Source organism: Pantoea sp. MHSD4 (genome assembly GCF_021043305.1).
Lineage (GTDB): Bacteria > Pseudomonadota > Gammaproteobacteria > Enterobacterales > Enterobacteriaceae > Pantoea > Pantoea eucalypti.
Genome location: NZ_JAJNDH010000003.1, coordinates 344,637 through 402,307, shown reverse-complemented (window position 1 = coordinate 402,307; position 57,671 = coordinate 344,637). Strand labels below are relative to the sequence as shown.

Here is a 57,671-nt window from a genome sequence, read left to right as displayed (position 1 = left end):
GATCTGGAACGCCCGCTTTAAGCTGGGTCCGGTTCCGGTGTTCTACAGTCCCTATCTGCAGTTACCGATTGGCGATCGTCGTCGATCCGGTTTCCTGATCCCGAATGCAAAATTTGGCAGCAACAACGGCTTTGAGTTCGTGCTGCCTTATTACTGGAACATTGCGCCGCAGGCCGATGCGACCATCACGCCGCACTACATCAGTAAGCGCGGCATGAAATTTGAAAACGAATTCCGTTATCTGACGACGCTGGGTGCCGGCCTGGTCGAATTCGACTACCTTGGCTCCGATAAACAGTACGATAACGACAAAGCACTTCGTGGCATCGCCGAGGATTCCAGCTCCGACCGCTGGTTGTTCTACTGGCAGCATGCCGGTGTCTATGAACAGCACTGGCGTTTCAACGCCAACTACACCAAAGTCAGCGATCAGTATTACTTCAACGATCTCGACTCGAAGTACTACAGCTCCACCGACAACTACGCCACGCAGAAATTCAGCGTTGGTTATGCGGACACCAACTGGGACGCCACACTCTCAGCCAAAGATTTCCAGGTGTTTGGCAGTACTACCAGCAATAACGTCTACCGCGCGATGCCGCAGCTGGATGTTAACCTCTATCAGAATGATATCGGCCCGTTTGATGGCCGGGTTTATGCTCAGGCGGTGAAATTCACCAACGTCAACAGTCGTCTTCCTGAAGCGACCCGTTTACACGTTGAGCCAACCCTGAACCTGCCGCTCTCCAACGGCTGGGCCAGCCTGGATACCGAAGCGAAGTTCCTGGCGACCCACTATCAGCAGACTGACGTTGATTATTATAACAATACGGCCAATGGCTTCAGAGGAAGCAATAGCGGCGAACTGGATGAATCGGTAAACCGCACCCTGCCGCAGTTTAAAGTGGATGGCCGGCTGGTGTTTGACCGCGATATGGACTCCGCAGTGGGTTATACCCAGACGCTGGAACCACGCGTGCAGTATCTTTATATCCCGTACCGCGACCAAAGCAATATCTATCCGTACGACTCTACGCTGCTGCAAACCGACTACACCGGTCTGTTCCGCGATCGTACCTATAGCGGCCTGGATCGCATCGCTTCAGCCAATGAAGTGGCAACCGGTGTTACCTCGCGTATTTATGATAACGATCTGGTTGAACGTTTTAACGTTTCTGTGGGTCAAATCTACTCGTTTACCCCTTCTCGTACTGGTGTGAATCAAACCAATAAAGAAGATGATACCGGCAGTCTGATTTGGGCTGGCGATACATACTGGAAAATCAGCGATCGCTGGGGTGTTCGGGGCGGGCTGCAATATGACACCAAACTCGACAACGTCTCCCAGGGCAATACTGTTCTGGAGTACCGTCGTGATGCCGACCGTATGGTGCAGTTGAGCTACCGCTACAGCAGCCCGGAATATATCGCGGCAGCGTTAAATGACAGCAACCTGGTGACCAATCCTATCTACAAAAATGGGATTTCACAGGTGGGCACCACGGCCAGCTGGCCGATTGCCGATGCATGGTCTGTGGTAGGTGCTTACTACTACGATACCCGCAACAAGCGTCCGGCGTCGCAGCTGGTTGGCCTGCAATACAGCTCATGCTGTTACGCTCTCCGGGTCGGTTACGAGCGCAAAATTAACGGTTGGGAAAACGACGACAGTAAGTACGACAACCAAATCTCATTCAACATTGAGCTGCGTGGTCTGAGTCCTAACTATGGCTTAGGCACCAACGATATGCTGCGTCAGGGCATTATCCCTTACCAGCCTGCTTTCTGATGTTGTGATGTTTGACAGGCAATCCCGCAGTGCGGAACCAACAATGGATAAAGTATGAAGAACTGGAGAATGCTGATTCTTGGTGTGGCAATCAGTGCTAACACCGCGTTCGCAGCACCACAAGTCGTTGATAAAGTTGCAGCCGTGGTCAATAACGGCGTGGTTCTTGAGAGTGACGTGGATGGCATGATGAGCACCGTTAAATCTCAGGCCCAGCAGGCTGGTCAGCAGTTGCCGGATGATAAAACGTTGCGCCATCAGATTCTGGAACGTCAGATCATGGATAACATCATTCTGCAGATGGGTGATAAAGCCGGGGTTCAGATCAGCGATGAGCAGCTGGACCAGGCGATTCAGAACATCGCGGCGCAGAATAAGATGAGCCTTGATCAGCTGCGCAGCCGTCTGGCTTATGACGGCATGAACTACAGCGTTTATCGTTCTCAGATTCGTAAAGAGATGACCATTGCTGAAGTGCGCAACAACGAAGTGCGTCGTCGCATCACGATTCTGCCGCAGGAAGTCGATACGCTGGCGAAACAGATTGGCTCTCAGAACAGTCAGGGCACCGAACTGAACGTCAGCCATATTCTGCTGCCACTGCCGGAAAACCCGACACAACAGCAGGTTGATGAGCAGGAAACGCTGGCGAAACAGCTGGTTGGCGAACTGAAAAATGGCGCTGACTTCGGCAAAATGGCCGTGACCTACTCTGCCGATTCGCAGGCGCTGAAAGGCGGCAACATGGGCTGGGGTAAAATCGAAGAGTTACCGACCCTGTTTGCTCAGGCCCTGTCGAGCGCCAAAAAAGGCGATATCGTCGGTCCGATTCGCTCGGGTGTGGGCTTCCACATCCTGAAAGTGAACGATCTGCGTGGCGAGAACAAAAATGTCTCAGTCACTGAAGTTCATTCACGTCACATTCTGCTGAAGCCATCGCCAATCCTGACAGATGAGCAGGCACGCGCACAGCTGGAGCAGATTGCTAACGATATCCGCAGTGGTAAAACCACCTTTGCGGCGGCGGCTAAGCAGTACTCTGATGATCCGGGTTCAGCGAACCAGGGCGGCGATCTTGGCTGGACCTCTCCGGAAGTCTTTGATCCGGCCTTCCGTGACGCGCTGCTGCGCCTGAAAAAAGGCCAGACCAGCCAGCCGGTTCACTCCTCTTTCGGCTGGCATCTGATTCAGTTGCTGGATACCCGTCAGGTGGACAAAACCGATGCGGCCCAGAAAGAGCGTGCTTACCGTATGCTGTTTAACCGTAAGTTTGCGGAAGAAGCACAGACCTGGATGCAGGAACAACGTGCCAGCGCCTACGTGAAGATTCTGGATGGCAATGCGCAGTAATCACCGTGTGGTGATCACGCCCGGCGAACCTGCCGGGATTGGTCCCGATCTCACCGTTCAGCTGGCCCAGCACTCCTGGCCGGTTGAACTGGTCGTCTGCGCCTCGCCTGCCCTGTTGCAGCAGCGTGCGGCGCAACTCGGTCTGCCGCTGACCCTGCGTCCCTATCAGCCTGGCGTGGCCGCTGAGCCACAGCAGGCGGGAACACTGACTATCCTGCCAGTCGAAACGGCCGCGACGGTCACGCCCGGCGAGCTTTGCGTCGCCAACAGTGACTACGTGCTGGCCACGCTGGCGCGCGCCTGTGACGGTTGTCTCGACGGTGAATTTGCGGCCCTGATTACCGGCCCGGTGCACAAAGGCGTCATTAATGATGCCGGCATCGCCTTTACTGGCCATACCGAATTCTTCGCCGATCGCGCAGGCGGCCATCGGGTCGTCATGATGCTGGCGACAGAGCAGCTACGCGTCGCGCTGGCTACTACCCATCTGCCGCTGAAAGATGTCCCCGCTGCGGTGACCCGCGACTGTCTGCATGAAGTGATCACGATTCTTCATCGTGATCTGCAGCAGAAGTTTGCCATTGCCGAGCCGCATATCTACGTCTGTGGTCTTAACCCTCATGCGGGCGAAAGCGGCCACATGGGTCGGGAAGAGATTGAGACCATTACGCCAGCCCTTAATGAACTGCGTCAGCAGGGCATTAAACTGACCGGCCCGCTGCCTGCGGATACCCTTTTCCAGCCTAAATATCTGCAACATGCCGATGCAGTGCTGGCGATGTATCATGACCAGGGTCTGCCGGTACTCAAATTTCAGGGGTTTGGCCGGGCGGTAAATATCACCCTGGGCCTGCCCTTTATCCGGACTTCAGTTGACCACGGCACCGCGCTTGAACTCGCCGGTCTGGGTCAGGCTGAACCGGGCAGCTTCATCACGGCGCTTAACCTCGCCATCACTATGATCAAGAGCAGTAATGAATAATCGCGTCCATCAGGGGCACTACGCCCGTAAACGTTTCGGGCAGAACTTCCTGAACGATCAGTACATTATCGACAGCATTGTCTCCGCCATCCATCCACAGCGCGATGAAGCGCTGGTAGAGATCGGCCCAGGCCTGGGTGCCTTGACCGAGCCGGTAGGCGAACGCCTCGATAAATTAACGGTGATAGAACTGGACCGCGATCTCGCTGCGCGTCTGGAAACGCATCCGTTCCTTGGCCCGAAACTGACTATCTTCCAGCAGGATGCCATGACGTTCGACTTCGCCGCACTGGCGCAGGAGAGAGGCCAGCCGCTACGGGTATTTGGTAACCTGCCATACAATATTTCGACCCCGCTGATGTTCCACCTTTTCAGCTATACTGGTTCGATCAAAGATATGCACTTCATGCTGCAGAAAGAGGTGGTTAATCGTCTGGTCGCCGGTCCGGGTAATAAAACCTACGGTCGTCTGACGGTAATGGCGCAGTACTACTGCCAGATCATTCCGGTGCTGGAAGTGCCTCCGCACTCCTTTACGCCGCCACCGAAAGTGGACTCTGCCGTGGTGCGTCTGGTGCCGTATGCCGAGCCGCCGTATCCGGTCAGCGATGTGCGTATTTTGAGCCGTATTACCACTGAAGCGTTCGGCCAGCGTCGTAAAACGCTGCGCAACAGCCTGAGCCACATGGTGGCTGCCGGCGCGCTGGAGGAGTTATCCATAGATCCAACCCTGCGTGCCGAGAACGTCTCCGTCGCGCAATATTGTCAGCTGGCGAACTGGCTGGCGAATCATCAGGGAAAATCGCAGGAGTAAGTCATGAGTGAAACGGCCCGCGTCTCCGTCCATGTGCAAAGCCAGTACGTTGCCTCACAATCCTCACCGGATGATGATCGTTACGTCTTCGCCTATACCATTACGATTCGCAATCTGGGCCGTTCCTCAGTGCAACTGCTGGGACGTTACTGGCTGATTACCAACGGTAACGGCCGCGAAACGGAAGTTCAGGGCGAAGGCGTGGTGGGTGAACAACCGCTTATCGCGCCAGGCAATGAGTTTCAGTACACCAGCGGAGCCGTGATCGAAACACCGATGGGCACCATGCAGGGACACTATGTGATGGTCGACGAACAGGGTGACACCTTCCATGTCGAGATCCCGGTGTTCCGCCTCGCCATTCAGACCCACATTCATTAATTCATACGCTTTTTGCCCGTTTAGTCGGGCAGCTTCCTGATGGATAAAACCTTATGAGCACATACCTGATTGGCGACGTTCACGGTTGCTACGACGAATTACGTGCCTTGCTGCAACAGGTTGATTTCAATCCTGAGCAGGATACCCTGTGGCTGACCGGCGACTTAGTGGCGCGGGGTCCGGGCTCACTTGAGGTTCTGCGCTACGTAAAATCGCTGGGCGACGCAGTGCGTCTGGTGCTGGGCAATCACGATTTACATCTGCTGGCGGTCTACGCTGGAATCAGCCGTAATAAGCCCAAAGATCGCCTGACACCGTTGCTGGAAGCGGACGATGCGGATGAGCTGATCAACTGGCTGCGTCGTCAGCCGCTGTTACAGGTTGATGAAGAGAAAAAGCTGGTGATGGGACACGCCGGTATCACGCCGCAATGGGATATCGAGACCGCGAAAAAGTGTGCGCGTGAAGTTGAAGCGGTACTTGCCAGTGACAGTTATCCGCTGTTTCTGGATGCGATGTATGGCGACATGCCGAATAACTGGAGTGAAGATCTGACTGGTCTGGCACGTCTGCGCTTCAGCACTAACGCTTTGACCCGCATGCGTTACTGCTTTCCCAATGGTCAGCTGGATATGATCTGCAAAGATGCCCCTGAATCTGCCCTTCCCCCGCTAAAACCCTGGTTTAACATTGCGGGGCCGGTCGCACGTGACTACACCATTGTGTTCGGTCACTGGGCCTCGCTGGAAGGCAAAGGGACGCCTGAAGGAATCATCGGTCTGGATACCGGTTGCTGCTGGGGCGGAACGCTGACGCTGCTGCACTGGGAAACGCAACGCTATGTGGTACAGCCCTCCAATCGCGAAAAAGCGCTGGCCTCCAGCGAAAGTCTGGCACCGCCCGCGCTATAACGGCGATGCTGGCCGGCAAGGCCAGCATCCTCTCTTATGCGCCGATAATGCCGCCATCTTCGCGGGTGATCATGATCACTGACGACCGGGGACGCGGACTGTTATCGGGAAAGTGCGAGTCACCCTCTTCGCCGGGATGCTGCACATTGACGAACAGCGTTTTGTAATCTGGCGTGAAGGTGATGCCCGTCAGCTCGCATGATTTGGGGCCAACCATGAACCGGCGGATCTCCCCACTATCCGGATCCCCTACCAGCATCTGATTGTTCCCCTGCCCCTGATAATCCTCTTTATTACTGTACTTGCCATCGGTCAGGATCCATAACCGCCCGTGCGCATCAAACCCCAGACCATCGGGACTGTTAAAGGTGTTTTCAGCGGTGATGTTAGGTGTACCGCGATAGATCCCTTCAGGATGCGCGATCGGATTGCCGCACAACGCATAGATATCCCACTCAAACGCCTGCGCCGTGGCATCGCCCTTTTCATCCCAGCGGATAATCTGGCCGTAGATATTTTTAGGACGCGGATTCGCCGCATTAACCGGCATGCCTTCATTGCCGCGTTTGTTATTGTTAGTCAGCGTGCAGTAAGCACGACCATCATGCGGGTTAACAGCAATCCACTCTGGCCGGTCCATCCGCGTGGCGTTAACCACATCAGCCGCCGCACGCGCATTAATCAGAATATCGGCCTGACTGTTAAACCCCTTTTCAGCGGTGAGTCCATTTTCACCCCACTTCAGCGCCAGCCAGCGGCCGGTACCTTTCAGCGGCGTGCCCTGCGCATCGCCATTGAACTGCGCCACATAGAGCGTGCCTTTATCCAGCAATCCGTGATTGGCTTTGGCATCATCCGGGATGACTTTGTCGTCTGAGACATATTTATAGATATACTCGCCGCGCTCATCGTCGCCCATGTAAACCACCAGCTGACCGGTTTTAGCGACCGTAACGGCGGCATTTTCGTGCTTGAAGCGCCCCAGTGCAGTGCGTTTTACCGGCACGGAGTGAGGATCAAAGGGATCGATTTCGACAATCCAGCCGTGGCGGTTAAATTCATTGGGGTTTTTGGCGATGTCGAAACGGGGATCAAAGTCGGCCCAGTTACGCTCTGGCTCGGCGGCATTCAGGGTATAGCGCTTTTGCTGCGGCGTTGGCGTAAAGTCCGCCTGATGGGTACCAAAGTAGGTGTCGTAGTTCTCTTCACAGGTGAGATAAGTCCCCCACGGCGTTTTACCGTTGGCGCAGTTACCAAAGGTGCCAAGGACATGCATTCCCTGTGGATCGGCGGCGGTCTGCAGCGCTTTATCGCCCGCTGCCGGACCGGAAAAGCGCATCGGAGTATTGGCGGTAATACGGCGGTTGAACTCAGAAGGACGCACCACCTGCCAGCGATTGTCCTCACCCCGTTTGACTTCAACGATGGAGATGCCGTGCGCCGCCTGCGACTTTTTCACATCTTCCAGGCTGGTCGCTTTGCTGCCGCCGTGGGCGAACAGCGTCGGCTCATTCACATATTCATTGTTGATCGCCATGACGCCACGCTGGTCATTAATGGCGAAGAAGCTCATACCGTCGTTGTTGTCACCGAACTGCTTTTCCTGATCTTCCGCGCTGTTATTGCCGTGCGGATCAAATGCGACTGCGCCATTCACCAGCGGATCTCCCCAGGAGATCAGCACGTCTGCGCGATAGCCGGGGGCCACCACAATCTCATCGGCGGTGGATGCGGCAATCCCCTGAAAGCCCAGCAATGGGCTTCCCGCTAGCTTCTCCTGCGCCAGTGCGCTTCCTGAGATTGTGAGGCCGCCGCTGAGAAAGCCGGTCAGCCCGAGAGCGCCGGAACCGGCAATGAATTTACGACGCAGAGGATCACGCAGACGGTCAGTGCTTAATGCGGAGAGTTCGGTTTTCATTATTAATTGCTTCCTTCATGAAGATCCCAGAAAAGAAGCAATGCTAATGAACAGAGATGACAGCCAGGTTACAGTCTGGCAAAGGGAGGATCAGCGACGACGGTCGAGGATCTCAAAGCAGTAGCTGTGGGAGTTCTGCTCGTCAGCATCGTGAAACTCGCTGAACGTAGACTGCCACTCATCCGGCTCGTAATCCGGGAACTGTGTATCACCTTCAACTTCTGCATCAATGTGCGTCAGATAGAGACGATCGGCGCGCTTCAGCATCTGCTCATAGACGCGTCCACCGCCAATCACCATGATCTCTTCAGCATCACCGGCTGCCTGTATCGCCTCATCCAGTGAGGTGACCCAGGTGACGCCTTCCGTGGTGCCCGGCTGACTGCTGACCACGATGTTCAGCCGGCCAGGTAACGGACGACCAATAGATTCAAAGGTCAGTCGACCCATAATGACCGGTTTCTTCAGCGTATTGCGTTTGAACCACGCCAGATCTGCAGGCAGGTCCCACGGCATGGCGTTCTCCATTCCAATAATGCGATCTGCTGCTAATGCCGCGATAAGACTAATCATGTTAACCACTCACTGAAAAAATTGGCGCCATGATACGTAAAGGTGAAACTTTCGTCGATAGGGGAAAAGGTCTATTTGCGTAAAGCTTTTCATGATGCCGCTTTTCATGCCCTGTGCAGCGTTTTTCACCGCGTAATCGCGTCAGTTTGCCGCAGCTCGCCAGCGACAGGCCTCAGGCTGGCACAAAAAGCGTGCGCAAAAGGAAACGGCTCCCGGAGGAGCCGTAAAGCCTGGTCTGGCTAGCGGTAAGATCGGTGCAGCACAGGGAACGCAGTCAGATCGGAAAGACGCAAAAGCTGTTATCCATGACCGCTCGGCCCGCGCGATTACGCACCTCATCCCTGAGGTGCGCCCGTATACGGGCCAACGCTTTGCGTTGTTCAAAAACGCTCCCGGCGTTTTTTTCCATGGCGCGGGACGCTTTCCTCCTCTGCCTGTGCTCCCTGCCCGTTAAGATCGTTTATCGCTGCAAGCCTGATTAAGGCTCGTCAGGATGATCAGAAGTCGTAGCGCAGACGCACCAGATTCATATCACCCAGGTTATCGGTGCTGGAGGTGAAGACATGTTCGTAGTCAACACGGAAACCGTAGTCGAGGAACAGCACCACACCCAGACCGTTGTCGATGCGCTGGTAATCACGACCGGTCATGACCTCAATGCGATCACCCATAACATAAGGCTGAACCGCTTTCAGACCATACTGCCCCACCGGGATTTTGTAACCGGCGAAATATTCAACGCCCCACGCATCGCCAGCAAAGTAGTTACGCGCGTCTTTGCGTTTGGTCGTCATGAAGTTCTGATACCAGCCACCACCGGCTGACAGCGTCCAGTTGCCTGGTGTCCAGCTTAATGCAGAGCCGTAAATGTTCTGATCGTAATCGCGGCTGTCGCCATTGTTCGGGTTACGCATCGCCGCGCGCGTGTAGTTCCACGCCGTGCCCCAGCTCAGTTCATCAGAGATATGGTAATCCACGCCCAGCGAGCCGCCGCCTTTGCGCTTATAGCGCAGGCCATTGCCTGGCAGATATTCGTTATCGTCGAACAGATAAGAGGCGTAAATATCCGCATCGCCGAAGGTGTTTTTATATTTCAGCTGCTTGCGTGAACGGTAAGATCCGTCGTAGTCACCGTTGATTCCGTTGCCCGGTGCCTGGCCGATCATGTCGTAATCCCAGATATCGGTCTTGGCGCCCACAGTGTCATAATACACGCTGTTCTGCTGACCAAAGGTAAGCTGACCCCAGGTTTTGCTTTTCAGACCGGTGTAGAGCTGGCGACGCGTGGTGTTATTGGCACCGTCAGCATAGTGGCGATCCCAGCCGAAAACTGCCGGGACGTTAACGCCCAGCTCGTAATAGCTGATCCAGCTCACGTCATCAAACAGGTAATAGTCAGCACCGAAACGGAAACGGGTGCCGCCATCAAAACCGTCACGCTTGTAAGATTTGTCATCCACGCCGGTCTGATGATTGAACTGAGCACGAATGCTGCCGCCAACCTTAAAATTAAGACGGCTAAGCGGATCGCCCGCCTGCGGATCCTGCTTTAACAACGTCACTTCCGCCTGGCTGGCGAAAGGAAGAATAGCCATCAGTGCAGCCACTGCACTCAGAGAAAAAGTACGCATTTTCATTTTTTAATTATGTCCTGATACGCTCCAGTGATGAGCGGCAGGCATAGTACTGGCGAAAAATCCGTACAGGAAGTGTTTATATTATAAATTTGTGCGAACCAGCCCCATTCGCACCTAAAGCTAAAAAATTAAGCCAAATCAGTCACTTTAACACAAACTCCAACCCCTTTCCGGACCTGACTTTCAGATTATCGCCAGTAAGAGGGCCAAAAAAAACGGCTCCCGGAGGAGCCGTTTTTCACATTACATCGCCTTTATCTGGGCATGCATTTCCTGCACGGAGATAACCTGTTCCGTCGGATCTGCATTCAGCGCCATCGCAGTCGCGAAACCGCCGTTCAGCGTAGTGTCGTAGTGCACTTTATACTGCAGTGCGCTACGGCGAATCAGCTTCGAATCTTCAATCGCCTGACGACCCGCCGTGGTATTCACGATGTAGCTATACTCGCCATTCTTCAGACGGTCCTGAATATGCGGACGACCTTCATGCACCTTGTTAACCAGGCGCGGATTAATGCCCGCCTCGCCCAGTACCACCGCCGTGCCGTGAGTCGCATCCAGTTCAAAACCGAACTTCTGCAGCTTAGCCGCCAGGTCAACGATACGTTTCTTGTCGCCTTCACGCACCGACAACAGCGCACGGCCCGACTTCTTCATATTGCTCTGTGCGCCCAGCATCGCTTTCGAGAACGCCTCAGCGAACGTGCGGCCCACACCCATGACTTCACCGGTAGAGCGCATTTCTGGTCCCAGAATCGGGTCAACGCCCTGGAACTTGTTGAACGGCAGCACCACTTCTTTAACGGAGTAGTAAGGCGGAATCACCTCTTCAGTGACGCCCTGCTCTGCCAGCGTTTTACCTGCCATCACGCGCGCGGCCACTTTCGCCAGCGGTACACCCGTCGCTTTAGAGACGAACGGAACGGTACGCGCCGCACGTGGGTTGACTTCAATCAGGTAGACTTCGTTGTCTTTCACCGCGAACTGGACGTTCATCAGGCCGCGAACATTCAGCTCGAATGCCAGCTTCTCAACCTGCTGGCGCATCACATTCTGAATCTCCTGACTCAGCGTATAGGCCGGCAGTGAACAGGCGGAGTCACCGGAGTGAACACCAGCCTGCTCGATGTGTTCCATGATGCCACCAATCAGCACCCGCTCGCCGTCGCAGATCGCATCCACATCCACTTCGACCGCATCATCCAGGAAGCGATCCAGCAGCACCGGCGCATCGTTGGAAACCGAAACCGCCGTCTGGAAGTAGCGCTTCAGGTCGATTTCATCGTAGACGATCTCCATGGCACGGCCGCCCAGCACATAAGAAGGACGGACCACCAGCGGATAACCCAGGCCAGCAGCTTTCTCCACCGCCTGCTCCAGCGTCGCGACGGTGGCGTTAGCCGGTTGCTTCAGATTCAGGCGATCAACCGCCTGCTGGAAACGTTCACGGTCTTCAGCACGGTCAATGGAATCCGGGCTGGTGCCGATAACCGGTACGCCTGCGGCTTCCAGCGCACGCGCCAGTTTCAGCGGAGTCTGACCGCCATACTGCACGATCACGCCTTTTGGCTGCTCAATGCGCACAATCTCCAGCACATCTTCCAGCGTAACCGGCTCGAAGTAGAGGCGATCGGAGGTGTCGTAGTCGGTCGAAACGGTTTCCGGGTTACAGTTAACCATAATGGTCTGGTAGCCATCTTCACGCAGCGCCAGTGCGGCGTGAACGCAGCAGTAGTCGAATTCAATACCCTGGCCGATACGGTTGGGTCCACCACCCAGAATCATGATTTTTTCACGATCCGGACTCGGATTGGCTTCGCACTCTTCTTCATAGGTGGAGTACATGTAGGCCGTGTCCGTCGCGAACTCTGCGGCACAGGTATCTACGCGCTTGTAAACCGGGTGCAGATTAAACTGCTGACGCAGCTTGCGGATTTCGCTCTCCGCCACACCCGCCAGCGTCGCCAGCCGTGCATCGGCAAAGCCTTTACGCTTCAGCGTGCGCAGGAAATTCGCATCCAGGCTATTAACGCCTTCGCGGGCGACCTGATCTTCCAGTTTAACCAGCTCTTCAATCTGCACCAGGAACCAGCGGTCAATGTTGGTCAGATTGAACACGCCATCGACGGACATGCCTGCACGGAAAGCATCTGCGATATACCAGATACGGTCTGAACCGGCATCTTTCAGCTCACGACGGATGCGGGTTAACGCTTCCGGGTCATCGAGGTGCACTTTCGGGTCGAAGCCGTTAGCGCCTACTTCCAGGCCGCGCAGCGCTTTCTGCATGGACTCCTGGAAGGTACGGCCAATCGCCATCACTTCGCCGACCGACTTCATCTGCGTGGTCAGGCGATCGTTGGCACCGGCAAATTTTTCGAAGTTGAAACGTGGGATCTTGGTAACAACGTAGTCGATTGAAGGCTCGAACGAGGCAGGCGTTAAACCGCCAGTGATATCGTTCATCAGCTCGTCGAGGGTATAGCCAACCGCCAGTTTGGCCGCCACTTTAGCAATCGGGAAGCCGGTCGCTTTTGACGCCAGCGCTGAGGAGCGTGACACGCGCGGGTTCATCTCGATGACAATCAGTCGGCCATCTTTCGGGTTAACGGAGAACTGCACGTTGGAGCCGCCAGTTTCAACACCGATCTCACGCAGTACCGCCAGCGAGGCGTTACGCATGATTTGATACTCTTTGTCAGTCAGCGTCTGGGCAGGCGCTACCGTGATGGAGTCACCGGTGTGAATCCCCATTGCGTCGAAGTTTTCGATTGAGCAGACGATGATGCAGTTATCGTTTTTATCGCGCACCACTTCCATCTCATACTCTTTCCAGCCAATCAGCGACTCATCAATCAGCAACTCATTGGTGGGAGAGAGGTCGAGACCGCGTTCACAAATCTCTTCAAACTCTTCGCGGTTGTAAGCGATGCCGCCACCGGTGCCGCCCATGGTAAAGGAAGGACGGATAATGCACGGGAAGCCAACATCTTCTGCCACGGCCAGCGCTTCTTCCATAGTGTGTGCGATGCCGGAGCGCGCCGTATCCAGACCAATGCTTTTCATCGCCACGTCGAAACGACGACGATCTTCTGCTTTGTCGATCGCATCAGCAGTCGCACCAATCATGGTGACGCCAAACTCTTCCAGCACGCCATGACGTTCCAGCTCCAGCGCACAGTTCAGCGCCGTCTGTCCGCCCATGGTGGGCAGTACTGCATCCGGGCGCTCTTTTTCGATGATTTTGCGCACCACTTCCCAGTGAATCGGCTCAATGTAGGTCGCATCAGCCATTTCCGGGTCAGTCATGATCGTCGCCGGGTTGGAGTTCACCAGAATGACGCGGTAACCCTCTTCACGCAGCGCTTTACACGCCTGCGCACCGGAATAGTCAAATTCGCAGGCCTGGCCGATCACAATCGGACCGGCACCAAGAATCAGGATGGATTTTAGGTCTGTACGTTTTGGCATGAATTAGCTCCTGATTACTTCGCTTTCAGACGGAATGCGTCAATCAATTCAATAAAGTGGTCAAACAGCGGCGCAGCATCACCCGGACCCGGGCTGGCTTCCGGGTGACCCTGGAAGCTGAATGCTGGCTTGTCAGTGCGATGGATGCCCTGCACGGTTTTATCGAACAACGAAATGTGGGTCACACGCAGGTTTGCTGGCAGATTGTTCTCGTCGACCGCAAAACCGTGGTTCTGCGCGGTGATCATCACGCGGTTATTTTCGAGATCTTTCACCGGATGGTTACCACCATGGTGGCCGAGTTTCATCTTCACGGTTTTAGCACCGCTGGCCAGCGCCAGCAGCTGATGACCCAGGCAGATACCGAACACCGGAATCTCTGTCTTCAGGAAGTCCTGAATCGCGCTGATCGCGTAGTCGCACGGCTCCGGGTCACCAGGACCGTTGGAGAGGAAAATGCCATCCGGATTCAGCTTCAGAACCTCTTCAGCTGGCGTCTGTGCCGGAACCACAGTCAGACGGCAGCCGCGATCGACCAGCATACGCAGAATGTTGCGCTTGGCGCCGTAGTCATAAGCCACCACGTGATATGGCAGCGACTCCGCAGCAGCCTGCTCTGGCAGACCTGCGTCCAGTGTCCAGCTGCCCTGCTGCCAGCTGTAAGTCTCAGTGGTGCAGACCTCTTTCGCCAGATCCATTCCTTTCAGTCCCGGGAATGCCTGGGCCTTTTGCAGCGCCAGTGCGGCATCCGGATTGTCGCCGGCAATAATGCAGCCGTTCTGCGCCCCTTTCTCACGCAGCAAGCGCGTCAGCTTGCGGGTATCGATATCGGCAATCGCCACAATGTTGTTGCGCTGCAGGTAGGCCGACAGGCCTTCTTCGCTACGGAAGTTGCTGGCAATCAGCGGCAGGTCACGAATAACCAGGCCCTGCGCATGAATCTGGCTGGATTCTTCGTCGGCGGCATTGGCACCGACATTACCGATATGGGGATAAGTGAGAGTAACGATTTGGCGGGAATAGGAAGGATCAGTGAGGATTTCTTGATAGCCGGTCATTGAAGTGTTGAAAACGACTTCTCCCACTGCCGATCCTGTTGCCCCGATGGCCCGACCGTGGAATTGGGTTCCGTCTTCCAGAACCAGGATTGCTGACTTTATCAAAACATCCTCCAGGGAATAAACAGTCAATATATCTGCATATTAATTCAAAATAGCCGCCTGAATCAATGCAAAAACCGCCTGAATTGTCGATTTTTGGCAAATTGCGCGCATTCTAATGACAGCCCTGGTCATTGTCTACCCTGCAGCGGGATTTTTTCACACTTATCTGCCTTATGAGGTAAAAAACAGGCATGAGCGGCAAAAAGAGAGGAAAACCCGGCAGAATAATCGTTTGCCAGGCGACATAAAAACGAAACCGGCTTAAGCGGTCCCTTATTTTTGACCAAATGGTCAAAAATGGCGTCCATCAGGGAAAATAAATGAAGAAAAGGTGGGAAAACAACAACCAGAAAGTAATTTTTAATCAGAATGGCTATTTTAAGATAAAATTAAGGGCAATGAAAACATTGCCCCTTTTCAATCAAGGTATTAACGATTGAAATAACCACATCACGATGGTTCACAACACTCACAACATCGACAAATCCAGCACGTCACGCATATCAAACAAACCAGATTTCTTATCTTTTAGCCATAAAGCTGACTTAACGGCGCCATTTGCAAAGGTCATGCGACTTGAGGCCTTGTGGGTAATCTCTACACGCTCACCGATATCTGCAAACATCGCCGTATGCTCACCCACGATGTCACCCGCGCGAACCGTAGCAAAACCAATGGTCTGTGGCTGGCGTTCACCGGTGTAGCCTTCACGCGTATAAACCGCATGCTCGTCCAGTTTCCACTGCATGGCATCGGCTATCGCCTCACCCATCGCCAGTGCGGTGCCAGACGGCGCATCCACTTTATGACGATGATGTGCTTCGACAATCTCAATATCCGCATATTCACCCATGACTTTGGCAGCCTTCTCCAGCAGCTTCAGCACCAGGTTAACTCCCACGCTGAAGTTAGCGGCAAAGACAATGGCGATATCTTCCGCCGCCGCGCGAATGGCTGCTTTGCCTGCCTCATCAAAACCGGTGGTGCCAATCACCATCGCTTTTCCGTGCTCACGGCAGATCGCCATATACTCCAGCGTGCCTTCCGGACGGGTGAAGTCGATCAGCACATCAAAGTCGTTAGTCACCGCGCGTAAATCGTCAGCGATGAGGATGCCATTCTTTCCGATGCCCGCTAACTCACCAGCGTCGCTGCCGATCAGCGATGAGCCTGGACGTGCCAGTGCCACACCCAGCTCAACGCCTTCTGCCTGCTGCGTCGCCAGAATCAGATTACGGCCCATACGGCCCGGCGCGCCCACAATAGCAATGCGGATAGTGTTCATATTTATTCATTCCTAAAACAAAACTATGCATCCAAAGCGTCATCAGGTTAACGGTGAGTTAACAGTCACGCCACTAATAATCCGTGATAATAAGAATTTTATGCCAGCCGCCTGTGATTATCAGTAAAAGCAATCATCGCAGTGAACAACGGCATTTCAGCCGGGCTATAAAAACAAAAAAGACCGAACAGAGTCGGCCTTTTTATCAGTCATATCGAAGCATTACTGCACGTTACGTACGTCGACGCGCAGCTCTTTAGGCACTTCAAAAACAATATTCTCTTCACGGCCAATCAGCTCAATCGCCGCTTCGCCACCCAGCTCACGTAACCGCTGGATCACCTGCTGCACCAGAATATCGGGGGCTGAAGCACCTGCGGTAACGCCGATGCAGGCCACGCCTTTTACCCACTCTTCCTGTATATCATCGGCAGAGTCGATCAGCTTTGCCAGTTTACCGGCACGCTGTGCCAGCTCGGCCAGACGGTTAGAGTTCGAAGAGTTTTTCGAACCGACCACCAGCACCACTTCCGCATCTTTCGCCAGCGTACGAACGGCTTCCTGACGGTTGGTGGTGGCGTAGCAGATATCATCTTTACGCGGCCCGATGATCGCCGGGAAACGCTGACGCAGGGCATCAATGATGTCTGAAGTGTCATCCACAGAAAGCGTGGTCTGCGTCATGAAGCTCAGATTGTTTTCGTCTTTGACGGTCAGTCTGAAGACATCTTCCGGCGACTCCACCAGATACATGCCACCATTGGGGTTGTTGTATTGCCCCATGGTGCCTTCAACTTCCGGATGACCCGCGTGACCAATCAGAATCGCTTCCACGCCTTTACGGCTGGCGCGTGCGACTTCCATATGAACTTTGGTGACCAGCGGACAGGTAGCATCGAACAGCATGGTCAGATTGCGCGCTTTAGCTTCGGCACGCACCGCCTGTGAAACCCCGTGCGCGGAGAAGATCAGAATGGCGTTATCCGGCACTTCGCTGATCTCTTCAATAAAGATGGCACCGCGCTCACGCAGGCTGTTCACCACGTAACGGTTATGCACCACTTCGTGACGGACATAGATGGGCGCGCCATACATCTCCAGCGCGCGCTCAACAATACTGATGGCGCGATCAACGCCAGCGCAGAAGCCGCGCGGATTAGCTAACAGGATTTGCATCGTTCGTCTCCAGTGCCGGATCGATTTCCAGCACTTCTACATCAAACTGAATACGGCGACCCGCCAGCGGATGGTTGAAATCGACGGTGATAGAATCACCGGAGACTTCGCGGATCACGCCTGGCATTTCACTGCCGCCCATGCCGCTGAACAGCATGATGGCACCCACTTCCGGTTCGCCTGCATCAATAAAGTCCCGACGCGAGAAATACTGGATCAGGTCAGGGCTGACGCCACCAAAGGCATCTTCCGGTTCCAGAGTAAACTGTTTAGTCTGACCCGCTTTCAGCCCCAGCAATGCCTGCTCAAGCGCTGCAGAGAGGCTGCCATCACCGAGACGGAACAGCGCGGGCTTGCCGTTTGCACGGGTCGATTCCGCCGTCGAGCCATCTTCCAGCTTCAGCGTAAAATGCACCAACACCGCGCTTTCGCGCTGCACGAACTCAGTCATCACTTACCCTTTCTGTTTAGCCTGTTTGCCGTTCGGGCTGAAAAAGCCCTCCAGCACCACCAGTGCAGCCCCAATACAGATGCCGCAGTCAGCGATATTAAATGTAGCGAAGTGCCAGTTACCGACATAAAAATCGATAAAATCGACCACAAAGCCATGGTATGAGCGATCAAACAAATTGCCGATCGCGCCGCCAATGATCAGAGCATAGGCGATATTGGCCATCTTCTGACTGGCATGATTGCGATACATCATCACCACCAGTGAGATCACGATAGCCAGCGCGATTCCCGCAAAGAACCAGCGCTGCCAGCCCCCTTTGTCCGCCAGGAAACTGAACGCCGCGCCATAGTTGTGCGCATAGAACAGGTTCAGGTAGGGCATCAGCGGCTGGGTTTCATGCAGCATCATGTTGTTCATCACCCACTGCTTACTGGCGAAATCGACAACAATCACCACCAGCACCAGCCACAGCCAGCGCAATCCGGTTGATAAAATAGGTTTACGCATCAGGCAAATTCACGCTGTTCGCCGTCACCGGCTACGTTAGTGTAACAACGACCACAGACCTCAGCATGCTCAGGATTCTGTCCGACGTCGGTAGTGTAATGCCAGCAGCGCTGACATTTCTCGCCTTCCGCCTTGTGCAGCGCGATTTTCAGACCTTTCAGCAGTTCACTCTGCTGCGCTTCATCGTTCGCCAGCGCGTAATCCGCCACCTGTGCGCCAGAAGTCAGCAGCACAAAACGCAGCTCATTACCCAGCGCATGCAGTTTAGCGGCCAGCTCCGGATCGGCATACAGCGTGACCGTTGCTTCCAGTGCACCACCGATACGTTTATCCGCACGTGCCTGCTCGATCACCTTGTTCACTTCGCCACGCACTTTCAGCAGCTCGGCCCAGTAGGCATCATTCAGCGCTTCATCTTCCGCCAGGCCAAACAGACCCTGATACCACTCTTCGGTGAAGACATACTGCGCACGTTCGCCTGGCAGGTAGCCCCAGATCTCATCCGCTGTAAAGGACATGATCGGTGCCATCCAGCGCACCAGCGCTTCGACGATGTGCCACAGCGCGGTCTGGCAGCTGCGACGCGCCAGGCCATCACCTTTCGCGGTGTACTGACGATCCTTGATAATATCGAGATAGAAGCTGCCCATCTCAATCGAACAGAACTGCATCAGACGCTGGATCACTTCATGGAAATCGTAGTTCTCGTATGAGGCAACGATATCAGCCTGTGCCGCCTGTGCGCGACCCACTGCCCAGCGATCGACCACGACCATCTCTTCCGGTTTCACCAGATCGGTGACCGGGTTGAAGCCGCTAAGGTTAGCCAGCAAGAAACGCGCGGTGTTACGGATACGACGATAGGCATCGGCAGAGCGCTTGAGGATCTCATCGGAGACCGCCATTTCACCCGAGTAGTCGGTTGAGGCCACCCACAGACGCAGAATATCGGCGCCCAGTTTGTTCATCACATCCTGCGGCGCGACCGTGTTGCCGATTGATTTCGACATTTTACGGCCCTGACCATCCACGGTGAAACCGTGCGTCAGTACCTGACGATAAGGCGCTTGGCCCTTCATTGCCGTGGAGATCATCAGCGAGGACATAAACCAGCCGCGATGCTGATCGGATCCTTCCAGATAGAGGTCTGGCGCATGTCCGCCAAATTCCGGACGCGCATCCACTACAGAATAGCTGGTTGAGCCGGAGTCAAACCAGACATCCAGCGTATCCGGCACTTTAACGTAGTGATCGGCGTCGTCGCCCATCAGTTCACGCGGGTCAAGATCCCACCAGGCCTGAATACCCTCCTGCTCAACACGCTGCGCCACTTTCTCCATCAGCGCCAGCGTGTCAGGGTGCAGCTCTTCGCTCTCTTTGTGAACGAACAGCGCCATCGGTACGCCCCAGGTACGCTGACGAGAGATACACCAGTCAGGACGGTTCGCCACCATCGATTCGATACGCGCCTGGCCCCAGTCCGGGATCCACTGCACGCCTTTGATCTCTTTCAGCGACTGCGCACGCAATCCTTTCTGATCCATGCTGATGAACCACTGCGGCGTGGCGCGGAAGATGATCGGCGTTTTATGGCGCCAGCAGTGCGGGTAGCTGTGCAGCAGTTTCTCAACGTGCAGCAGCGCGCCTTTCTCTTTCAGCAGTTCAACGATCATGTCGTTGGCTTTAAAGACATTGACCCCATCCAGCGTCGGATACGTGCCTGGCAGATAGGCGCCATCCGGTCCTACCGGATTCGCGGTTTCGATGCCATATTTCTGGCCAATAACATAGTCATCCGGGCCGTGGCCTGGCGCGGTGTGAACGGCACCGGTACCCGCGTCCAGGGTCACGTGCTCGCCCAGTACGACCAGCGACTCAAGCGCCAGGAACGGATGCTGGAACTTCTGCAGCTCCAGCGCAGCGCCCTGACATTCGCCCAGCACCTGCCATTCGCTGACACCGGCGCGCTTCATGACGCTTTCCACCAGCTCTTTCGCCAGGATCAGGGCGCGGCCGTCGATCTGGATCAGCTGGTATTCAAATTCAGGATGCAGGGAGATCGCGCGGTTAGCCGGTAATGTCCACGGCGTCGTGGTCCAGATAACCAGTGAGATCGGGCCATTAACCTGGGATACGCCAAACGCCCCACGCACTGCGTCGGTATCGACGGCATTAAACATCACATCAATCGACGGAGAGGTTTTGTCGTAATATTCCACTTCCGCTTCTGCCAGGGCAGAACGGCAATCCAGGCACCAGTGCACCGGCTTCGCGCCTTTGTGCAGATGGCCATTACCGATGATTTTACCCAGCGCACGAATGATGTTGGCTTCGGTACCGAAATCCATGGTCAGGTAAGGACGATCCCAGTCGCCCAGCACGCCCAGACGGATAAAGTCCGCTTTCTGGCCTTCAACCTGTTCGGCAGCATATTTGCGGCATGCGGCACGAAATTCCGCGGCGGTGACTTTCTCGCCTGGCTTGCCGATCATCTGCTCAACTTTGTGTTCGATTGGCAGACCGTGGCAGTCCCAGCCGGGCACATAAGGCGAGTCATAACCCGCCATGCCTTTCGACTTAACGATAATGTCTTTCAGAATCTTGTTAACGGAGTGACCAATATGAATGCTGCCGTTCGCATAAGGAGGGCCATCATGCAGGATAAAGGTTTTTTTCCCTTTTTTGGCTTCGCGGATGATGCCGTACAGGTTGTCAGCATACCAGCGTTGCAACATTCCCGGTTCGCGTTTGGCCAGATCGCCACGCATCGGGAATCCCGTTTCCGGCAAATTCAGGGTAGATTTATAGTCACTCATCAGATTCTCGATTCCGTTTTTCGCTCAGGTTAAAGCAGCCCAAAGAACTGCCGGGCCGTTACCACATCGTTCGCAATTTGTTCTTTCAACGCCTCCAGTGAGGCAAAGCGCTGCTCGTTTCGTATTTTCTGTTTCAGCACCACATCAATGTGACGACCATAGAGATCGATATTGATGTCGAGCAGGTGAACTTCAAGCTGCTGGCGTAAACCTTTTACGGTCGGACGGGTGCCGATATTAGCAACACCCGGCAGTGGCTCGGGCGTCAGACCCTGTACCTCCACGGCATACACTCCTTTCACCGGCGTGACGCTGCGGCGTAAAGGGAGGTTCGCAGTCGGGAAACCCAGCGTGCGTCCCAGTGCATCACCGTGCACGACGCGGCCGGAAATAGTGAAGGGATGACCTAACAGCGACTGCGCCAGCGCTAAATCATCCGCAGCCAGCGCCTGACGCACGGCAGTGCTGCTGATTCGCTTACCACCGTCACAGAAGGTTTCGGTGCTGACGACCTCAAAGCCATACTCCACACCGGCTTTCTGTAATAACAGGAAATCCCCCTGGCGACCAGCGCCGAAGCGGAAATCATCACCTACCGCAAGGTACTTTACATCCAGCTTGTCGACTAACAGGTCACTGATAAAGCGCTGTGCAGACAAGGCCGCAAAGCGACGATCAAACCGCACGCACAACACTTTATCCACACCCGCTTCCGCCATATAGCGCAGTTTTTCACGCAGGCGTGTCAGGCGCGCCGGGGCTTTATCACCGGCAAACAGCTCCAGCGGCTGTGGCTCAAATACCATCACCACGACGGGCAAGTTACGCTTACGTCCCTCTTCACACAGTCGCGACAGCAGCGCCTGATGCCCGCGATGTACACCATCGAAATTACCAATGGTCAGAACGCAGCCGCGATGCTGCTCGTTAAGATTATGAATACCGCGGATAAACTTCATGGCTGGCCCAAACCGGTGGAAATCGGCGGATTATACCCTTGAAAGCGGCTCAGGTTAACCCGTCTGCACGCCTTTCATGCTTTAGCGGCTGCATTTCCTGTTGCAGATGTGCATGTTAAGAATTTTGTCGCTAAATACTGTATTCAGTGAGGGGAAGCTGGTAGAATCTTGCGCCATCAAATACGTAATCGAGTGCCGTTCTTAGAGCGACGCTTATTTGCACAAATCCATTGACAAAATCAGGTTAGAAGGGCATAGTCCTCGGCCTTTGATTTGTCTCTATAGAACACATTTGGGAGTTGGACCTTGGCTAATATCAAATCAGCTAAGAAACGCGCCGTAACATCTGAGAAACGCCGTAAGCATAACGCTAGCCGCCGCTCAATGATGCGTACCTTCGTTAAGAAAGTATACGCGGCGATCGCTTCAGGCGACAAAGCTGCTGCGCAGAACGCATTCAATGAAATGCAACCACTTGTGGATCGTCAGGCCGCTAAAGGTCTGATCCACAAAAACAAAGCTGCACGTTATAAATCTAACCTGACTGCACAGATCAACAAACTGGCTTAATCGCCTCTTGTTAATCGCTTTGTTGAAAAAGCCGGCTTACGCCGGTTTTTTTTCGTCTGTACTCTGGCGGGGAAAGAGTCCGCTGAAGTCTGCGTGACAGAGACGCTGCACCGCCGGATGCTGAATCATCCGTTCGGCAAAGATGATATGGTACTCCTCTGACACGGTATCTAGCCGACCAACCTCTGTAACCGCATCACGCTGCCCGCTATCCTGCTCATCCAGCACTGGCGCGACAAATATGGCATTCTTACGCGCACCAAACGCCTTCATCAGTGCCGCATCATCAAACTCCCCCAGAATCTCCACCTGCAGCCCCTGAGTCGTAATCCAGTTGAGGATTTTCCGGCCGAGCATTGAGCGGCGTCCTGGAATCAGCAGCGGACGCGCTTCCAGACAGGCAGGAAAAGTGAGACCGGTGAGCGGCTGAGCAGACCAGAAACTGACCGGGCACTCCCCCAGCTTCACCGAAAACAGCCCTTCCTGTTGAGTGGGGTCGATGGAGCAGTCAGAGATAATCATATCCAGCTTATGCTGACTGAGCTGCTCCAGCAGCATTTCGTGGGTCGACTCAAAACAGCGCAGATGCGTCTTCTCCTCTGCAACCACCGCCGTTTCCAGCACCTTACTGACCAGCTGCTTAGAGAGCGCATCGGCGACTCCGACATCCAGCAACAGGTGGGACTCCTTGCGGTAGTTCACGATATCCAGCATCTCCTGACCCAGCATAAACATGCGGTCAGCATAGCGGAACACGAGTTGCCCCAGTTCAGTCGGCACCAGTCCCCGGCCCTGACGACGGAACAGCTTGCCCTGCAGGCGCTCCTCAAGCGTCTTAATCTGCCCGGTAATGGTCTGGGGAGTCAGAGAGAGTACCTCTGCTGCCGCTGTCACAGAGCCGCTTTTGCAGATCTGCCAGAAGTAATAGAGATGGTTAAAATTGAGCTGATTCATCGAAAAAAAGGAGGCTTTCGCCTCCTCTCCATTAACGCAGTTTAATCCGCAGCAGGGTATAACCAATAACCGCTGACAGCACAGAACCCGTCAGGATCCCCAGTTTAGAGAAGGTCACAAGCTGCTCATGTGCCGAATCGAAGGCGAGCGAACTGATGAAAATAGACATCGTAAAACCGATGCCGCACAGCACGCCAATCGCCATGATATCGCGGATGGTGGTGCCGTGAGGTAATACCGCCAGCCGCAGTTTGACAGCCAGCCAGCAGAACAGGGTAATGCCCAAAGGTTTACCGATTAACAGGCCGAGGATGATGCCAGACGGCTCCGGTGAAAAGACATCACTCAGCGTAATACCGGTCAGTGAAATACCGGCGTTCGCGAAGGCAAACAGCGGCAGAATAAGCCAGTTCACCCACGGCATCAGACCGTGCGCCAGATGTTCTGCGGGTGAATGCCCTTCTCTCTTTTCCAGCGGTATGAAGAAGCCCACAATGACGCCCGCCAGCGTGGCATGGACGCCGGACTTCAGCACGGCGGTCCAGAGCACGATCCCAACCAGCATATAGACCGAGATTTTACGGACATTAAAGTAATTGAGCAGTGCCAGCACAACAATCGCCCCTGCCGCAACGCCCAGGGAGAGCATTGAGAGGCCACTGGTGTAGAACAGGGCGATAATAACGATAGCCCCAAGATCATCGATAATCGCCAGCGCCATCAGGAAAACTTTCAGTGCTGCAGGAACACGGCTGCCAAGCAGGGCGAGGACACCCAGAGCAAACGCGATATCGGTCGCCGTAGGGATAGCCCAGCCGTTGCGTGCTATCTCATCACCATGGTTGAAGCCGAGGAAAACAAGCGCGGGCAGTGCCATACCGCCTAATGCCGCAATGACGGGAAAGATCGCCTTGTCACGGCTTGCGAGTTCGCCGACTATCAGCTCACGCTTCACTTCCAGACCAATCAGCAGGAAAAACAGCGCCATCAGCGCATCATTGATCCATAACAGCAGATTTTTACTGATATCCAGTGCACCGAAGCGGATTTGAACGGGTTCATTGAGAAACGCCTGATAGCCGTGAGCGGTTTCGGCAGAGTTGGCGAGAATCATGGCCGCCACAGCTGCCATGATTAACACCATGCCATTACTGGCGTCACTTTCAATGAAGCTTTTAAGCAGGTTTTTGAGACTACGAGGCTTATTCAACGTTTATCTTCCTGATCAGCGATAGAAAGATAAAGAGTGTAGCGGCTCATATAGTTCGTTAAAAGCAGCTTATGCCTCGCCTTTCCTTCGGTTTAACCGAATTAAGGGCGAAAAGCCGGTTGATGCTAATAACAGATGGCGTATAGCATCCAGCAAAAAAAACGGAGCCCGCGGCTCCGTTTTTTAGTCTGATACGGTTTAGCGTGTCAGATCGTCAAAGAATTTCTTCACACCGTCGAAGAAGCTCTTTGAGCGTGGGCTGTTATGCTCGCCGCTTGGGCCGCCAAAACTCTCTTCCAGTTCACGCAACAGCGTTTTCTGTTTTTCGTTCAGGCTGACCGGTGTCTCCACCACAACACGGCACAGCAGATCGCCGACCGCGCCGCCACGGACAGATTTGACGCCACGTCCGCGCATGCGGAACAGCTTGCCGGTCTGGGTTTCTGACGGCACTTTCAGCTTCACGCGACCATCCAGTGTCGGTACTTCAATCTCACCGCCCAGCGCCGCCATTGCAAAGTTGATCGGCACTTCACAGTAAAGGTTGTTCTCTTCACGTTCGAAGATCGGGTGCTTCTTCACCGAGACCTGAACGTAGAGATCGCCCGCTGGTGCGCCCTGCTCGCCCGCTTCACCTTCGCCACTCAGACGGATGCGATCGCCGGTGTCGACCCCTGCCGGGATTTTCACTGACAGCGTTTTCGACTTCTCAACGCGGCCATGGCCATGACAGGCGTTGCACGGATCTTTAATCACCGAGCCACGACCATGACAGGTCGGACAGGCCTGCTGAACAGTGAAGAAGCCCTGGCGCATCTGCACCTGGCCTGCACCGTGACAGGTTGAACAGGTTTGTGGCTGGGTGCCCGCTTTCGCGCCGCTGCCGTGGCAGACATCACACTCTTCCAGCGTTGGAATGCGGATCTCTTTGGTCACGCCGCGTACCGCTTCTTCCAGCGACAGCTCCATGTTGTAGCGTAAATCGGCGCCACGGGATGCGCGCTGACGGCGTCCACCACCAAAGATGTCACCGAACACGTCGCCAAAGATATCGCTGAAGTCTGCACCGCCGCCACCAAAGCCGCCGCCGCCGAATCCACCGCCACCCATGCCGCCCTGTTCAAAGGCTGCATGACCATACTGATCGTAAGCCGCACGCTTCTGCGCATCGGTCAGGATTTCGTACGCTTCCTTGACCTCTTTGAATTTAGCTTCGGCTTCTTTATCACCTGGATTGCGGTCCGGGTGAAATTTCATTGCCAGGCGTTTGTAAGCCTTTTTGATTTCACGCTCGTCCGCGGATTTGGCGACGCCTAAAATCTCGTAGTAATCACTCTTCGCCATGTTTATTTAGCCCTTAACATGATCGCACGGGCGTGGAGAGATCTCCTACGCCCGTGCTGGTTTCAACGGCTGTCAGGCCAACCGTCGCGCCCGGTCAGGGGCAATTATTTCTTGTTGTCTTTCACTTCTTCGAATTCAGCATCGACAACGTCGTCATCTTTCTTCGCTGACGCGTCACCGGCATCTGCTGCACCCGCCTGAGACTGCTGTGCTGCTTCCATCAGTTTGCCAGACACTTCCATCAGCGCCTGCATTTTGGCGTCGATTTCCGCTTTGTCTTCGCCTTTCAGCGCAGTTTCCAGCGCGGCCAGTGCGGCTTCGATTGGCGCTTTGTCATCAGCTGACAGTTTGTCGCCTGCTTCTTCCAGCTGCTTACGCGTGCTGTGGGCAATCTGGTCACCCTGGTTACGCGTCTGAACCAGCTCTTCAAACTTACGGTCAGATTCAGCATTCGCTTCCGCATCACGCACCATTTTCTGGATCTCATCATCGCTCAGACCTGAAGAGGCTTTGATGGTGATTTTCTGCTCTTTACCGCTGTTCTTGTCTTTCGCTGATACGTGCAGGATACCGTCGGCATCGATGTCGAAGGTCACTTCGATCTGCGGCATACCGCGTGGCGCATTCTGGATACCGTCGAGGTTGAACTGGCCCAGTGACTTGTTGTCATTGGCACGCTTACGCTCACCCTGCAGCACGTGAATGGTCACGGCTGACTGGTTATCTTCAGCCGTCGAGAAGACCTGGCTGTGCTTGGTTGGGATGGTGGTGTTCTTGCTGATCAGCGAGGTCATCACGCCACCCATCGTTTCGATACCCAGTGACAGCGGGGTAACGTCCAGCAGCAGCACGTCTTTCACGTCGCCACCCAGTACACCACCCTGAACCGCAGCACCCACAGCAACCGCTTCGTCCGGGTTCACGTCTTTACGTGGCTCTTTACCGAAGAACTCAGTCACTTTGGCCTGAACCAGTGGCATACGTGTCTGACCACCGACCAGGATAACGTCGTTGATGTCTGAAACAGACAGGCCGGCATCCTGCAGCGCAACTTTCAGAGGCGCGATTGAGCGTGCAACCAGATCTTCAACCAGTGATTCCAGTTTAGAACGGGTCACTTTGATGTTCAGGTGCTTAGGACCGGTCGCATCTGCCGTGATGTATGGCAGGTTAACGTCGGTCTGCTGTGCAGAAGAAAGCTCGATTTTTGCTTTCTCTGCGGCTTCTTTCAGACGCTGCATCGCCAGTGGATCGTTGTGCAGATCAATACCCTGGTCTTTTTTGAATTCAGCAACCAGATAGTTAATCAGGCGGCTATCGAAGTCTTCACCACCCAGGTGGGTATCACCGTTGGTCGCCAGAACTTCAAAGGTTTTTTCGCCGTCAACTTCGTCGATCTCGATGATTGAGATATCGAAGGTACCGCCACCCAGGTCATAAACCGCGATGGTGCGGTTGCCCTGGCCTTTATCCAGACCGTATGCCAGTGCTGCTGCAGTCGGTTCGTTAATGATACGTTTGACTTCCAGACCTGCGATACGGCCGGCATCTTTGGTCGCCTGGCGCTGCGCATCGTTGAAGTAGGCCGGTACGGTAATAACCGCTTCAGTCACTGGCTCACCGAGGTAATCTTCGGCGGTCTTCTTCATTTTCTTCAGCACTTCAGCAGAGATCTGCGGAGGTGCCATTCTCTGACCTTTTACTTCCAGCCATGCGTCGCCGTTGTCAGCGCCGGTGATTTTGTACGGCATGATTTTAATGTCACGCTGTACTTCTTCGTCCTGGAAGCGACGACCGATCAGACGCTTAATTGCGAACAGGGTATTCTGCGGGTTGGTCACTGCCTGACGTTTAGCCGGTTGACCGACCAGAATTTCGCCATCCTGTGTATACGCAATAATTGAAGGCGTGGTGCGATCGCCCTCGGCATTTTCCAGCACGCGTGCTTTGGTGCCATCCATGATCGCAACACAAGAGTTGGTTGTACCCAGGTCAATACCAATAATCTTACCCATCTAAACATCTCCCACTTAAATTCGTTGCCAATTTGGGTTGTGAACCTTTTATGTGGGCGAGTTGTTTGCATTCAACCTGCCAGCACATGCTTTTTTTCCAACGTTCACAACGCTCGATGACAAGTAAATGGGGCCGCTTCGATGCGCATCAAGGGTTAAACCAAAAAAAATTTTTTATCGCTGGCCCTGCCGGGATCAAAGAACGCTGACACAACGCTGAATATGATGCGTCCCCTTGCTCCTCCCGGGGAGCAGGATGGAATCCGTTTATGTAATCAACACTCTTTCACTGCCGAGGAATTATGGCGAATTCAACGCTGGCTAACCCTGCCCCGCTGGGATTGATGGGTTTTGGCATGACAACCATTTTGCTGAACCTGCACAACACGGGCCTGTTTGCCCTGGATGTCGCAATTTTAGCGATGGGGATTTTTTATGGCGGGATCGCGCAGGTGCTGGCCGGTCTGCTGGAGTTTAAGAAGAACAATACCTTTGGGCTGACGGCTTTTACCTCATACGGCATGTTCTGGTTAAGCTTCGTGGCGATCCTGCTGTTACCGCAAATGGGTCTGGCAAACGCGCCTGATGAACGCTTCCTGGGTGTCTGGCTGGCACTGTGGGGCATCTTCACGCTGTTCATGTTTATCGGCACACTAAAAGGTACGCGGATGCTGCAGTTTGTTTTCGGCTCGCTTACGCTGCTGTTTCTGCTGCTGGCCGTGGCTCATCTCATGCACCTGCCTGCGCTGGTGGTCTCTGCGGGCTGGATGGGGATCATCTGTGGTGCCAGCGCCTGCTATCTGGCGATGGGCGAGGTGCTGAATGAAACCTTTGGCCGCACCCTTTTGCCGATTGGCGCAAAAATACGTTAAGCATATTTTCAGCCATAAAAAAACGCGGAGCCTGGCTCCGCGTTCTTACTTTACAACGAATTAATCCCCTGATTTAGTCCCGGCTCGTGGCTGACATCACGCCGCAGCCAGATCCCTGTCAGCAATCCCACCAGCGCCAGCGCCATCACATACCAGCACGGTGCCATCACGGAGACATTCATCAGCAGCGACACCAGGATCGGTGTCAGGCCGCCAAAGATCGCGTAGGAAAGATTGTAGGAGAATGAGAGTCCGGTAAAACGCACCTCTGCCGGAAAGGCGCGCACCATCACAAACGGCACCACGCCGACGATACCGACGCTGAGCCCCGCCACGCCATAGAGCAGGAAGAGCTGCTGCGGATAGAGGGCGCTCAGGTGATAAAACTGCCAGCTACAGATCGCCAGCAGCAGGCTGCCGACACACAGGGTACGACTGGCACCAAAACGATCCGCAGCGAGTCCGGCAATAATGCAGCCAATGCAGAGCATTATGGTGGCAATGCTGTTGGCCTGCAGAGTCAGTGCGGGCGCGATGCCCTGCTGCTTCTGCAGCCAGACCGGCGACATCAGGATCACCACGACGATGCAGGCGGAGAGCAGCCAGGTCAGCAGCATGGAGATCACAATCGACTTTTTATGCTCCGCCAGCACGGTTTTCAGCGGCAGGGTTTCAGCCAGCGCTTTACGCTGCTGCATCTCAATGAAGACCGGTGTTTCATGCAGCCAGCGGCGCAGGAACATCGCGAGCAACCCAAATACGCCGCCCAGGAAGAATGGAATGCGCCAGCCGCCGTCATGAATGGCCTGCTGCGACATCGAGGTATTGATCAGTGTCGCCACCAGCGACCCCAGTAAAATGCCGATGGTCAGCCCGGCCGTCAGCGTGCCACAGGCGATGCCGATACGTTTATAAGGCACGTGTTCAGCGACAAACACCCACGCGCCGGGCACCTCTCCGCCAATCGCCGCGCCCTGCAACATCCGCATCAGCAACATCAGCAGTGGCGCTGCAATCCCAATCGTCTGCCAGGTGGGCAGAGCGCCCATCATCAGGGTCGGCAGCGCCATCAGCAGAATGCTCAGGCTGAACATCTTCTTGCGCCCGAGCTTGTCGCCAAAATGCGCCATCACAATGCCGCCCAGCGGACGTGCCAGATAGCCTGCGGCAAAAATGGCAAACGTCTGCAGCTGTCGCAGCCACTCCGGAATATCTGCGGGGAAGAAGAGCTCGCCAATCACCGTGGCGAAGAAGACAAAAATGATGAAGTCGTAGAATTCCAGCGCGCCGCCCAGCGCGGCCAGCGCCAGGGTTTTATAATCCTTACCGGTCAGACGCTGTGTGTGAGTCGGATTCATAATATTCCAGAGGCAAAGAGAGAACGTTGTAAAGATAGCCTTACTATACCGTCAATCTTTTGCCACACCAGCCAGGCTATAGCTTATGCCTGAAATGGGGAATATTTAGTTATTTATCTCACGTATCGCGCTTTTAGGCCGAAAAGCTGCTACGACCTCGCGATGTGTTTCGACATAAGGCCCTTCCAGCAGCTGTAAACAATAGGGTACGGAAGCAAAAATGCCGTGCACTTTTACGTTGCCCTGCTCATCCTTCAGCCCTTCCAGCGTCTCTTTGATCGACTTCGGCTGACCCGGAAGGTTGAGTATCAGCGACTGTTTGCGGATTACCCCAACCTGACGCGACAGAATCGCGGTCGGCACAAACTGCAGGCTGATCTGGCGCATCTGCTCACCAAAACCCGGCATTTCCCGATCGGCAACGGCTAAGGTGGCATCCGGCGTCACATCGCGCCGGGCCGGACCGGTGCCGCCAGTGGTTAACACCAGGTGGCAAAAGCGCTCATCGACCAGCTCGCAGATCGCGTGCTCAATCATCGGCTGCTCGTCAGGCACCAGACGGGACTCAATCTCAAACGGGCTGCTGAGTGCGCGACTCAGCCAGCTCTCCAGCGCGGGGATCCCCTCATCCTGATAGATGCCGTTCGCGGCGCGATCGGAGACCGAGATCAGGCCAATGCGTAATGTATTCATGATTAGCTTCGCTGTGATTTACCGCGGTGCGGTGGAGTAAAAGGGGAATAGCAGAGAGGATAATATAAAGTGAAAGGGTCGGAAAAGGGAAAACCGTGGCAGCCTGCGCCGCCACGGTCAGCCGGTTACAGCAGTTCTGCCAGCATCTTCTCAAGTTTGCCCTGATCAACGGCAAAGTTGCGGATACCTTCTGCCAGCTTCGCAACGGCCATAGGATCCTGGTTGTGCTGCCACAGGAACTCAGACTCGGTCATGCGGGCCGGACGCGCTTTCACTTCGCCGCTGTAGCTCAGTTTACGCTCCAGGGTGCCTTCGCTCTCTGCCAGCTCTTTCAGCAGCGCAGGAGAAATGGTCAGACGGTCACAGCCAGCCAGCTCGATGATTTCGCCGACGTTACGGAAGCTCGCGCCCATCACGACGGTTTCATAGCCGTGCTGCTTGTAGTAGTTGTAGATTTCAGAAACTGAAACCACGCCTGGATCTTCGTGCGCGGCATACTCTTTCTTATCGGTGTTCGCTTTATACCAGTCGAGGATACGGCCAACAAACGGAGAGATCAGGAACACGCCCGCTTCGGCACAGGCACGCGCCTGAGCAAAGGAGAACAGCAGAGTCAGGTTACAGTTGATACCTTCTTTTTCCAGCTGCTCTGCAGCACGGATGCCCTGCCAGGTAGACGCCAGTTTGATCAGGATGCGGTCATTGCTGATACCGGCATCATTGTAGAGTTTGATCAGGCTGCGGGCTTTCGCGATGCTGCCTTCTGTGTCGTAAGAGAGACGCGCATCGACTTCAGTCGAGATGCGGCCTGGGATCAGTTTCAGAATTTCCAGACCAATGTTAACGGCCAGCTTGTCAGAAACCAGCTGCAGCTGCTCTTCTTTGTTGCTGCTCTGCTCACGCGCCCAGCTAATCGCTTCATCGATCAGTTTACGGTATTCAGGGATTTGTGCGGCGTTGAGAATCAGAGAAGGGTTGGTGGTGGCGTCTTGTGGCTGATACAGCTTCATGGCTGCAATGTCACCGGTGTCGGCGACTACGGTAGTAAGCTGACGCAGGGAGGTAAGTTTGTCCGTCATGTTCTTTTCTCTTAGTTAACTGTCAGTGTGAAAAAAGCTGTTGCGATAATATCACGCGTCAACGGTGGCGCAAGGTCAGGGAATGCCGTTTACGATAGCGCGAACAAATAGGAGTGATTCGTCATTCTTTGCGGCTTTTTTGGTACACTGCGAAGCCTGATAAGCCGCCAATGCCCTGTTAAACCAGGCATTAACCGAGGAAGCAACTATGTTGATGGTGATCTCTCCTGCCAAGACGCTGGATTATGAAAGCCCGCTGGCGACAACGCGTTTCACCCAGCCTGCGCTGTTAGAAAAGTCACAACAGCTGATTGAGATTGCGCGCGATCTGTCACCCGCCAGCATCGCCTCGTTAATGGGCATCAGTGACAAACTGGCGCACCTCAATGCCGATCGCTTTAACAGCTGGCACCCCGACTTCTCACCTCAGAATGCCCGTCAGGCTATCCTGGCGTTTAAAGGTGATGTCTATACCGGTTTGCAGGCCGACACCTTCAGCGAACAGGATTTCGATTTTGCTCAGCAGCATCTGCGCATGTTGTCGGGCCTGTATGGCGTGCTGCGTCCGCTCGATCTCATGCAGCCTTACCGGCTGGAGATGGGCATTCGTCTGGCGAATCCGGCGGGTAAAGATCTCTACACCTTCTGGGGCGATCTCATCACTGAAACATTGAATGCCGCACTGGCAGAACAGGGTGATGAGGTGCTGATCAACCTCGCGTCAGACGAATATTTCAGGGCGGTTAAGCCGAAGAAACTGCAGGCACAGCTGATTAAGCCGGTGTTCCTTGATGAGAAGAATGGCAGCTATAAAGTCATTAGCTTCTATGCCAAAAAGGCGCGTGGATTGATGAGTCGCTATGTGATTCAGCAGCGTCTGACAACGCCGGAACAGCTTAAGGCGTTTGATGTGGATGGCTATCGTTTTGATGCGATCAGCAGCAGCGAGAGCGAGCTGGTCTTTAAGCGCGCGGAGCAGTAACAAGCGCGCGGAGCAGTAACGCCCACGCACTCTACCTGCCATAAACAGGCTTCCCGCAACCGGGAAGCCTTTCACCGCATTACTTCAGCAGGAACGCCCGCAGCGAGGCGAAGTCACCTTTCATCTGATGCGACAGCAGTGGCAGATCGGCGCGCTCCGCTAACTCCGGCGGCAGCGTCAGGGTCTGCTCAAGAATCGCTTCCACGCTTTCGCGGAATTTCGCCGGATGCGCAGTGCCGAGGAACAGACCGTATTCGCCTTCCTGCAGCTGATCGCGCAGCAGACGCCAGGCGATGGCAGCATGTGGCTCGGAAACGTAGCCAATCTCCGCCAGTTCACGCATGGCAGCACGCGTGGTCTCATCAGAAACCGCACCACAGGCGAGATCGGTTAAGCGCCAGGTTTTACGGCGGAACAGCTCTTCCACTCGCGGCCAGTTGTTAGGCTGGCTGACATCCATGGCGTTCGACAGCGTAGAGACCGTCTGGTTAGGCTGCCACTCGCCGTTGCCGAGGAAGCGCGGCACCGTATCGTTAGCATTCGTGGCAGCGATAAAGCGTTTGATAGGCAGGCCCAGTGATTTCGCCAGCAGACCGGCCGTCAAATCACCAAAGTTGCCGCTCGGCACAGAGACCACCAGCTGATTGCGTTTTTCCTGTGGCAGCTGTGCGACCGCCTCAAAGTAGTAGCAAATCTGCGCCAGCAGGCGGCTGATGTTGATGGAGTTAGCCGAGTTCAGGCCAATCGTCCGCTTCAGCGCTTCATCATCGAACGCCTGTTTGACCAGCGACTGGCAGGCATCAAAGTCGCCGTCGATAGCGATGGTTTCAATGTTGCCGCCCAGCGTACAGAAGAGTTTCTCCTGCAGCGGACTGATTTTGCCCTGCGGATAGAGGATCACCACACGCACGTTCTTCATGCCGTAGAACGCGTGCGCCACAGCCGCACCGGTATCACCAGAGGTGGCGGTCAGAATCGTGATCTGCTCATCAGAGCCTGAAACATACGACAGCATCTGCGCCATAAAACGGCCGCCGAAATCTTTAAATGCCAGCGTCGGGCCGTGAAACAGCTCCAGACAGGCGATATCTTCGCTAACGGCTTTCACCGGGGCCGGGAAGGCAAAAGCGGCTTTAACACGCTCCTGCAGCTGCTGGGCCGGAATCTCGTCACTAATGAAAGCCGAGAGAATTTTGCTGCTGCGGCTGACAAAATCCATCTCCAGCATCGCGTCGATGTCGGTCAGTTCAAACTCTGGCAGTTCCAGCGGAAAGAACAGACCCTGCTGCGACCCCAGACCCTGTTTCACCGCCTGGGCGAAGCTGACCTGCTCGTTGTGATCCTTAAGATTGTAGAGTTTCATGCGTTATCCCAATTGTCGTGCGCCAGCCGTGTCGAGACGGCAGATATGGACGAAGCCTTCATCATTCTGCAGATAGTGCTGGCTCAGCCAGTCAGCCATCCGCTGTGCCGTTTCCATCTGATTGCAAACGGCGAAAAGTGTCGGACCAGAGCCTGAGATACCGCACGCCAGTGCGCCAATATCTTTCGCGGCCTGTCGCGCCTCGGCGAAGCCAGGCAGCAGTCGGGTCCGGTAAGGTTCTGCAATCACATCCTGCATCAGTTTAGCTGCCAGCTGCGGCTGACGCGTATGACAGGCGTGAATGAAGCCGGCCAGCAAACGGCCATGTTTGATACAGTCCTCTTTGCGGTATTGTGCCGGTAAAATAGCGCGCGCTTCTGCGGTTGAAACTTTGATGCCCGGATAGGCCATCACCCACAGCCAGTCGTCAAAGCCCGGCACCGCCTGGCTGATGATCTCATTTTCCTGCAGCATCAGCTGAATGCCACCGAGGAAGCAGGGAGCGACATTATCATAATGCACGCTGCCGGAGATCCGCCCTTCCAGCTCGCCCATCAGCGTCAGCAATGTGCTGTCGCTGAGTGGCTTGCCGCAGAATTCGTTCATCGCCATTAAACCGGCCACTACCGAGCAGGCGCTGGAACCCAGACCGGAGCCGATGGGCATATTCTTCTCCAGAGTCATCGCCACCGGGATCGCTTTGCCCACCGTCTCGCAGAAAAGCTGCCAGCACTGATAGACAATATTCTCTTTCGGATCGGCGGGCAGCTTGCTGACAAAACGTCCGGCGTTGGTCAGAGAAAACTGCTCAGCTGCTTCCACAGAGACACAGTCACCCAGCAGGGAGCCATCGACCGGCGACACCGCCGCGCCCAGCACATCGAAGCCGACGCTGACGTTGCCAATCGAGGCCGGTGCGTAAATTTTTACCATGATTAAACTCCCAACTTCCATGACAGCGTACGCAGCAGATCGGCAAAAACACCGGCCGCTGTGACATCATTTCCTGCACCGTATCCACGCAGCACCAGCGGAATCGGTTGATAGTAACGGCTGTAAAACGCCAGGGCATTCTCGCCGTTTTTCACTTTATAGAGCGGATCGTTGCCGTCAACGGCGTCGACCTTCACTTTACAGACGCCACCCTCTTCGATCACGCCCACGTAGCGCAGGACTTTGCCCTCATTCTGCGCTTGTGCAACGCGATCGGCAAAGGCGTTATCCAGCTCGGGCAGACGCTGCATAAACTGCTCAACATCCTGAATTTCGGTCAGACTGGCGGGCAGCAGCGGCTCGATCTCAATATCACTCATCTCAAGCTGATGACCCGCTTCACGCGCCAGGATCAGCAGCTTACGCGCCACATCAGTGCCAGCCAGATCGTCACGCGGATCGGGCTCGGTGAAGCCCATCTCACGCGCCATGTTTGTCGCCTGCGACAGCGAAACGCCTTCATCCAGCTTGCCGAAGATAAACGACAGTGAGCCAGACAGGATGCCGGAGAAACGCAGCAGTTCATCACCCGCGTTCATCAGGTTCTGCAGGTTTTCGATCACCGGCAGTCCGGCACCGACGTTGGTATCGTAAAGGAATTTTCGACGCGATTTGGCGGCGGCGGCACGCATCTGCTGATAGTAATTCCAGGATGACGTGTTGGCCTTTTTGTTCGGCGTCACCACATGGAAGCCTTCGCTGAGGAAGTCAGCATACTGATCGGCAACGGCCTGGCTGGAGGTGCAATCCACAATCACCGGATTGAGCAGATGATACTCTTTTACCAGACGGGTCAGACGGCCCAGGTTAAAGGGCTCTTTGGCTTCGGCTAATGCCGACTGCCAGTTGCTTAAATCAATACCGTGAACGTGGGTTAACAACGCCTGCGAGTTAGCGATACCGCACACACGCAGGTCGATATGCTTTTTCTTCAGCCACGCCTGCTGGCGATGCAACTGATCCAGCAGCGCACCACCGACTCCGCCGACACCCACCACGAACACTTCGATCACCTGATCGGTGGCGAACAGCATCTGATGCACCACGCGCACGCCGGTGATCACTTCGTCATTATTCACCACGACCGAGATAGAACGCTCAGAGGAGCCCTGCGCTATCGCCACGATATTGATATTGGCGCGTGCCAGTGCCGAGAAGAATTTTGCTGAGATGCCGCGCAGGGTGCGCATGCCATCACCCACTACCGAGATCACCGCCAGGTTTTCAATGATATCCAGCGGATCGAGCAGCCCATCTTTCAGCTCCAGATAGAACTCCTCTTCCAGCACATGACGCGCCCGCGCCAGCTCGCTCTGCGGCACGCAGAAACTGATGCTGTATTCGGAAGAGGATTGGGTGATCAGCACGACAGAGATGCCGGTACGCGACATGGCCGCAAAGACTCTGGCCGCCATTCCGACCATCCCTTTCATGCCGGGACCGGAGACGTTCACCATCGCCATATTATTCAGGTTAGTGATGCCTTTTACCGGGCTTTCATCCGGCTCGCCTTCGGCACCAATCAGGGTGCCGGGTGCCTGTGGATTGGCGGTATTTTTGATCAGGCAAGGGATCTGGAACTGGGCAATCGGCGCGATGGTGCGGGGATGCAGCACTTTGGCACCGAAGTAGGAGAGCTCCATCGCCTCCTGATAGGACATCGACTTCAGCAGACGCGCATCCGGCACCTGACGCGGATCGCAGGTATAGACGCCATCTACATCGGTCCAGATTTCACAGCAGTCGGCGCGCAGACAGGCGGCCAGCACAGCGGCTGAATAGTCTGAACCGTTGCGGCCCAGCACTACCAGCTCGCCACGCTCATTACCGGCCGTAAAACCCGCCATCAGGATCATGTTTTGTGGTGGAATTTGACTGGCTTCGATGCGGCGGGTCGATTCGGCAATATCAACTGTGGATTCCAGGTAGTGGCCTATTGCCAGCAATTTCTCCACCGGGTCGATCACGCTGACCTCATGACCGCGTGCCTGCAGCAGCGCTTCCATGATCGCAATCGAGAGTTTTTCTCCGCGACAGATAATCGCCGCGTTCACGCTGTCCGGGCACTGTCCCAGCAGGCTGATACCGTGCAGAACCTGTTTTAACTGCGCAAACTCAAGGTCAACGCGGGTTTTGAGTCGATCAAACTCAAAGCCCGGCTGTGCATCAGCCAGTCCCTGCAGCAGCTCGCTGAAAATGCGTTCGGCGTCGCTGATATTCGGCAGAGCGTCCTGACCACTGATGGTTTTTTCAATCATCGCCACCAGATGGTTAGTGATCTTTGCTGGCGCAGAGAGCACGGTTGCAACCTGTCCTTGTTGCGCATTACTTTCCAGAATGTCAGCGACGCGAAGAAAACGTTCCGCATTCGCTACCGAGGTCCCGCCGAATTTCAGCACTCGCATGATATAAACTCTCCTGAATTTAAGCCGAAAAAAAAGCCCGCACTGGTTAGGTGCGGGCTTTTTTTCTGTTTTTCCTGTATGCGTCAGCCCGCACCGTTACCTGTGGTAATGGTGGTGGTAATAATTGTGGTGTTCAGGCTGATTTTACGCATTTAGATTTATTGTCTGTCTGTTTTTGTCTGTCCGTCTTGCGTCCAGAAGTAAAGCAAAGCGCACGTTAAGTCAACCCGATTTGTCCGGTGGACAGATTTCAACCACTGCGCACAGCCACCGCTGAAACCGTGAAACGCTATGCGATCGTTTGCCATGCTGAAATCCTCTGCGATCTGTTGCTATAAAATCAGCTTTTTGCCGAGGATTTATCTGTGAGTTTTTTTTCAATATCGTGCAGCAGACGGTGCAGCATCGCACTGTCGCGCTGTTCCAGCAGACCTACCCGCTGATCGATCCAGTCTGACAGCTTCTCATCATCACTGACCTCCAGTTGCGCCAGCAGCTGATGGAATCGCTGGCGCAGCGCCTGTAACTGCTGACCATCGGCGGCAGACGCAACAGGCGCCTCAACCTGATTCAGCGTCGAGAGTTGATAGCAATAGACCATCACCGCCTGACCGAGATTCAGTGAAGGATAGTCATTCGCCATCGGGATGCCCGTCAGCAGGTCGACCTGTTCCAGCTCTTCGTTAGTCAGCCCGCTGTCTTCGCGGCCAAATACCAGCGCCATACTGTTGACCCACTGACGCTTCTCCAGCAGTTGCGTTTCAACCTGTTCAGGTGTGGCGTAGTAACGAAACTTTGCCCGGCTGCGCGCAGTGGTTGCGACAGAAAAATCGATATCCGCTAACGCGTCAGCCAGGGTAGCAAAGGTCTGAATGTTATCAAGAATGTCACCAGCACCATGTGCCACACGCCGCGCAGCAGGATCCTGCCAGTCGTCGCTGGCCACGATGCGCAGCTGGCTGAACCCCATGGTTTTCATGGCACGCGCCGCAGCGCCGATGTTTTCTGGCCGCGCAGGCGAGACGAGAATCAGTGGGAAAAGCATATTTAATCCATTGGTCAATTTATATAACGTCATATTAACATGGCTCTTAAAGATTCAGGTGCCAGAAGGTAATAAGAAAATTGTGGATTAATGATGTTAAAACTGGTTAAAACTGATGGCCTGAACCTTTTTATGGACAGAAGGCGCTTTATTAAAAAAAACGTTATTTATCCATTTAAATTCAATAAGATAAAATGTGATTTCCGGCCGGTTCAATTCTGGCCTGTATAAGTTAAAAATGTAACGAAAATGATGCTTTTTGTGAGCTAAACAGGCATTCTGCGAGAAGTTTTTCACAAAAGTGTTAACGTGCTACAATTGCATTTGATATAAGTCAACGAAGCGTTGTTTTTATGCTTATCGGTTGTAGTTGGTGCTGTTAGGTTGCTGTTAATACAGTTAGGATATGCGCCATTATCATTAACGCCCGGGGCATGCAATTTTCATCCTGACTGGCTGAGCTAATACTGTTGTTGACGTTGATAGATGGCTTATCAAAATATGATTTCGTACAACGGTTCTGCGCGGCCCGCCGCTCTCGATGATGGAGAACGCCATACCGCTGTACGCCCTGTTTTCAATTTGTTGGCAAATTTTAGGTAGCTAAACATGCAGACCCCGCACATTCTTATCGTTGAAGACGAACTGGTCACGCGTAATACCCTCAAGAGTATTTTTGAGGCGGAAGGTTATGTGGTGTATGAGGCGACTGATGGTGCTGAAATGCATCAGGTGCTGACCGACAATGACGTTAACCTGGTCATCATGGACATCAACCTGCCTGGCAAAAACGGTCTGTTGCTAGCCCGTGAACTGCGTGAGCAGGCCAATGTCGCCCTGATGTTTCTGACCGGCCGTGACAACGAAGTCGATAAAATCCTCGGTCTGGAAATTGGCGCTGATGATTACATCACCAAACCGTTTAACCCGCGTGAGCTGACTATTCGTGCCCGTAACCTGCTGTCGCGCACCATGAATCTGGCTATGCCAGGGGAAGAGCGCCGTCAGGTAGAAAGCTATAAATTCAATGGCTGGGAGCTGGATATTAACAGCCGCTCTCTGATCAATCCAAACGGCGAGCAGTATAAACTGCCACGTAGTGAGTTTCGCGCCATGCTACACTTCTGCGAAAATCCGGGCAAAATTCAGACCCGTGCCGACCTGCTGAAGAAAATGACCGGCCGCGACCTCAAGCCGCACGATCGCACCGTCGATGTCACCATTCGTCGCATCCGCAAGCATTTCGAATCCACGCCGGATACGCCAGAGATCATCGCCACCATTCATGGTGAAGGTTATCGCTTCTGCGGCGACCTGCACGAGTAAGTGGTTGTCAGATGCAGCAAATAAAAAAACGCCTCCTGGGGCGTTTTTTTATGTTCAGTGCCACGGCATTATAAGTGCCACAACATTATCAGTGCCACGGCATAATCGGCACGGCGCTGAGCGCATTTTTCGGTGAGCCATCAACCACTTTATCGGAATAGGTCAGATAGACCAGCGCATTGCGCTTTTTGTCGTAGAAGCGGACAACCTGCAGCTTTTTGAAGATTAAAGAGGTGCGCTGGCGAAATACCACTTCCCCCTCCGCTTTGCCCTGTGCAATTTTATCACTCACTTCAACCGGACCGACCTGCTGACAGGAAATGGCGGCATCAGAGGTATCCTCTGCCAGCCCCAATCCGCCTTTGATTCCCCCGGTTTTTGCCCGGCTGATATAGCAGGTTACATTTTTAACGTCCGGGTCATCGAAAGCTTCAACAATAATCTTGTGGTCAGGCCCGAATATCTTGAAGACCGTATCAACAGAGCCAATCTGTTCGGCAAAAAGCGGGCTGGAAAAGGTCAGCGTAGTCAGCGCAGCGATCATAAGTCGGGATATTGTCATGGAGTTACCATTGCAAATGGAATAGATGAGAATGTAATGTACTGTTAATCGATACAATGACCAAACCAAAACGGGTTTTAGCCCGTACTGATTTAGCACAACCTTCCCCGAGAAACGTCCCACGTCTTTTGAGCAATGAGTGCTAATATTCTTCGAATGCGTTTAGCTGCACCACCAGAGTAGAGGATGTTTTATGGACCAAGCCGGTATCATTCGCGATTTGCTTGTCTGGCTGGAGAGCCATCTGGATCAACCCCTTTCACTGGACAATGTTGCCCAGAAAGCGGGTTACTCTAAGTGGCATCTGCAAAGGATGTTCAAAGACGTGACCGGGCACGCAATCGGCGCCTATATCCGTGCCCGTCGTTTGTCTAAAGCCGCCGTGGCGCTGCGCCTGACCAGTCGCCCGATCCTGGACATCGCACTGCAGTATCGTTTTGATTCACAACAGACTTTTACGCGTGCATTCAAAAAACAGTTTGCACAGACACCGGCCTGGTATCGTCGCTCTTCCGAATGGAATTCATTCGGTATCCGTCCCCCGATTCGCCTGGATGATGAGACGCAGCCGGAACCGGCTTTCGTCAGCCTGCCGGAAACGGTGCTGGTGGGACAAACCCAGAACTACACCTGTATTCTGGAGCAGATTTCCAGCTACCGCGATGAAATGCGAATGCACTTCTGGAAGCAGTTCCTGCTGGAAACGGACACGATTCCGCCGGTGCTGTATGGCCTGCATCAGGTGCGTGCCAGCCAGGACAAAGATGACGAGCAGGAGATTCTTTATACCACTGCGGTGCCTGCTGACAGCGCGGTGAACCTGCATTCTGGCCAGAAGGTTATTCTGGAAGGTGGCGACTATGTGCAGTTCACCTTTAACGGTCCGCGTGTCAATTTGCAGGAATTTATCCTGCTGCTTTACGGTACCTGCATGCCAACGCTGGGGCTGACCCGCCGTGAAGGGCAGGATATCGAACGCTTTTATACCCATGGCGGTAAAAAGCGCTCGGAGCCACCGACTGAGATCCGTTGCGAATATCTGATTCCGATTCGCCGCCAGCAGGCTGAAGCCAGCTAAGTTTAAGGCTGTCGTCATCGTGACGGCAGCCTTAAGCAATCAGCGTTGCAGCTCGTCGAGCGCAGGCGCATCCAGATGGGAAATATCCCCCGCCGTCTCTACAATCCAGCCTTCTGCCAGCCAGGCGCTCTGCTGATAATCCACACGTGAAATAGAGCAGTTACGCAGGCGCAGGCGACGTTCCGCATAGGCGGGCAAACCCAGAATTGTACTGACCAGCGACCCGAGCGCCATACCGTGGCTGACCAGCAGCGGACGGCTTCCGGCAGGCAGATCGAGACAGGCATTCAGCGCGGCGTGCATGCGCGTCGCCATCTCCGTCATCGACTCCCCTTCAGGGATACGGCCACCTTCGGTCCCGTTGACCAGTGCAGCGCGCCACTGCTCCTCTTCCGCCGTTAAGCCATCCAGCGGACGCTTCTCCAGCACACCCATATTCAGTTCACGCAAGCGCGCATCAAGCGTCACTGAGCAACCGCAGGCATCTGCGATAATCTCGGCGGTGCGACGCGTGCGCCCCAGATCGCTGGCAATAATGTGCGTGATGCCCAAATGCTTCACGCGCTCACCCACCTGCCAGGCTTGTTGCTCACCTTTTTCCGTCAGCGGACTGTCGGACTGACCCTGAATACGGCGTTCCGCATTCCATACCGTTTCACCGTGACGAACAAGATAGACCTGTAGCATGTTAGTTTCCGTTATACTGCGACAAAAATCGCTTTAGACCCTGTTCCATCAGACATCATTGTTGCAGACATTCCAGACACAGACAGCGCGGAACAATCCGGCGTACACGCAGTACGTGAGGGTTGTCAGCACAGCCCGGGTTCAGAATGACAACGAAAACAGCCGGATGGGTCAGGCGCTTAATCATCTGAGGGTTTAATCAATTATGTACCATGTTGTCGCAGCCACAACCAACCCAGCGAAGATTCACGCGATTGCTCAGGCTTTCAGCGACGTTTTCGGCGAGGGATCCTGCCATATTGAAGGGGTCGAGGTCGATAGCGGCGTTGCTGCACAACCGTTAACCCATCTCGAAACGCGAACTGGCGCACGTCAGCGCGTGATGAATGCCCGGCAGGTCCGACCAGAAGCGGCGTTCTGGGTCGCCATTGAGGCGGGCATCGAAGATGACAGCGCATTTGCCTGGATGGTGGTGGAAAATCAGAAACAGCGTGGCGAGTCGCGCTCGGCCAGTTTCACCCTGCCTCCGGTGGTGCTGGCGGGTCTGCGTGAAGGCCGTGAACTCGGCGAAGAGATGGCGCGATTAACCGGCATCGACAATATCAAACACAAGGGTGGCGCAATCGGGGCGTTTACGAACGGCCTGCTCAGCCGATCAAGTGTCTATCATCAGGCACTGATTCTGGCGCTCTGCCCGTTCGTTCATCCGCTCTATCAACAGTAATCAGGCGCGTCCCAGACGCGCTTCCAGCCAGCGTTTCAGCTCCGGCGGCGCCTCTTTCAGGCTATTAGACCCACGGGTAATCGTCGCGATGCCGACGCCGAGCTCATTTTTCAGCTCGCGCTGGCTCATCTCGCCATTCATTAACTCTTCGATAATCCGCAGACGGGTGCCGAACGCTTCCCGCTCATCGGGCGTCATCATCAGTTGCATCAGAGGCAGTGCATGGCCATCAGCAAAGGCCTGCTGCATCAGCACGACAAAGCGCTGCCAGCTATCTTCTGCCGGATGTGCATCGGTAGAGAGGGAATCAGAATGGGTCATGAAGAGGCTTCCGTACTCGCTAAAGAGTACGGAAGCTTAGCACAGCTAGTAACGGCGATTCCACTCAGCATCTGACAGGATCTTGTCAGGCTTGCCCATGAAGTAACGATAGTAGGCGTCATACGCCAGCACACTCTTCACGTAGCCGCGCGTTTCAGAGAACGGAATGGTCTCAATAAACGCCACGGCGTCGAGATTGCCCGCGCTGGTTTTCAGCCAGCTTCGCACCCGGCCCGGCCCGGCGTTATAGGCCGCTGAGGCGAAAATCCGGTTCTGGTCGAACTGCTGATAGACATACTCCAGATACTGCGTACCAATCTGGATATTGGTTTCCGGATCAAGCAGCTGGCTGGTGTTGCTGTAGCCAGGTATATCGTACATCTTCACGGTATGCGCCGCCGTGGCAGGCATAATTTGCATCAGACCACTGGCGCCGACCGGCGAACGCGCTTTCGGGTTCCAGGCGCTCTCCTGACGCGAAATCGCCATCGCATAGCTCGGTGGGATCTGCTTCACCTCGGTATTTCGCTCATAGACACTGCGCCACGCCAGCGGGAAACGCTCTTTCAGGCTGTCCCACATTTTGGCGGTGATAGTCGCCTGCACGCTGAGATCCCACCAGTCCTGCTCGTTGGCGTAGCGCGCCAGCATCTGCTGCTGCGTATGCGTCCGGCTGCCGATCAGATTGCTCCATTCGCTACGGGCCAGGTTATCCAGCCCCCAGTACATCAGCTCGCGAACGCGGGCCAGCTCGGGCCCCTGGAGGGTGGCGCTGTCAGGCTTCGGCGCTTCATCAATCTGCAACGGATAGTCTACGCCCAGCCGCTGAGCAGCCACCATCGGATAGAAGCCGCGTTCTTTCATCAGCTTGCGCAGGATCTCTTCCGCTTCCTCTTTACGATCTTTCTCAAACAGCAGATCGGCCTGCCAGTACTGCCACTCATCTTTCTCTTTGGCTTCCAGCGGCAGACGAGCAATCCAGGTGTTCAGGCCGCGTCGGTCATGCTGAGAGAGCGCCAGCCGCACCCGGCGTTCCACCAGCGCGGTAGACTCGCTGTTCATCACTACTGCATCGCGCCAGCGTGCCTGCTCAGAGGTGAGATCGCTGCCCATCATGCGCCAGACCACAATCTCCTTCAGCGCCTGCTCATCTTCCGGCCCCATTTTCTGGGCCCGGACCAGAATCGGAATCAGGCTGCGGGCATTTTCCATGTCCTGCCGCGCCACACGCGTAAAGGCGTAAATGGTGGCCTGACGGGTAAAGTCGGTTGGCCCCACGGCACTGGCGAAGGTGCTGACGGTTAACGGATCCTTTTGCAGGGCCTGTATCGCGTCAGACATGGTCTGATAATCGGCAGGCAGCGTCTTCGCCAGATAGCTCACCAGGTTGTCATTACCGGCTTTCATCGCCAGCCGGATACGTTCCAGGATAGTAATCGGCGAAATCTGACCGGACGCCTGCCAGACCGAGAAGAGCTTATCGCAATCCGCAGGCAGCGCCGTGCCACGCAGCCAGATCTGCTTCGCGCCATCAAACGCGGCCTGCTGCTGCCCGGTGGCCCATTTGGCGTAATACCAGTTGCAACGCGCCTGCACCGGCTTGGGTTCGGTCGGGCTGAAGTTCAGCACGCCCTGCCAGTCCTGTCGGTAAGCCAGCACGTTGATAAAGCGGGTGCTGAGCGATCGCGCGGGAGGCAATGTCGGGTACTGGCGAATAAAGTTCTGCACGGCCAGGGTGGTCTCCTGATCGAGATCCTGAGCCAGCAGGCGATATTGCAGATAAGGATAGAGCGGATAGTCCTGTAGCGTAGGCAACAGCTGATCCACGGTGGCCATCTGGTTACTGTCCCAGGCCTGTTTAATTTGTTGATAACGTTGCCGTTGTTGATCAAGCGAATCGGCCCATGCGCTGCTGGCCGAACCGACCAGGCAGATCCCTATCATCCAGTTACGCCACTTCACCACGTAAATCTCCTCTGTTGCTGGGGCCGGCAACTTGCCAGACAGTCTTCATGCTAACCGGGCCACCGCACTCTTGCCATGTTCTTCACAAAATTTACGCATACAGACAGTTAACGCACCGTCATCGCTCAGCGTACGCGCCGTGATTGTGCAAATTATCATCAGTAAATCTTATTACCCAGCGATTTAAACTGTTGAATCATTGCGTTAAAAACTGGCACACGCTTTGCTCTGTTGAATTCCATCTTGTATACCAGCTGGAATTCTTCGTATGACTTCTACCTTCGGCCTGACGCTTCCCGCCTGGCAGCAGCGCACTCAGCAGGCACCACAACAGATCCGTTCGCTGCTGAGTGCGCACCTGGCAGCGCTCGACACACACGATAATGCCTGGATCTATCTGGCGACACCTGACCAGTTAGCGGCACAGATTGAACCGCTGCTGGCAGGCTATGAACGCGATCCCGCGTCGCTGCCGCTGTTTGGTGTGCCCTTCGCCGTAAAAGATAACATTGATGTCGCAGGCTGGCCGACCAGCGCCGCCTGCCCTGCGTTTACCTATACCGCCAGCGAAGATGCGGTCGCCGTCGCCCGGCTGAAAGCCGCTGGCGCAGTCGTCATCGGTAAAACCAACCTCGATCAGTTCGCAACCGGCCTGGTCGGCACCCGCTCGCCCTATGGCGCGGTCAGTAATACCTTTGACGCTGATTACGTCAGCGGTGGCTCCAGCTCTGGCTCGGCATCGGTGCTGGCGCGCGGACTGGTCGCTTTTTCACTGGGCACCGATACCGCTGGATCGGGCCGCGTGCCGGCGGGCTTTAATAATATCGTCGGACTGAAGCCAACCAAGGGCTGGTTCTCTGCACGCGGCGTAGTGCCCGCCTGTCGCCTCAACGACACCATTTCGGTATTTGCGCTGACGGCAGAAGATGCGTTTAGCGTCGCCAGTATCATGGGTGGCTACGATGCCGGTGATGCCTATTCGCGTATTAATCCGCGCACCGCCCCAGCCAGCCTGCCGCGTCATCCCCGTTTCGCTATTCCGGCGCACCCGGCGTTTTTTGATGATGCTGCCGCCGAAGCCGCCTGGGATCAGGCACTGGAAGCGTTGCAGGCGGGCGGCGCGACACTGCACCCCATCGACTTCACGCCGTTCCGGACGCTCGCTGAACAGCTCTACTACGGTCCCTGGGTCGCCGAACGCACAGCGGCGGTGGGTGAGATGCTTGACCGTCCGGCGGAGATGGACCCGGTAGTGCATGAGATCGTCACCAGCGGCCTGAAATACAGCGCGGTGGACGCCTACAAGGCGGAGTATCTGCGGGCCGAACTGACGCGTCAGATTCAGGATACGCTGGCACAGTTTGACGCGCTGGTGGTGCCGACCTCACCCACCATTCATACCCTGGAGGAGATGAAACAGGAGCCGATTTACTTCAACTCGCAGTTTGGCACCTACACCAACTTCACCAATCTCGCCGACCTCTCTGCCCTGGCGCTGCCCGCACCGTTCCGCAACGACGATCTTCCGGCAGGCATCACGCTGATTGCACCCGCCTGGCACGATCGGGCGCTGGCGGAATTCGGCCTTCGCTGGCAGCAGCAGCTCGCCCTGCCGCTGGGCGCGACCGGTCAGCCGTGGCCGACCCGATCCACAACCTTACCTGTCTCACCTGACCACGTCCGGCTGGCGGTAGTGGGCGCGCATCTCACCGGCATGCCGCTCAATTTCCAGCTCACCGAACGCAATGCCGTCTGGGTGGAAGAGACGAAGACCGCGCCACACTACCGCCTCTTTGCCCTGCTGGAAGGTGCAATCAAAAAACCGGGCCTGATGCGTGACGAACAGGGAGCGGCGATCACCGTGGAGCTGTGGGATATCCCGCTGGCCCGTTTTGGCGAGTTTGTGGCGGAGATTCCGGCCCCACTGGGGATTGGCAGCCTGACGCTGGCCGATGGCCGCGTTGTTAAAGGCTTTATCTGCGAAGGCTCAGCGCTGAAGACCGCGCTGGAAATCACCGAGACGGGCGGCTGGCGCAACTGGCTGGCATCACAGGGGAGTCACTGATCATGTTCACTACCGTACTGATTGCCAACCGCGGCGAAATTGCCTGTCGCGCCATTCGGACCCTGAAGCGCCTCGGCGTGAAAAGCGTCGCGGTCTATTCAGACGCTGACCGCAACGCGCAGCACGTTAAGCAGGCGGATATCGCCATCGCGCTGGGCGGAGAGAAAGCCAGCGACAGCTATCTGCGCATCGACAAAATTCTGGCAGCAGCTCAGCAGAGCGGCGCGCAGGCGATCTGGCCCGGCTACGGATTTCTTTCCGAAAGCCAGCCGTTTGCCGACGCCTGCGATGCGGCAGGTATCGCCTTTGTCGGCCCCACCGCACAGCAGATTGGGGAGTTCGGCCTTAAGCACCGCGCTCGTGAACTGGCCGCCAGCGCGGGTGTGCCGATGACGCCTGGCACACCCCTGCTCGCCTCGCTGGAAGAGGCAATGCAGGCAGCTGATAAGATTGGCTATCCGGTGATGTTGAAAAGCACGGCGGGCGGCGGCGGCATTGGCCTGACGCGCTGCGCCGACGCCGATGCGCTCGCCAGCGCCTGGGAGAGCGTGCGCCGTCTTGGTGAGCAGTTTTTCAGTGATGCAGGCGTATTTCTGGAACGCTGTATCGATCGCGCCCGGCACGTTGAAGTGCAGATTTTTGGAGACGGCAAAGGCAACGTGGTAGCGCTGGGCGAACGCGACTGCTCACTGCAGCGCCGCAATCAGAAGGTGGTGGAAGAAACACCGGCGCCCGGCCTGTCGCAGGCCACGCGTGACGCCCTGCTCGCCTCGGCGGTGCGGCTTGGCGAGCAGGTCAACTACCGCAGCGCAGGCACCGTGGAGTATATCTACGACGTCAGCCAGCAGGCCTTTTACTTTCTCGAAGTGAACACCCGCCTGCAGGTGGAGCATCCGGTCACCGAATGCGTCACCGGCCTCGATCTGGTGGAATGCATGTTGCAGGTGGCGGCGGGCGATGCGGTGGACTGGTCACGTCTGCAGCAGGCGCCACAGGGCGCAGCGATTGAAGTGCGGCTCTACGCGGAAGATCCGCTGAAGAACTTTCAGCCCAGCCCCGGCCTGTTAACCGGCGTCACCTTTCCTGACGGCGTGCGGGTCGACAGCGGCATCGAAACCGGCAGCGAGGTCTCCAGCTTCTACGACCCGATGATCGCCAAGCTGATTGTGCATGCCGACACGCGCGAGGCGGCACTGGAAAAACTTCATCATGCGCTGGATGCGACTCAGCTGCATGGCATCGCCACCAACCTCGACTATCTGCGCCAGATCACCCGCAGCGACGCGTTTCGCAGCGGCAACGTCTGGACGCGCTATCTCGACAGCGTTGTGCCTGCCGCCTCCGTGGTGGAAGTGCTGCAACCCGGCACCTTCAGTTCGGTGCAGGACTATCCCGGCCGCCTCGGCTACTGGGATATCGGCGTGCCGCCTTCCGGCCCGATGGATGATTTCGCGTTCCGTCTGGCAAACCGAATCGTGGGTAACCACGAGGCAGCAGCAGGCCTGGAGTTTACCCTGCAGGGGCCGACGCTGCGTTTCCACTGTGATGCCATTCTGGCGCTGACCGGCGCGGACTGCGACGCCCGGCTTGATGGCGAACCGGTCAGCGCCTGGCAGCCGCTGGCGGTGAAAGCGGGACAGACCCTGGCACTGGGACGCGCCCGGCAGGGCTGCCGCAGCTATCTGGCGGTGCGCAACGGCTTCGACGTGCCGGAATATCTGGGCAGCCGCAGCACCTTTTCACTGGGCCAGTTTGGCGGTCACGCCGGACGCACCCTGCGGGTGGCCGATATGCTGGCAATCTCCCGGCCTGAACGGGCAGCCTGCACTACACCGGCCCCGGTCAGCGATCCGCAGCCGCTTGATGCGACGCTGATTCCCCACTACGGCAGCGAATGGCGTATCGGCGTGCTTTATGGCCCGCACGGCGCACCGGACTTCTTCACCCAGGCCGCCATCGACGAATTCTTTGCCAGCGACTGGCAGGTGCACTACAACTCCAACCGCCTCGGCGTTCGGCTGGTGGGTCCGAAACCGACCTGGACCCGCGCCAACGGTGGCGAAGCAGGCCTGCATCCCTCCAACGTTCACGACTGTGAATATGCCATCGGCGCGGTCAATTTCACCGGCGACTTCCCGGTGATCCTGACACACGACGGCCCGAGCCTGGGCGGCTTCGTCTGTCCGGTGACCATCGCCAAAGCCGAGCTGTGGAAAGTGGGCCAGGTCAAACCGGGCGACACCATCCGCTTCCACCCGATTACCGCAGACGATGCACTGGCGCGGGAAAAAGCGCAGATGCACCTGATCGATACCCTGCGGCCGGATCATCCCCCGACCTTTGCCGTGCCGTCGCTGGCTGAAACCGCCCACGGCTCCGCCACGATTCTGTCCGCCATCGAGGCCACCGGCAGCACGCCGAAAGTGGTCTATCGTCAGGCCGGCGACAAATATGTGTTGATTGAGTATGGCGACAACGTGCTGGATCTGGCGCTGCGTCTGCGCGTGCACCTGTTGATGAATGCGCTGACGGCGCAGGCGGAGCCAGGCGTTGAGGAGCTATCGCCAGGCGTGCGCTCACTGCAGGTTCGCTACGACAGCCGCATTATTTCACAGTCCGCCCTGATGTCGCTGCTGCTGGCGCTGGAAGCGACGCTGGGCGATGTCAGCACGCTGAAAGTCCCGTCGCGCGTGGTGTGGATGCCGATGGCGTTTGAAGACAGCGCCACGCTGGGTGCGGTCAGCCGCTATCAGGAGACGGTGCGTGCCAGTGCGCCCTGGCTGCCCAACAACGTGGACTTTATCCAGCGCATTAATGGCTTAACCAGCCGCGATGAAGTGCGCGACACCCTGTTCAACGCCAGCTATCTGGTGCTGGGGCTGGGCGATGTTTACCTCGGCGCGCCATGCGCCGTGCCGATCGATCCGCGCCATCGCCTGCTGAGTTCCAAATACAGTCCGGCACGTACCTTTACCGCCGAAGGCACGGTCGGCATTGGCGGCATGTACATGTGCATCTACGGCATGGATTCGCCCGGCGGCTATCAGCTGGTAGGCCGCACGCTGCCCATCTGGAACACCTTCCTGAAGAATCCGCAGTTCACAGCCGATGCGCCATGGCTGCTGCGCTTCTTCGATCAGGTGCGCTTCTATCCGGTAAGTGAAACCGAGCTCAACCAGCTGCGTGAAGATTTCCGTGAAGGCCGCGCCAGCCTGCGCATCGAAGAGACGCAGTTTGATTTTGCTGCGCACCAGCAATTCCTCGCCGACCATGCCGCTGAGATTGCGGACTTCCGTCAGCGCCAGGCGACCGCCTTTGAACAGGAAGTGCAGTTATGGGCGCAGGAAGAACAGAACGCATCGGCGGCGGATGAGGTGCCGGACAGCGTGAGTGAAGCGGACGAAGGCGGACTGGCGGTGCAGGCAGACCTCAATGGCAACATCTGGAAAGTGCTGGTGCAGCCGGGCGACGAGGTCAGCGCCGGACAGACGCTGATTATCGTCGAGGCGATGAAGATGGAGCTGGCGATAGTCGCGCCGCAGGCCGGTCGGGTGACGCGGATCGCCTGCCAGGCGGGCCGCCCGGTCAGCCCTGGCGATACCCTGCTGTGGCTGGAATAAGGAGCGCCGATGACAACCCAACCTCAATCCCCTAAAGCGCGCCCTGAAGCGCTGGCCGAACGGGTCTATCAGGCGCTGAAGGCCGATATTTTCGCCTTTCGCCTGATGCCGGGTGATCGCTTCAGCGAAAGCGAAATCGCCGGCCGGATGGCGGTCAGCCGCACGCCGGTTCGCCAGGCGCTATTCCGGCTGGAGCGCGAAGGCTTTGTCGAAGTCTGGTTCCGCAGCGGCTGGCAGATCAAAAACTTCGATTTTGCCTGGTTCGAATCGCTGTATGACCTGCGCACCGTGCTGGAGTGCGAGGCGGTAAAACGCCTCTGCGCCCTGCCCGCGCCTCAGTGTGCCGCGCTGTTACACGAACTCAACCAGTTCTGGTGTGAAGCGGAGGCGCTCACCGAAGGTCTGGTGGTGTCGCAGCATGACGAAGCGTTTCACATGGCGCTGGTCGCGGCCGCGGGTAACCCGGAGATGGCGCGCATACACGCCGAACTCACCGAGAAGATCCGCATCATCCGTCGGCTCGACTTCACCCGCGATGATCGCATCTGTGCGACTTATCAGGAACATGCTCAGATTTTACAGGCGATTTTTGCGCAGCAGACAGGCGAGGCGCAACGCATCCTGACCGATCACATCGCTGTCAGTAAGGCGGAAGTCAGGAAGATCACACTGCACCGCCTCCAGCAGGCCCGGCTCCAGCTCACCGAATAACATAACAACCACTCAGGGGTTTAAATGATGAAAAGACGTTCGTTGATCAAGGCTTTCGCCCTCTCCGCTACCGTTGTCAGTATGGGTTTCGCCTGGAGTGCGCAGGCGGCTGACACCATCAAAGTGGGGATCATGCATTCGCTCTCCGGCACCATGGCGATCTCTGAAACGCCGCTGAAAGATGTGGCGCTGATGACCATTGATGAGATCAACGCCAAAGGGGGCGTGCTGGGGAAAAAGCTGGAGCCGGTGGTGGTCGATCCCGCCTCTAACTGGCCGCTGTTTGCCGAGAAAGCGCGGCAGTTGCTGACTCAGGATAAAGCGGCGGTGGTGTTTGGCTGCTGGACCTCGGTATCACGCAAATCGGTGCTGCCGGTGTTTGAAGAGCTGAACGGCCTGCTCTTCTATCCGGTGCAGTATGAAGGGGAAGAGATGTCACCTAACGTCTTCTACACCGGCGCGGCGCCTAACCAGCAGGCGATTCCGGCAGTGGAATACCTGATGAGCGAAGATGGCGGCAGTGCAAAACGCTTCTTCCTGCTGGGCACCGACTACGTCTATCCGCGCACCACCAACAAGATCCTGCGTGCCTTCCTGCACAGCAAAGGCGTGGCAGATAAAGATATCGAAGAGGTCTACACGCCGTTTGGTTACAGCGACTATCAGACCATTGTCTCCAACATTAAAAAATTCGCGGCAGGCGGTAAAACGGCGGTGGTCTCCACCATCAACGGCGACTCCAATGTGCCGTTCTACAAAGAGCTGGCTAACCAGGGCATCAAAGCCACTGACATTCCGGTGGTCGCCTTCTCAGTGGGAGAGGAAGAGCTCCGCGGCATCGACACCAAACCGCTGGTGGGTCAGTTAGCGGCCTGGAACTATTTCGAGTCGATCGATAATCCGACCAACGCGAAATTTGTTGCCGATTACCGCGCTTACGCCAAAGCACATAACCTGCCGAACGCCGCCACCGTGGTGACCAACGACCCGATGGAAGCGACTTATGTCGGCATCCATATGTGGGCGCAGGCGGTGGAAAAAGCGGGCACGACGGACCCGGACAAAGTGCGGGCGGCAATGGCCGGTCAGACCTTTAAAGCGCCGGATGGCTTTACCCTGACCATGGACCAGACCAACCACCATCTGCATAAGCCCGTCATGATTGGTGAAGTGGAAGAGAACGGCCAGTTCAGCGTGGTGTGGCAGACCGATAAACCCGTGCGTGCCCAGCCCTGGAGCCCGTACATTGCCGGTAACGACAAGAAGCCCGATTACCCGGTGAAGACTGCGCAGTAATTTTCGTTGCTGATAAGAAAGCGTCACCCGCTGTAAAGCGGCAGCACGGCAGTGGTCATTCGACTGCCGTGCTGACCTCCCCAAACGAGGCTCCTTTTATGAATCTATGTCGCTGTTTTTTCAGCCTGCTTCTGTTGCTGCCGCTGTTTGCCAGCGCCGGACCGGCGGCTGACTTTGCCGCCGCCAGCCGCAGCCAGCAGGCCACGCTGCTGCAACAATGGGCTGCCGCGCCGGACAGTCAGCGTCTGCCGCTGCTGGAAGCGTTAAAAGCAGAAACCGTGGTCATCGACCAGAACAAACAGCCATTCAGCCAGCAGGGATCGACGCTGCAGCCGCTGGATGCGGTGGCACAGCCCACGGGTAACCTGAAAAAGCTATTTATGAACAATCGCCTGCGCGTGCTGGTAAACAACGCGCTGGCTGCGCACCAGCTGGTGAGCAGTGATGCGGCCCTGCGTCTGCGCGCAGCGCAGCAGCTGCAGAATGACGGTTCTGCAGACCAGCTGCCGCTACTGGAACAGCGTCTGTCCGCCGAAAAAGATAGCCGCGTTCATGCCGCATTAGCGCTGGCGCTGGCGAACCTGCAACTGGCGGATGGCGAACCGATGGTGCGCCTGCGGGCGGTGAAACTGCTGGGTGAGTCCAGCGATCCCAATACCCAGGCCAGCCTGCAACGCCTGACCCAGCCCGCGAATGAACCGGACGCCACGGTGCGGGCAGCCGCGACGGAGAGCCTGCAACAGATTCAGAAACGGCTAATGTGGGGCGATCTGCTGGGCCAGGCCTTCAGCGGCCTGTCGCTGGGCTCCATCCTGCTGCTGGCCGCGCTGGGCCTGGCGATCACCTACGGCCTGCTCGGCGTGATCAACATGGCGCACGGTGAAATGCTGATGCTCGGTGCGTACGCCACCTGGTGGGTTCAGAGCCTGTTTCAGCAGTTTGCCCCGCACTACTTAGCCTGGTATCCGCTGCTGGCGCTGCCGGTTGCCTTTATGGTCACTGCCGCTATCGGCATGGCGCTGGAGCGCACGGTGATTCGCCATCTCTATGGCCGTCCGCTGGAGACGCTGCTCGCCACCTGGGGAATCAGCCTGATGCTGATCCAGCTGGTACGGGTGCTGTTCGGGGCGCAAAACCTGGAAGTGGCGAATCCGTCGTGGCTCTCAGGTGGCCTGCAGCTGCTGCCCAACCTGGTGCTGCCGTGGAACCGCATCGCGGTGATCCTGTTTGTGGTGTTTGTGCTGGCGCTCACCTGGCTGCTGCTGAACCGGACCCGCCTTGGCATGAACGTGCGCGCCGTGACCCAGAACCGCGCCATGGCGGAGTGCTGCGGCGTGCCAACGGGTCGCGTCGATATGCTGGCGTTTGGCCTTGGTTCGGGCATTGCCGGGTTGGGAGGCGTGGCGCTGTCGCAGCTTGGTAACGTCGGACCGGAGCTGGGTCAGGGCTATATCATTGACTCGTTCCTGGTGGTGGTGCTGGGTGGCGTCGGCCAGCTGGCAGGCACCGTGGTTGCCGCGTTCAGCCTGGGCATTCTGAACAAAGTGCTGGAGCCGCAAATTGGTGCGGTGCTGGGTAAGATCCTGATTCTGGTGATTATCGTGCTGTTTATTCAGAAACGTCCGCAGGGACTGTTTGCGGTTAAAGGAAGGATGACTGACTGATGACGCAACCCATCACACTTCGCGTGGCGCGCACCGCGCCGCGCCTGACGATCAGCATCGGCGTGGCGATCACTCTGGCGTTACTGGTGATGCCGTTTCTGGCGCTGCTGCCCGCCGCCCATCCGCTGGCGATCTCCACTTATACCCTGACGCTGGTCGGCAAAATCCTCTGCTATGCGGTGGTCGCCGTGGCGCTGGATCTGGTGTGGGGTTACGCCGGACTGCTGTCGCTGGGCCACGGGCTGTTCTTTGCCCTCGGCGGTTATGCCATGGGCATGTACCTGATGCGCCAGGCCGCAGGCGAAGGCTTGCCCGCCTTTATGTCCTTTCTCTCCTGGCGAGAGCTGCCCTGGTTCTGGACCGGCACCGAATACTTCGTCTGGGCGCTCTGCCTGAGCATGCTGGTGCCGGGCCTGCTGGCGCTGCTGTTTGGCTTCTTCGCCTTTCGCTCAAAGATCAAAGGCGTCTACTTCTCCATCATGACCCAGGCGCTGACCTACGCCGGTATGCTGCTGTTCTTCCGTAATGAAACCGGATTTGGCGGCAACAACGGCTTCACCGGCTTTACTACCCTGCTCGGCTTTTCGGTGACGGCGACCGGAACCCGCATCGGGCTGTTTATCGCCACGGTGCTGCTGCTGTTGCTGAGCCTGGTGATTGGCTTCGCCCTGGCGCGCAGCAAGTTTGGCCGGGTGCTGACCGCAGTGCGGGATGCCGAAAACCGTCTGATGTTTTGTGGTTACGATCCGCGCGGCTTCAAGCTATTAGTCTGGACGCTCTCCGCCGTGCTGTGCGGTCTTGCCGGGGCGCTCTATGTGCCGCAGGTCGGCATTATCAATCCGGGAGAGATGTCACCAGCCAACTCAATAGAAGCCGCGATCTGGGTGGCGCTGGGTGGACGCGGTACGCTGATTGGCCCGCTGCTGGGCGCAGCAATTGTTAACGGCGCACGCAGCTTCTTCACCGTCGCCTTCCCTGAATACTGGCTGTTTTTCCTGGGACTGATGTTCATCCTGGTGACACTGTTTCTGCCGCACGGCGTGATTGGCCTGCTGCGCCGGAGGAAAAAATGAGTGATGCCCTGTTTACCCAGCCTCAGCTCGCGGATCGCCATCGGGCGCAGCGCGATCCCGTCCTGCAACTGGAGAAGATCAGCGTCTCGTTTGACGGCTTTCGGGCGCTGACCGATCTTTCGCTGCAGATCGGCATCGGGGAACTGCGCTGCGTGATCGGCCCCAACGGCGCAGGCAAAACTACGCTGATGGATGTGATCACCGGCAAAACCCGCCCCGACGCCGGCCGGGTGATCTACGACCAGGACAGCGATCTGATCCGTCTGTCGCCGGTAGAGATCGCCCGCGCCGGCATTGGCCGTAAATTCCAGAAGCCTACGGTGTTTGAGGCATTAACCGTATTTGAGAATCTTGAGATCGCGCTTAAAGCCAATAAATCGGTCTGGGCCAGCCTGCGCGCTCGTCTCAGCAGCGAACAGCGCGACAGAATTGATGAGGTGCTGAAACTGCTGCGGCTGGGTGGCGAACGCCAGCGCCGTGCGGGCCTGCTATCGCACGGCCAGAAGCAATTTCTGGAGATTGGCATGCTGCTGGTTCAGGAGCCGCATCTGCTGCTGCTGGATGAACCGGCGGCAGGCATGACTGACGCAGAGACGGCCTACACCGCCGAGTTGTTCCGCAGCCTGGCGGGCAAACACTCCCTGATGGTAGTGGAGCATGACATGGGCTTTGTTGAGACCATCGCCGACCATGTCACGGTGCTGCATCAGGGGCAGGTGCTGGCCGAGGGTTCGCTGCGCGAGGTTCAGGCCAGTGAGCAGGTTATCGACGTTTATCTGGGGCGCTAAAATGTTACAGGTTACTGAACTGAATCAATATTATGGCGGCAGTCACATTCTGCGCGGCCTGTCGTTTGAGGTAAAAATTGGTGAAATTACCTGTCTGCTTGGCCGCAATGGCGTGGGAAAAACCACACTGCTGAAGTGCCTGATGGGGCTGATCCCGGCGAAGTCAGGCGAGATTCAGTGGCAGCAGCAGCGGATGAATGGCCGCAAGCCGCACCAGCGGGTGCAGGCGGGCATCGCCTATGTGCCGCAGGGACGGGAAATCTTTCCGCGTCTGACGGTCGAAGAGAACCTGCTGATGGGCCTGTCGCGCTTTCCGGCGGCGCAGGCGCGTGAGGTGCCGGAGGAGATTTATCAGCTCTTTCCGGTGCTGCTGGCGATGAAGTCACGCCGGGGCGGCGATCTCTCGGGCGGTCAGCAGCAGCAGCTGGCGATCGGCCGGGCGCTGGCCTGTCGGCCACAGCTGCTGATCCTTGATGAGCCGACCGAAGGGATCCAGCCCTCGGTGATCAAAGAGATCGGCGCGGTAATCCGCCAGCTGGCGCAACGGGGAGATATGGCGATCCTGCTGGTTGAGCAGTTTTATGACTTCGCGGCAGAACTGGCGGACAGCTATCTGGTGATGTCGCGCGGTGAAATTGTGCAGCGTGGCCGCGGCGACACCATGGAAGCAGAAGGTGTGCGCGGCCTGGTGGCGATTTAAACCCGACTCAGAGCAGGCCGGT

The 57,671-nt window shown here is 56.1% G+C and carries 48 protein-coding genes and 1 other annotated feature (2 of these 49 cut by a window edge); of the genes, 20 read left to right on the top strand and 28 right to left on the bottom strand.

Going from position 1 to position 57,671, the window contains the following annotated elements:
- The 6 genes in view from lptD to apaH are tightly spaced (at most 54 nt apart) and all read left to right on the top strand, a layout consistent with a single transcriptional unit that may run on beyond the window.
- A protein-coding gene (lptD, locus tag LQK91_RS12350; protein WP_050540837.1) for an LPS assembly protein LptD crosses the window boundary here: on the top strand, positions 1-1,789 show its 3' portion. 587 nt of this gene lie to the left of the window's left edge; 1,789 of the gene's 2,376 nt are visible here — the last part of the coding sequence; its start codon lies off the left edge, out of view; the stop codon is at positions 1,787-1,789.
- Positions 1,790-1,843: 54 nt separating this feature from the next.
- Positions 1,844-3,139, top strand: a complete 1,296-nt coding sequence (gene surA / locus LQK91_RS12345; protein ID WP_003854801.1) for a peptidylprolyl isomerase SurA — start codon at positions 1,844-1,846, stop codon at positions 3,137-3,139.
- A complete protein-coding gene (pdxA, locus tag LQK91_RS12340) occupies positions 3,129-4,121 on the top strand; it encodes a 4-hydroxythreonine-4-phosphate dehydrogenase PdxA (RefSeq protein WP_008925562.1) in 993 nt (330 codons plus the stop codon). The genes surA and pdxA overlap by 11 nt, the downstream gene beginning before the upstream one ends.
- Positions 4,114-4,935 (top strand): 16S rRNA (adenine(1518)-N(6)/adenine(1519)-N(6))-dimethyltransferase RsmA, encoded by an 822-nt coding sequence (rsmA, locus tag LQK91_RS12335; protein WP_003854805.1) that lies wholly within the window; start codon positions 4,114-4,116, stop codon positions 4,933-4,935. The genes pdxA and rsmA overlap by 8 nt, the downstream gene beginning before the upstream one ends.
- Positions 4,936-4,938: 3 nt before the next feature.
- Positions 4,939-5,316 (top strand): Co2+/Mg2+ efflux protein ApaG, encoded by a 378-nt coding sequence (apaG, locus tag LQK91_RS12330; protein WP_003854807.1) that lies wholly within the window; start codon positions 4,939-4,941, stop codon positions 5,314-5,316.
- Between the two features lie 53 nt (positions 5,317-5,369).
- Positions 5,370-6,227 (top strand): bis(5'-nucleosyl)-tetraphosphatase (symmetrical) ApaH, encoded by an 858-nt coding sequence (gene apaH, locus LQK91_RS12325; RefSeq protein ID WP_003854809.1) that lies wholly within the window; start codon positions 5,370-5,372, stop codon positions 6,225-6,227.
- A gap of 34 nt (positions 6,228-6,261) precedes the next feature.
- Here apaH and LQK91_RS12320 read toward each other — a convergent pair whose 3' ends face one another.
- The 11 genes from LQK91_RS12320 to ribF all read right to left on the bottom strand — a co-directional run bounded on the left by LQK91_RS12320 (position 6,262) and on the right by ribF (position 22,186).
- Complete coding sequence (locus tag LQK91_RS12320; protein WP_105099548.1) at positions 6,262-8,145, bottom strand: PhoX family protein; 1,884 nt, start codon at positions 8,143-8,145, stop codon at positions 6,262-6,264.
- 90 nt (positions 8,146-8,235) lie between these two features.
- Positions 8,236-8,718 carry a type 3 dihydrofolate reductase gene (folA, locus tag LQK91_RS12315; RefSeq protein ID WP_033763249.1) on the bottom strand — a complete coding sequence of 161 codons (483 nt, stop codon included), beginning with the start codon at positions 8,716-8,718 and terminating at the stop codon, positions 8,236-8,238.
- Between the two features lie 497 nt (positions 8,719-9,215).
- Positions 9,216-10,355, bottom strand: a complete 1,140-nt coding sequence (locus tag LQK91_RS12310) for a porin (protein ID WP_039658801.1) — start codon at positions 10,353-10,355, stop codon at positions 9,216-9,218.
- A gap of 243 nt (positions 10,356-10,598) precedes the next feature.
- Positions 10,599-13,826 (bottom strand): carbamoyl-phosphate synthase large subunit, encoded by a 3,228-nt coding sequence (gene carB, locus LQK91_RS12305; RefSeq protein WP_003854816.1) that lies wholly within the window; start codon positions 13,824-13,826, stop codon positions 10,599-10,601.
- A gap of 14 nt (positions 13,827-13,840) precedes the next feature.
- Positions 13,841-14,989, bottom strand: a complete 1,149-nt coding sequence (carA, locus tag LQK91_RS12300) for a glutamine-hydrolyzing carbamoyl-phosphate synthase small subunit (protein WP_039658803.1) — start codon at positions 14,987-14,989, stop codon at positions 13,841-13,843.
- A 469-nt stretch (positions 14,990-15,458) separates the two neighbouring features.
- Positions 15,459-16,274: a 4-hydroxy-tetrahydrodipicolinate reductase gene (gene dapB / locus LQK91_RS12295; RefSeq protein ID WP_078804755.1), complete on the bottom strand. Its 816-nt coding sequence runs from the start codon at positions 16,272-16,274 to the stop codon at positions 15,459-15,461.
- Positions 16,275-16,496: 222 nt separating this feature from the next.
- Positions 16,497-17,450 carry a 4-hydroxy-3-methylbut-2-enyl diphosphate reductase gene (gene ispH, locus LQK91_RS12290; protein ID WP_003854823.1) on the bottom strand — a complete coding sequence of 318 codons (954 nt, stop codon included), beginning with the start codon at positions 17,448-17,450 and terminating at the stop codon, positions 16,497-16,499.
- Entirely contained in the window at positions 17,431-17,901 is a 471-nt protein-coding gene (gene fkpB, locus LQK91_RS12285; protein WP_003854824.1) for an FKBP-type peptidyl-prolyl cis-trans isomerase, read from the bottom strand. The genes ispH and fkpB overlap by 20 nt, the downstream gene beginning before the upstream one ends.
- 3 nt (positions 17,902-17,904) lie before the next feature.
- The gene (lspA, locus tag LQK91_RS12280; RefSeq protein ID WP_003854827.1) at positions 17,905-18,411 is read right to left on the bottom strand and encodes a signal peptidase II; all 507 of its coding nucleotides are present in this window, start codon (positions 18,409-18,411) and stop codon (positions 17,905-17,907) included.
- Complete coding sequence (ileS, locus tag LQK91_RS12275; RefSeq protein ID WP_039658805.1) at positions 18,411-21,227, bottom strand: isoleucine--tRNA ligase; 2,817 nt, start codon at positions 21,225-21,227, stop codon at positions 18,411-18,413. Before ileS ends, lspA begins: the two co-directional genes overlap by 1 nt.
- Positions 21,228-21,256: 29 nt before the next feature.
- Positions 21,257-22,186: a bifunctional riboflavin kinase/FAD synthetase gene (gene ribF, locus LQK91_RS12270; RefSeq protein WP_039658806.1), complete on the bottom strand. Its 930-nt coding sequence runs from the start codon at positions 22,184-22,186 to the stop codon at positions 21,257-21,259.
- Positions 22,187-22,492: 306 nt separating this feature from the next.
- Between ribF and rpsT the strand changes: the two genes are divergently transcribed.
- The gene (gene rpsT, locus LQK91_RS12265) at positions 22,493-22,756 is read left to right on the top strand and encodes a 30S ribosomal protein S20 (RefSeq protein WP_008925553.1); all 264 of its coding nucleotides are present in this window, start codon (positions 22,493-22,495) and stop codon (positions 22,754-22,756) included.
- A gap of 36 nt (positions 22,757-22,792) precedes the next feature.
- Here the strand turns inward: rpsT and nhaR are convergent, their stop codons facing one another.
- The 4 genes from nhaR to dnaK all read right to left on the bottom strand — a co-directional run bounded on the left by nhaR (position 22,793) and on the right by dnaK (position 28,279).
- The gene (gene nhaR, locus LQK91_RS12260) at positions 22,793-23,710 is read right to left on the bottom strand and encodes a transcriptional activator NhaR (RefSeq protein ID WP_003854832.1); all 918 of its coding nucleotides are present in this window, start codon (positions 23,708-23,710) and stop codon (positions 22,793-22,795) included.
- A gap of 31 nt (positions 23,711-23,741) precedes the next feature.
- Entirely contained in the window at positions 23,742-24,920 is a 1,179-nt protein-coding gene (nhaA, locus tag LQK91_RS12255; protein ID WP_003854833.1) for a Na+/H+ antiporter NhaA, read from the bottom strand.
- Between the two features lie 198 nt (positions 24,921-25,118).
- Positions 25,119-26,264 carry a molecular chaperone DnaJ gene (dnaJ, locus tag LQK91_RS12250; RefSeq protein ID WP_003854835.1) on the bottom strand — a complete coding sequence of 382 codons (1,146 nt, stop codon included), beginning with the start codon at positions 26,262-26,264 and terminating at the stop codon, positions 25,119-25,121.
- A gap of 104 nt (positions 26,265-26,368) precedes the next feature.
- The gene (gene dnaK / locus LQK91_RS12245; RefSeq protein ID WP_003854836.1) at positions 26,369-28,279 is read right to left on the bottom strand and encodes a molecular chaperone DnaK; all 1,911 of its coding nucleotides are present in this window, start codon (positions 28,277-28,279) and stop codon (positions 26,369-26,371) included.
- Between the two features lie 302 nt (positions 28,280-28,581).
- On the opposite strand from dnaK, the gene satP reads away from it, so the two are divergent.
- On the top strand, positions 28,582-29,151 hold the full coding sequence (satP, locus tag LQK91_RS12240; protein WP_078804756.1) for an acetate uptake transporter: 570 nt from the start codon (positions 28,582-28,584) through the stop codon (positions 29,149-29,151).
- 50 nt (positions 29,152-29,201) lie between these two features.
- On the opposite strand, the gene LQK91_RS12235 is transcribed toward satP, so the two are convergent.
- From LQK91_RS12235 to tal, 3 genes are all read right to left on the bottom strand, one after another.
- Positions 29,202-30,509, bottom strand: a complete 1,308-nt coding sequence (locus LQK91_RS12235; protein WP_105099547.1) for an MFS transporter — start codon at positions 30,507-30,509, stop codon at positions 29,202-29,204.
- Between the two features lie 105 nt (positions 30,510-30,614).
- Entirely contained in the window at positions 30,615-31,202 is a 588-nt protein-coding gene (mog, locus tag LQK91_RS12230; protein WP_039658809.1) for a molybdopterin adenylyltransferase, read from the bottom strand.
- Between the two features lie 125 nt (positions 31,203-31,327).
- Positions 31,328-32,281, bottom strand: coding sequence for a transaldolase (gene tal, locus LQK91_RS12225; protein ID WP_003854842.1), 954 nt, complete (start codon positions 32,279-32,281; stop codon positions 31,328-31,330).
- 208 nt (positions 32,282-32,489) lie between these two features.
- On the opposite strand from tal, the gene yaaA reads away from it, so the two are divergent.
- Entirely contained in the window at positions 32,490-33,263 is a 774-nt protein-coding gene (gene yaaA, locus LQK91_RS12220; RefSeq protein WP_105099546.1) for a peroxide stress protein YaaA, read from the top strand.
- Positions 33,264-33,342: 79 nt separating this feature from the next.
- Here the strand turns inward: yaaA and thrC are convergent, their stop codons facing one another.
- The 5 genes from thrC to LQK91_RS12195 all read right to left on the bottom strand — a co-directional run bounded on the left by thrC (position 33,343) and on the right by LQK91_RS12195 (position 39,069).
- Complete coding sequence (gene thrC, locus LQK91_RS12215; protein WP_105099545.1) at positions 33,343-34,626, bottom strand: threonine synthase; 1,284 nt, start codon at positions 34,624-34,626, stop codon at positions 33,343-33,345.
- A gap of 3 nt (positions 34,627-34,629) precedes the next feature.
- Positions 34,630-35,559 (bottom strand): homoserine kinase, encoded by a 930-nt coding sequence (gene thrB, locus LQK91_RS12210; RefSeq protein WP_003854848.1) that lies wholly within the window; start codon positions 35,557-35,559, stop codon positions 34,630-34,632.
- A 2-nt stretch (positions 35,560-35,561) separates the two neighbouring features.
- Positions 35,562-38,024, bottom strand: a complete 2,463-nt coding sequence (gene thrA, locus LQK91_RS12205; RefSeq protein ID WP_008925548.1) for a bifunctional aspartate kinase/homoserine dehydrogenase I — start codon at positions 38,022-38,024, stop codon at positions 35,562-35,564.
- Positions 38,025-38,050: 26 nt separating this feature from the next.
- Positions 38,051-38,169, bottom strand: a sequence feature (Thr leader region).
- Positions 38,108-38,176 carry a thr operon leader peptide gene (gene thrL, locus LQK91_RS12200; protein WP_071591720.1) on the bottom strand — a complete coding sequence of 23 codons (69 nt, stop codon included), beginning with the start codon at positions 38,174-38,176 and terminating at the stop codon, positions 38,108-38,110. Its footprint overlaps the feature before it by 62 nt.
- A 188-nt stretch (positions 38,177-38,364) precedes the next feature.
- Complete coding sequence (locus tag LQK91_RS12195) at positions 38,365-39,069, bottom strand: tRNA/rRNA methyltransferase (protein WP_105099544.1); 705 nt, start codon at positions 39,067-39,069, stop codon at positions 38,365-38,367.
- Between the two features lie 609 nt (positions 39,070-39,678).
- Between LQK91_RS12195 and arcA the strand changes: the two genes are divergently transcribed.
- Positions 39,679-40,395, top strand: coding sequence for a two-component system response regulator ArcA (gene arcA, locus LQK91_RS12190; protein WP_003854852.1), 717 nt, complete (start codon positions 39,679-39,681; stop codon positions 40,393-40,395).
- A gap of 88 nt (positions 40,396-40,483) precedes the next feature.
- Here the strand turns inward: arcA and creA are convergent, their stop codons facing one another.
- Entirely contained in the window at positions 40,484-40,957 is a 474-nt protein-coding gene (gene creA / locus LQK91_RS12185) for a protein CreA (protein WP_033743110.1), read from the bottom strand.
- A 193-nt stretch (positions 40,958-41,150) separates the two neighbouring features.
- On the opposite strand from creA, the gene robA reads away from it, so the two are divergent.
- Complete coding sequence (gene robA / locus LQK91_RS12180; RefSeq protein ID WP_003854854.1) at positions 41,151-42,035, top strand: MDR efflux pump AcrAB transcriptional activator RobA; 885 nt, start codon at positions 41,151-41,153, stop codon at positions 42,033-42,035.
- 39 nt (positions 42,036-42,074) lie between these two features.
- Here robA and gpmB read toward each other — a convergent pair whose 3' ends face one another.
- A complete protein-coding gene (gene gpmB, locus LQK91_RS12175; RefSeq protein WP_090964157.1) occupies positions 42,075-42,722 on the bottom strand; it encodes a 2,3-diphosphoglycerate-dependent phosphoglycerate mutase GpmB in 648 nt (215 codons plus the stop codon).
- A 205-nt stretch (positions 42,723-42,927) separates the two neighbouring features.
- Here gpmB and yjjX point away from each other — a divergent pair, with 205 nt between their 5' ends.
- Complete coding sequence (yjjX, locus tag LQK91_RS12170; RefSeq protein ID WP_008925545.1) at positions 42,928-43,446, top strand: inosine/xanthosine triphosphatase; 519 nt, start codon at positions 42,928-42,930, stop codon at positions 43,444-43,446.
- Here the strand turns inward: yjjX and trpR are convergent, their stop codons facing one another.
- Both trpR and sltY read right to left on the bottom strand, forming a co-directional pair.
- Complete coding sequence (gene trpR / locus LQK91_RS12165) at positions 43,447-43,767, bottom strand: trp operon repressor (RefSeq protein ID WP_003854864.1); 321 nt, start codon at positions 43,765-43,767, stop codon at positions 43,447-43,449.
- Positions 43,768-43,812: 45 nt separating this feature from the next.
- Positions 43,813-45,732, bottom strand: coding sequence for a murein transglycosylase (gene sltY, locus LQK91_RS12160; protein ID WP_003854865.1), 1,920 nt, complete (start codon positions 45,730-45,732; stop codon positions 43,813-43,815).
- Between the two features lie 268 nt (positions 45,733-46,000).
- On the opposite strand from sltY, the gene atzF reads away from it, so the two are divergent.
- From atzF to urtE, 8 genes are all read left to right on the top strand, one after another.
- Positions 46,001-47,797 carry an allophanate hydrolase gene (atzF, locus tag LQK91_RS12155; protein ID WP_105099543.1) on the top strand — a complete coding sequence of 599 codons (1,797 nt, stop codon included), beginning with the start codon at positions 46,001-46,003 and terminating at the stop codon, positions 47,795-47,797.
- A gap of 2 nt (positions 47,798-47,799) precedes the next feature.
- Positions 47,800-51,417, top strand: a complete 3,618-nt coding sequence (gene uca / locus LQK91_RS12150) for an urea carboxylase (RefSeq protein ID WP_105099542.1) — start codon at positions 47,800-47,802, stop codon at positions 51,415-51,417.
- Between the two features lie 9 nt (positions 51,418-51,426).
- Entirely contained in the window at positions 51,427-52,128 is a 702-nt protein-coding gene (locus tag LQK91_RS12145; RefSeq protein ID WP_039658820.1) for a GntR family transcriptional regulator, read from the top strand.
- 27 nt (positions 52,129-52,155) lie between these two features.
- Positions 52,156-53,424: an urea ABC transporter substrate-binding protein gene (gene urtA / locus LQK91_RS12140; protein WP_033763257.1), complete on the top strand. Its 1,269-nt coding sequence runs from the start codon at positions 52,156-52,158 to the stop codon at positions 53,422-53,424.
- 98 nt (positions 53,425-53,522) lie between these two features.
- On the top strand, positions 53,523-55,088 hold the full coding sequence (gene urtB / locus LQK91_RS12135; protein WP_105099541.1) for an urea ABC transporter permease subunit UrtB: 1,566 nt from the start codon (positions 53,523-53,525) through the stop codon (positions 55,086-55,088).
- Entirely contained in the window at positions 55,088-56,161 is a 1,074-nt protein-coding gene (urtC, locus tag LQK91_RS12130; RefSeq protein ID WP_105099540.1) for an urea ABC transporter permease subunit UrtC, read from the top strand. The genes urtB and urtC overlap by 1 nt, the downstream gene beginning before the upstream one ends.
- Positions 56,158-56,949, top strand: a complete 792-nt coding sequence (gene urtD, locus LQK91_RS12125) for an urea ABC transporter ATP-binding protein UrtD (protein WP_105099539.1) — start codon at positions 56,158-56,160, stop codon at positions 56,947-56,949. Before urtC ends, urtD begins: the two co-directional genes overlap by 4 nt.
- A 1-nt stretch (position 56,950) precedes the next feature.
- Positions 56,951-57,649 (top strand): urea ABC transporter ATP-binding subunit UrtE, encoded by a 699-nt coding sequence (gene urtE, locus LQK91_RS12120; protein WP_003854882.1) that lies wholly within the window; start codon positions 56,951-56,953, stop codon positions 57,647-57,649.
- Positions 57,650-57,656: 7 nt separating this feature from the next.
- Here the strand turns inward: urtE and LQK91_RS12115 are convergent, their stop codons facing one another.
- Positions 57,657-57,671, bottom strand: partial view of an aldose 1-epimerase family protein gene (locus LQK91_RS12115; RefSeq protein WP_105099538.1) — the final stretch only. 999 nt of this gene lie beyond the right edge of the window; the window shows 15 of its 1,014 coding nt (coding positions 1,000-1,014); its start codon lies beyond the right edge, outside the window; it ends in the stop codon at positions 57,657-57,659.

Excerpts from the sequence above, each read along its gene's own strand:
- atzF (WP_105099543.1), top strand. The coding sequence starts at position 46,001 with ATGACTTCTACCTTCGGCCTGACGCTTCCCGCCTGGCAGCAGCGCACT.
- rsmA (WP_003854805.1), top strand. The coding sequence starts at position 4,114 with ATGAATAATCGCGTCCATCAGGGGCACTACGCCCGTAAACGTTTCGGG.
- urtD (WP_105099539.1), top strand. The coding sequence starts at position 56,158 with ATGAGTGATGCCCTGTTTACCCAGCCTCAGCTCGCGGATCGCCATCGG.
- urtC (WP_105099540.1), top strand. The coding sequence starts at position 55,088 with ATGACGCAACCCATCACACTTCGCGTGGCGCGCACCGCGCCGCGCCTG.
- carB (WP_003854816.1), bottom strand. The coding sequence starts at position 13,826 with ATGCCAAAACGTACAGACCTAAAATCCATCCTGATTCTTGGTGCCGGT.
- dnaJ (WP_003854835.1), bottom strand. The coding sequence starts at position 26,264 with ATGGCGAAGAGTGATTACTACGAGATTTTAGGCGTCGCCAAATCCGCG.
- ileS (WP_039658805.1), bottom strand. The coding sequence starts at position 21,227 with ATGAGTGACTATAAATCTACCCTGAATTTGCCGGAAACGGGATTCCCG.
- LQK91_RS12145 (WP_039658820.1), top strand. The coding sequence starts at position 51,427 with ATGACAACCCAACCTCAATCCCCTAAAGCGCGCCCTGAAGCGCTGGCC.
- folA (WP_033763249.1), bottom strand. The coding sequence starts at position 8,718 with ATGATTAGTCTTATCGCGGCATTAGCAGCAGATCGCATTATTGGAATG.
- urtA (WP_033763257.1), top strand. The coding sequence starts at position 52,156 with ATGAAAAGACGTTCGTTGATCAAGGCTTTCGCCCTCTCCGCTACCGTT.
- gpmB (WP_090964157.1), bottom strand. The coding sequence starts at position 42,722 with ATGCTACAGGTCTATCTTGTTCGTCACGGTGAAACGGTATGGAATGCG.
- LQK91_RS12195 (WP_105099544.1), bottom strand. The coding sequence starts at position 39,069 with ATGCTTTTCCCACTGATTCTCGTCTCGCCTGCGCGGCCAGAAAACATC.
- robA (WP_003854854.1), top strand. The coding sequence starts at position 41,151 with ATGGACCAAGCCGGTATCATTCGCGATTTGCTTGTCTGGCTGGAGAGC.
- ribF (WP_039658806.1), bottom strand. The coding sequence starts at position 22,186 with ATGAAGTTTATCCGCGGTATTCATAATCTTAACGAGCAGCATCGCGGC.
- lspA (WP_003854827.1), bottom strand. The coding sequence starts at position 18,411 with ATGCGTAAACCTATTTTATCAACCGGATTGCGCTGGCTGTGGCTGGTG.
- apaG (WP_003854807.1), top strand. The coding sequence starts at position 4,939 with ATGAGTGAAACGGCCCGCGTCTCCGTCCATGTGCAAAGCCAGTACGTT.
- trpR (WP_003854864.1), bottom strand. The coding sequence starts at position 43,767 with ATGACCCATTCTGATTCCCTCTCTACCGATGCACATCCGGCAGAAGAT.
- uca (WP_105099542.1), top strand. The coding sequence starts at position 47,800 with ATGTTCACTACCGTACTGATTGCCAACCGCGGCGAAATTGCCTGTCGC.
- dnaK (WP_003854836.1), bottom strand. The coding sequence starts at position 28,279 with ATGGGTAAGATTATTGGTATTGACCTGGGTACAACCAACTCTTGTGTT.
- LQK91_RS12310 (WP_039658801.1), bottom strand. The coding sequence starts at position 10,355 with ATGAAAATGCGTACTTTTTCTCTGAGTGCAGTGGCTGCACTGATGGCT.
- ispH (WP_003854823.1), bottom strand. The coding sequence starts at position 17,450 with ATGCAAATCCTGTTAGCTAATCCGCGCGGCTTCTGCGCTGGCGTTGAT.
- surA (WP_003854801.1), top strand. The coding sequence starts at position 1,844 with ATGAAGAACTGGAGAATGCTGATTCTTGGTGTGGCAATCAGTGCTAAC.
- fkpB (WP_003854824.1), bottom strand. The coding sequence starts at position 17,901 with ATGACTGAGTTCGTGCAGCGCGAAAGCGCGGTGTTGGTGCATTTTACG.
- LQK91_RS12235 (WP_105099547.1), bottom strand. The coding sequence starts at position 30,509 with ATGAATCCGACTCACACACAGCGTCTGACCGGTAAGGATTATAAAACC.
- urtE (WP_003854882.1), top strand. The coding sequence starts at position 56,951 with ATGTTACAGGTTACTGAACTGAATCAATATTATGGCGGCAGTCACATT.
- LQK91_RS12320 (WP_105099548.1), bottom strand. The coding sequence starts at position 8,145 with ATGAAAACCGAACTCTCCGCATTAAGCACTGACCGTCTGCGTGATCCT.
- thrA (WP_008925548.1), bottom strand. The coding sequence starts at position 38,024 with ATGCGAGTGCTGAAATTCGGCGGGACCTCGGTAGCGAATGCGGAACGT.
- yaaA (WP_105099546.1), top strand. The coding sequence starts at position 32,490 with ATGTTGATGGTGATCTCTCCTGCCAAGACGCTGGATTATGAAAGCCCG.
- urtB (WP_105099541.1), top strand. The coding sequence starts at position 53,523 with ATGAATCTATGTCGCTGTTTTTTCAGCCTGCTTCTGTTGCTGCCGCTG.
- apaH (WP_003854809.1), top strand. The coding sequence starts at position 5,370 with ATGAGCACATACCTGATTGGCGACGTTCACGGTTGCTACGACGAATTA.
- arcA (WP_003854852.1), top strand. The coding sequence starts at position 39,679 with ATGCAGACCCCGCACATTCTTATCGTTGAAGACGAACTGGTCACGCGT.
- satP (WP_078804756.1), top strand. The coding sequence starts at position 28,582 with ATGGCGAATTCAACGCTGGCTAACCCTGCCCCGCTGGGATTGATGGGT.
- thrC (WP_105099545.1), bottom strand. The coding sequence starts at position 34,626 with ATGAAACTCTACAATCTTAAGGATCACAACGAGCAGGTCAGCTTCGCC.
- mog (WP_039658809.1), bottom strand. The coding sequence starts at position 31,202 with ATGAATACATTACGCATTGGCCTGATCTCGGTCTCCGATCGCGCCGCG.
- pdxA (WP_008925562.1), top strand. The coding sequence starts at position 3,129 with ATGCGCAGTAATCACCGTGTGGTGATCACGCCCGGCGAACCTGCCGGG.
- tal (WP_003854842.1), bottom strand. The coding sequence starts at position 32,281 with ATGACGGACAAACTTACCTCCCTGCGTCAGCTTACTACCGTAGTCGCC.
- nhaR (WP_003854832.1), bottom strand. The coding sequence starts at position 23,710 with ATGAATCAGCTCAATTTTAACCATCTCTATTACTTCTGGCAGATCTGC.
- thrB (WP_003854848.1), bottom strand. The coding sequence starts at position 35,559 with ATGGTAAAAATTTACGCACCGGCCTCGATTGGCAACGTCAGCGTCGGC.
- dapB (WP_078804755.1), bottom strand. The coding sequence starts at position 16,274 with ATGAACACTATCCGCATTGCTATTGTGGGCGCGCCGGGCCGTATGGGC.
- creA (WP_033743110.1), bottom strand. The coding sequence starts at position 40,957 with ATGACAATATCCCGACTTATGATCGCTGCGCTGACTACGCTGACCTTT.
- yjjX (WP_008925545.1), top strand. The coding sequence starts at position 42,928 with ATGTACCATGTTGTCGCAGCCACAACCAACCCAGCGAAGATTCACGCG.